General features: G+C 69.6%; 58 protein-coding genes and 2 pseudogenes (1 of these 60 cut by a window edge). 25 read left to right on the forward strand and 35 right to left on the reverse strand.

All coding sequences use genetic code 11. The features are described from left to right. Together IM697_RS41425 and IM697_RS41430 are read right to left on the reverse strand one after the other, a co-directional pair. On the reverse strand, positions 1-129 hold the 5' portion of the coding sequence (locus tag IM697_RS41425; protein WP_194042232.1) for an Lrp/AsnC family transcriptional regulator. The gene continues 327 nt to the left of window position 1, outside the view; the window shows 129 of its 456 coding nt (coding positions 1-129); it begins with the start codon at positions 127-129; its stop codon lies off the left edge, out of view. A gap of 85 nt (positions 130-214) precedes the next feature. Further along, entirely contained in the window at positions 215-898 is a 684-nt protein-coding gene (locus IM697_RS41430) for a UbiX family flavin prenyltransferase (RefSeq protein ID WP_194042234.1), read from the reverse strand. A gap of 89 nt (positions 899-987) precedes the next feature. Between IM697_RS41430 and IM697_RS41435 the strand changes: the two genes are divergently transcribed. Continuing rightward, the gene (locus tag IM697_RS41435) at positions 988-1,611 is read left to right on the forward strand and encodes a rhomboid family intramembrane serine protease (protein ID WP_194042236.1); all 624 of its coding nucleotides are present in this window, start codon (positions 988-990) and stop codon (positions 1,609-1,611) included. Here the strand turns inward: IM697_RS41435 and IM697_RS41440 are convergent. The 3 genes from IM697_RS41440 to IM697_RS41450 are packed head-to-tail and all read right to left on the reverse strand — an operon-like array spanning position 1,589 to position 4,557. Then, positions 1,589-2,161, reverse strand: coding sequence for a Uma2 family endonuclease (locus IM697_RS41440; protein ID WP_194042238.1), 573 nt, complete (start codon positions 2,159-2,161; stop codon positions 1,589-1,591). The two genes, IM697_RS41435 and IM697_RS41440, sit on opposite strands and share 23 nt — an antisense overlap. 45 nt (positions 2,162-2,206) lie before the next feature. Further along, on the reverse strand, positions 2,207-3,109 hold the full coding sequence (gene mqnP, locus IM697_RS41445; RefSeq protein ID WP_194042240.1) for a menaquinone biosynthesis prenyltransferase MqnP: 903 nt from the start codon (positions 3,107-3,109) through the stop codon (positions 2,207-2,209). Continuing rightward, positions 3,106-4,557 (reverse strand): menaquinone biosynthesis decarboxylase, encoded by a 1,452-nt coding sequence (locus IM697_RS41450; RefSeq protein ID WP_194042242.1) that lies wholly within the window; start codon positions 4,555-4,557, stop codon positions 3,106-3,108. The genes mqnP and IM697_RS41450 overlap by 4 nt, the downstream gene beginning before the upstream one ends. An 86-nt stretch (positions 4,558-4,643) precedes the next feature. On the opposite strand from IM697_RS41450, the gene IM697_RS41455 reads away from it, so the two are divergent. Then, complete coding sequence (locus tag IM697_RS41455) at positions 4,644-4,973, forward strand: PLD nuclease N-terminal domain-containing protein (RefSeq protein WP_194042244.1); 330 nt, start codon at positions 4,644-4,646, stop codon at positions 4,971-4,973. A 90-nt stretch (positions 4,974-5,063) separates the two neighbouring features. Here the strand turns inward: IM697_RS41455 and IM697_RS41460 are convergent, their stop codons facing one another. Continuing rightward, complete coding sequence (locus IM697_RS41460) at positions 5,064-5,570, reverse strand: hypothetical protein (RefSeq protein ID WP_194042246.1); 507 nt, start codon at positions 5,568-5,570, stop codon at positions 5,064-5,066. 210 nt (positions 5,571-5,780) lie between these two features. Here IM697_RS41460 and IM697_RS41465 point away from each other — a divergent pair, with 210 nt between their 5' ends. The 4 genes from IM697_RS41465 to IM697_RS41480 all read left to right on the forward strand — a co-directional run bounded on the left by IM697_RS41465 (position 5,781) and on the right by IM697_RS41480 (position 9,678). Beyond that, a complete protein-coding gene (locus IM697_RS41465) occupies positions 5,781-6,728 on the forward strand; it encodes a transglutaminase-like domain-containing protein (RefSeq protein ID WP_194042248.1) in 948 nt (315 codons plus the stop codon). A gap of 58 nt (positions 6,729-6,786) precedes the next feature. After that, the gene (locus IM697_RS41470; RefSeq protein WP_194042250.1) at positions 6,787-7,236 is read left to right on the forward strand and encodes a nucleoside deaminase; all 450 of its coding nucleotides are present in this window, start codon (positions 6,787-6,789) and stop codon (positions 7,234-7,236) included. Then, positions 7,229-8,197 carry an isopenicillin N synthase family dioxygenase gene (locus IM697_RS41475; protein WP_194042252.1) on the forward strand — a complete coding sequence of 323 codons (969 nt, stop codon included), beginning with the start codon at positions 7,229-7,231 and terminating at the stop codon, positions 8,195-8,197. Before IM697_RS41470 ends, IM697_RS41475 begins: the two co-directional genes overlap by 8 nt. A gap of 89 nt (positions 8,198-8,286) precedes the next feature. Beyond that, positions 8,287-9,678, forward strand: coding sequence for a condensation domain-containing protein (locus IM697_RS41480; protein WP_194042254.1), 1,392 nt, complete (start codon positions 8,287-8,289; stop codon positions 9,676-9,678). 14 nt (positions 9,679-9,692) lie between these two features. Here the strand turns inward: IM697_RS41480 and IM697_RS41485 are convergent, their stop codons facing one another. From IM697_RS41485 to hemL, 8 genes are all read right to left on the reverse strand, one after another. Next, positions 9,693-10,094, reverse strand: coding sequence for an SRPBCC family protein (locus IM697_RS41485; RefSeq protein WP_194042256.1), 402 nt, complete (start codon positions 10,092-10,094; stop codon positions 9,693-9,695). A gap of 66 nt (positions 10,095-10,160) precedes the next feature. Then, complete coding sequence (ccsB, locus tag IM697_RS41490) at positions 10,161-11,261, reverse strand: c-type cytochrome biogenesis protein CcsB (RefSeq protein WP_194042258.1); 1,101 nt, start codon at positions 11,259-11,261, stop codon at positions 10,161-10,163. Next, positions 11,258-13,006: a cytochrome c biogenesis protein ResB gene (gene resB, locus IM697_RS41495; RefSeq protein WP_194042260.1), complete on the reverse strand. Its 1,749-nt coding sequence runs from the start codon at positions 13,004-13,006 to the stop codon at positions 11,258-11,260. Before resB ends, ccsB begins: the two co-directional genes overlap by 4 nt. A gap of 3 nt (positions 13,007-13,009) precedes the next feature. After that, positions 13,010-13,783, reverse strand: coding sequence for a cytochrome c biogenesis CcdA family protein (locus IM697_RS41500; RefSeq protein WP_194042262.1), 774 nt, complete (start codon positions 13,781-13,783; stop codon positions 13,010-13,012). A 1-nt stretch (position 13,784) separates the two neighbouring features. Next, a complete protein-coding gene (locus IM697_RS41505; RefSeq protein ID WP_194042264.1) occupies positions 13,785-14,390 on the reverse strand; it encodes a TlpA family protein disulfide reductase in 606 nt (201 codons plus the stop codon). A gap of 66 nt (positions 14,391-14,456) precedes the next feature. Next, positions 14,457-15,758, reverse strand: a complete 1,302-nt coding sequence (locus IM697_RS41510; RefSeq protein WP_194042266.1) for a polysaccharide deacetylase family protein — start codon at positions 15,756-15,758, stop codon at positions 14,457-14,459. A gap of 147 nt (positions 15,759-15,905) precedes the next feature. After that, on the reverse strand, positions 15,906-16,619 hold the full coding sequence (locus IM697_RS41515; protein WP_228044374.1) for a histidine phosphatase family protein: 714 nt from the start codon (positions 16,617-16,619) through the stop codon (positions 15,906-15,908). Next, positions 16,616-17,950 (reverse strand): glutamate-1-semialdehyde 2,1-aminomutase, encoded by a 1,335-nt coding sequence (gene hemL, locus IM697_RS41520; RefSeq protein WP_194042268.1) that lies wholly within the window; start codon positions 17,948-17,950, stop codon positions 16,616-16,618. Before hemL ends, IM697_RS41515 begins: the two co-directional genes overlap by 4 nt. Before the next feature lie 586 nt (positions 17,951-18,536). Here hemL and IM697_RS41525 point away from each other — a divergent pair. Further along, the gene (locus IM697_RS41525; protein ID WP_003992141.1) at positions 18,537-18,974 is read left to right on the forward strand and encodes a hypothetical protein; all 438 of its coding nucleotides are present in this window, start codon (positions 18,537-18,539) and stop codon (positions 18,972-18,974) included. A 66-nt stretch (positions 18,975-19,040) separates the two neighbouring features. On the opposite strand, the gene IM697_RS41530 is transcribed toward IM697_RS41525, so the two are convergent. Both IM697_RS41530 and IM697_RS41535 read right to left on the reverse strand, forming a co-directional pair. Continuing rightward, positions 19,041-20,384, reverse strand: a complete 1,344-nt coding sequence (locus tag IM697_RS41530; RefSeq protein WP_194050098.1) for a tyrosine-type recombinase/integrase — start codon at positions 20,382-20,384, stop codon at positions 19,041-19,043. A 1-nt stretch (position 20,385) separates the two neighbouring features. Continuing rightward, positions 20,386-20,703: a helix-turn-helix domain-containing protein gene (locus IM697_RS41535; protein ID WP_194042270.1), complete on the reverse strand. Its 318-nt coding sequence runs from the start codon at positions 20,701-20,703 to the stop codon at positions 20,386-20,388. Between the two features lie 467 nt (positions 20,704-21,170). Here IM697_RS41535 and IM697_RS41540 point away from each other — a divergent pair, with 467 nt between their 5' ends. The 4 genes from IM697_RS41540 to IM697_RS41555 all read left to right on the forward strand — a co-directional run bounded on the left by IM697_RS41540 (position 21,171) and on the right by IM697_RS41555 (position 25,668). Next, on the forward strand, positions 21,171-21,413 hold the full coding sequence (locus tag IM697_RS41540; RefSeq protein ID WP_189783312.1) for a helix-turn-helix transcriptional regulator: 243 nt from the start codon (positions 21,171-21,173) through the stop codon (positions 21,411-21,413). Positions 21,414-22,029: 616 nt separating this feature from the next. After that, positions 22,030-23,196 (forward strand): DUF3631 domain-containing protein, encoded by a 1,167-nt coding sequence (locus tag IM697_RS41545; protein ID WP_194050099.1) that lies wholly within the window; start codon positions 22,030-22,032, stop codon positions 23,194-23,196. 296 nt (positions 23,197-23,492) lie between these two features. After that, positions 23,493-23,987: a MobC family plasmid mobilization relaxosome protein gene (locus tag IM697_RS41550; RefSeq protein WP_407699668.1), complete on the forward strand. Its 495-nt coding sequence runs from the start codon at positions 23,493-23,495 to the stop codon at positions 23,985-23,987. Positions 23,988-23,991: 4 nt separating this feature from the next. Then, a complete protein-coding gene (locus IM697_RS41555) occupies positions 23,992-25,668 on the forward strand; it encodes a relaxase family protein (RefSeq protein WP_194042272.1) in 1,677 nt (558 codons plus the stop codon). Here the strand turns inward: IM697_RS41555 and IM697_RS41560 are convergent, their stop codons facing one another. The 6 genes and pseudogenes from IM697_RS41560 to IM697_RS41585 form a co-directional block, all read right to left on the reverse strand. Then, positions 25,669-25,995, reverse strand: coding sequence for a DUF6087 family protein (locus IM697_RS41560; protein ID WP_194042274.1), 327 nt, complete (start codon positions 25,993-25,995; stop codon positions 25,669-25,671). Between the two features lie 35 nt (positions 25,996-26,030). Continuing rightward, on the reverse strand, positions 26,031-27,218 hold the full coding sequence (gene tgmC / locus IM697_RS41565; protein ID WP_194042276.1) for an ATP-grasp peptide maturase system methyltransferase: 1,188 nt from the start codon (positions 27,216-27,218) through the stop codon (positions 26,031-26,033). Then, positions 27,208-28,171 (reverse strand): annotated as a pseudogene (gene tgmB, locus IM697_RS41570) (ATP-grasp ribosomal peptide maturase). Before tgmB ends, tgmC begins: the two are co-directional and overlap by 11 nt. A 5-nt stretch (positions 28,172-28,176) precedes the next feature. Beyond that, positions 28,177-28,479, reverse strand: coding sequence for a putative ATP-grasp-modified RiPP (gene tgmA, locus IM697_RS41575; RefSeq protein WP_194042278.1), 303 nt, complete (start codon positions 28,477-28,479; stop codon positions 28,177-28,179). A gap of 121 nt (positions 28,480-28,600) precedes the next feature. Then, entirely contained in the window at positions 28,601-28,963 is a 363-nt protein-coding gene (locus IM697_RS41580) for a hypothetical protein (RefSeq protein ID WP_194042280.1), read from the reverse strand. Beyond that, complete coding sequence (locus IM697_RS41585) at positions 28,957-29,373, reverse strand: ATP-binding protein (RefSeq protein WP_194050101.1); 417 nt, start codon at positions 29,371-29,373, stop codon at positions 28,957-28,959. Before IM697_RS41585 ends, IM697_RS41580 begins: the two co-directional genes overlap by 7 nt. A gap of 520 nt (positions 29,374-29,893) precedes the next feature. On the opposite strand from IM697_RS41585, the gene IM697_RS41590 reads away from it, so the two are divergent. After that, positions 29,894-30,880, forward strand: a complete 987-nt coding sequence (locus IM697_RS41590) for an NsdA family TPR-like regulatory protein (protein WP_228044376.1) — start codon at positions 29,894-29,896, stop codon at positions 30,878-30,880. Continuing rightward, positions 30,865-31,395 (forward strand): GNAT family N-acetyltransferase, encoded by a 531-nt coding sequence (locus IM697_RS41595; protein WP_194042284.1) that lies wholly within the window; start codon positions 30,865-30,867, stop codon positions 31,393-31,395. The genes IM697_RS41590 and IM697_RS41595 overlap by 16 nt, the downstream gene beginning before the upstream one ends. 7 nt (positions 31,396-31,402) lie before the next feature. Here IM697_RS41595 and IM697_RS41600 read toward each other — a convergent pair whose 3' ends face one another. Beyond that, entirely contained in the window at positions 31,403-32,074 is a 672-nt protein-coding gene (locus tag IM697_RS41600; RefSeq protein ID WP_194042286.1) for a YdcF family protein, read from the reverse strand. Between the two features lie 202 nt (positions 32,075-32,276). Here IM697_RS41600 and IM697_RS41605 point away from each other — a divergent pair, with 202 nt between their 5' ends. Beyond that, entirely contained in the window at positions 32,277-33,089 is an 813-nt protein-coding gene (locus tag IM697_RS41605; protein WP_194042288.1) for a hypothetical protein, read from the forward strand. A gap of 184 nt (positions 33,090-33,273) precedes the next feature. Continuing rightward, positions 33,274-33,699: pseudogene (locus IM697_RS41610) on the forward strand (transposase); the annotation flags it as partial. 11 nt (positions 33,700-33,710) lie between these two features. On the opposite strand, the gene IM697_RS41615 reads toward IM697_RS41610, so the two are convergent. The 3 genes from IM697_RS41615 to IM697_RS41625 form a co-directional block, all read right to left on the reverse strand. Continuing rightward, a complete protein-coding gene (locus IM697_RS41615; protein ID WP_194042290.1) occupies positions 33,711-35,972 on the reverse strand; it encodes a caspase, EACC1-associated type in 2,262 nt (753 codons plus the stop codon). A gap of 10 nt (positions 35,973-35,982) precedes the next feature. Beyond that, positions 35,983-36,330: an effector-associated constant component EACC1 gene (locus IM697_RS41620; protein WP_194042292.1), complete on the reverse strand. Its 348-nt coding sequence runs from the start codon at positions 36,328-36,330 to the stop codon at positions 35,983-35,985. A 436-nt stretch (positions 36,331-36,766) separates the two neighbouring features. Beyond that, on the reverse strand, positions 36,767-37,693 hold the full coding sequence (locus IM697_RS41625) for an EamA family transporter (protein ID WP_228044377.1): 927 nt from the start codon (positions 37,691-37,693) through the stop codon (positions 36,767-36,769). Positions 37,694-37,874: 181 nt separating this feature from the next. On the opposite strand from IM697_RS41625, the gene IM697_RS41630 reads away from it, so the two are divergent. Both IM697_RS41630 and IM697_RS41635 read left to right on the forward strand, forming a co-directional pair. Continuing rightward, positions 37,875-38,774 carry a LysR family transcriptional regulator gene (locus tag IM697_RS41630; protein ID WP_194042296.1) on the forward strand — a complete coding sequence of 300 codons (900 nt, stop codon included), beginning with the start codon at positions 37,875-37,877 and terminating at the stop codon, positions 38,772-38,774. Between the two features lie 55 nt (positions 38,775-38,829). Continuing rightward, entirely contained in the window at positions 38,830-39,432 is a 603-nt protein-coding gene (locus IM697_RS41635) for an ABATE domain-containing protein (RefSeq protein ID WP_407699584.1), read from the forward strand. Between the two features lie 171 nt (positions 39,433-39,603). Here IM697_RS41635 and IM697_RS41640 read toward each other — a convergent pair whose 3' ends face one another. From IM697_RS41640 to IM697_RS41665, 6 genes are all read right to left on the reverse strand, one after another. Then, positions 39,604-39,900, reverse strand: a complete 297-nt coding sequence (locus tag IM697_RS41640; RefSeq protein WP_194042300.1) for a hypothetical protein — start codon at positions 39,898-39,900, stop codon at positions 39,604-39,606. 217 nt (positions 39,901-40,117) lie between these two features. Next, positions 40,118-41,551, reverse strand: a complete 1,434-nt coding sequence (locus IM697_RS41645) for a sensor histidine kinase (protein ID WP_228044378.1) — start codon at positions 41,549-41,551, stop codon at positions 40,118-40,120. Beyond that, positions 41,552-42,262: a response regulator transcription factor gene (locus IM697_RS41650; protein ID WP_322734587.1), complete on the reverse strand. Its 711-nt coding sequence runs from the start codon at positions 42,260-42,262 to the stop codon at positions 41,552-41,554. It lies immediately after the preceding gene. Between the two features lie 85 nt (positions 42,263-42,347). After that, positions 42,348-42,932 carry an FMN reductase gene (locus IM697_RS41655; RefSeq protein ID WP_194042304.1) on the reverse strand — a complete coding sequence of 195 codons (585 nt, stop codon included), beginning with the start codon at positions 42,930-42,932 and terminating at the stop codon, positions 42,348-42,350. Further along, positions 42,929-44,014 carry an LLM class flavin-dependent oxidoreductase gene (locus IM697_RS41660; protein WP_194042306.1) on the reverse strand — a complete coding sequence of 362 codons (1,086 nt, stop codon included), beginning with the start codon at positions 44,012-44,014 and terminating at the stop codon, positions 42,929-42,931. The genes IM697_RS41655 and IM697_RS41660 overlap by 4 nt, the downstream gene beginning before the upstream one ends. An 84-nt stretch (positions 44,015-44,098) precedes the next feature. After that, positions 44,099-44,695, reverse strand: coding sequence for a TIGR03086 family metal-binding protein (locus tag IM697_RS41665; protein WP_228044379.1), 597 nt, complete (start codon positions 44,693-44,695; stop codon positions 44,099-44,101). A 62-nt stretch (positions 44,696-44,757) separates the two neighbouring features. On the opposite strand from IM697_RS41665, the gene IM697_RS41670 reads away from it, so the two are divergent. Further along, positions 44,758-45,573, forward strand: a complete 816-nt coding sequence (locus IM697_RS41670; protein WP_194042310.1) for a helix-turn-helix domain-containing protein — start codon at positions 44,758-44,760, stop codon at positions 45,571-45,573. A 21-nt stretch (positions 45,574-45,594) separates the two neighbouring features. Here IM697_RS41670 and IM697_RS41675 read toward each other — a convergent pair whose 3' ends face one another. Beyond that, complete coding sequence (locus IM697_RS41675; protein ID WP_194050103.1) at positions 45,595-46,059, reverse strand: hypothetical protein; 465 nt, start codon at positions 46,057-46,059, stop codon at positions 45,595-45,597. Positions 46,060-46,173: 114 nt separating this feature from the next. Here IM697_RS41675 and IM697_RS41680 point away from each other — a divergent pair, with 114 nt between their 5' ends. From IM697_RS41680 to IM697_RS41690, 3 genes are all read left to right on the forward strand, one after another. Next, positions 46,174-46,509: a YnfA family protein gene (locus IM697_RS41680; protein WP_194042312.1), complete on the forward strand. Its 336-nt coding sequence runs from the start codon at positions 46,174-46,176 to the stop codon at positions 46,507-46,509. 97 nt (positions 46,510-46,606) lie between these two features. Next, positions 46,607-47,383 (forward strand): SDR family NAD(P)-dependent oxidoreductase, encoded by a 777-nt coding sequence (locus IM697_RS41685; protein ID WP_194042314.1) that lies wholly within the window; start codon positions 46,607-46,609, stop codon positions 47,381-47,383. Then, entirely contained in the window at positions 47,380-47,547 is a 168-nt protein-coding gene (locus IM697_RS41690; protein WP_194050158.1) for a hypothetical protein, read from the forward strand. Before IM697_RS41685 ends, IM697_RS41690 begins: the two co-directional genes overlap by 4 nt. Before the next feature lie 33 nt (positions 47,548-47,580). On the opposite strand, the gene IM697_RS41695 is transcribed toward IM697_RS41690, so the two are convergent. After that, positions 47,581-48,774, reverse strand: a complete 1,194-nt coding sequence (locus IM697_RS41695) for an RtcB family protein (RefSeq protein WP_194042316.1) — start codon at positions 48,772-48,774, stop codon at positions 47,581-47,583. A 214-nt stretch (positions 48,775-48,988) separates the two neighbouring features. Between IM697_RS41695 and IM697_RS41700 the strand changes: the two genes are divergently transcribed. From IM697_RS41700 to IM697_RS41710, 3 genes are all read left to right on the forward strand, one after another. Beyond that, positions 48,989-49,864: a DUF3558 domain-containing protein gene (locus IM697_RS41700; RefSeq protein WP_194042318.1), complete on the forward strand. Its 876-nt coding sequence runs from the start codon at positions 48,989-48,991 to the stop codon at positions 49,862-49,864. Between the two features lie 147 nt (positions 49,865-50,011). Then, complete coding sequence (locus tag IM697_RS41705; RefSeq protein ID WP_228044380.1) at positions 50,012-50,881, forward strand: DUF3558 family protein; 870 nt, start codon at positions 50,012-50,014, stop codon at positions 50,879-50,881. Positions 50,882-51,075: 194 nt separating this feature from the next. Continuing rightward, a complete protein-coding gene (locus tag IM697_RS41710) occupies positions 51,076-52,356 on the forward strand; it encodes a DUF2637 domain-containing protein (RefSeq protein ID WP_194042322.1) in 1,281 nt (426 codons plus the stop codon). Between the two features lie 67 nt (positions 52,357-52,423). On the opposite strand, the gene lysS is transcribed toward IM697_RS41710, so the two are convergent. Next, the gene (lysS, locus tag IM697_RS41715) at positions 52,424-54,169 is read right to left on the reverse strand and encodes a lysine--tRNA ligase (RefSeq protein WP_194042324.1); all 1,746 of its coding nucleotides are present in this window, start codon (positions 54,167-54,169) and stop codon (positions 52,424-52,426) included. 126 nt (positions 54,170-54,295) lie between these two features. On the opposite strand from lysS, the gene argS reads away from it, so the two are divergent. Continuing rightward, a complete protein-coding gene (argS, locus tag IM697_RS41720) occupies positions 54,296-56,086 on the forward strand; it encodes an arginine--tRNA ligase (RefSeq protein ID WP_194042326.1) in 1,791 nt (596 codons plus the stop codon). Positions 56,087-56,098: the final 12 nt, after the last annotated feature.

Consider the following 56,098-nt stretch of genomic DNA (forward strand, 5'->3'; position numbering starts at 1 on the left):
CGCCTCCAGCCGGTTGATGCGGTCGGTGACGCTGGGGCCCGACAGGCCGACGAGGCGCCCCAGCTCCGCGTAGGAGGCCCGGCCGTTCTCCCTCAGGGCCTGGATGAGCTGCCTGTCCACCGCGTCCATGCGATTGAAAGCCTTCCGCTGAAGAGGTCTGACGTAGTTCCTGAACTGATGCCTGAAGTACTGATGCCTGAAGTGTGAGTGCCGCTCAGTCGGTCCGGGCGCCCCCGCCCAGTTCGCCCTTCCAGCGGCGGTAGAGCCGGTGTTCGACGCCCGCCGCGTCGAGCACCCGCCCCGCGACGAAGTCCACCAGGTCCTGGATGTGCGTGGCCCCGGCGTAGAAGGCGGGCGAGGCGGGGACGACGGTCGCGCCCGCGTCGTCCAGCGTCACCAGGTGCCGCAGGGTCTGCCCGTTCAGGGGCGTCTCCCGTACGGCGACCACGAGCGCGCGCCCCTCCTTCAGGGTCACGCTCGCCGCCCGTTGCAACAGATCCTTGGACAGCCCGAGCGCGACTCCGGCGACGCAGGCCGTGGAGGCGGGCACGATCAGCATGCCCTTGGTGGGGTACGAGCCCGAGGACGGCCCGGCGGCGAGATCCCCGGCGTTCCAGTACCGCACGCCCTCGATGTCCGCCTCGAAGGTGCCGGGCTTGCCGTCGGCGCCCCGCGTGAGCCACTCCCGCAGGTCGTCCTCCCAGTGGGCGTCCCGGAAGGCGATCCCCGTCTCGTCGAGCAGGGTGAGTCGCGACGCCCGGCTGACGACCAGGTCGACGCTCTCCCCGGCGGCGAGGAGCGCGCGCAGCACGGCGGCGGCGTATGGGGTGCCGGAGGCGCCGGACACCCCTACGATCCAAGGCGCACGCGGCGTCTCTCCTGGCTTGACTGGGTTCACGACACCGAGCCTATCCGGCGTCGCGGGGTGGGAACCGACCAAGGGGGCCCGGGCGTTCCCAGAGGGGACGAAGTCGGGCGGGGGTTGCCATGCCGGGTACATCGGGTTCATGGGACACGGGGCGCGAGTGGTCGCGCGGTGAGCGGGCGCTGACGGCGGCCAAGCTGATGCTGGGCTGGGTGGCGCTGCTGTGGCTGCTCGAAGTGGCGGACGCGCTCAGCGGGCATGCGCTGGACCGGTTCGGGATCATGCCGCGCGAGCCGTCCGAGCTGGTGGACGTCGTCCCGGCCTCGTTCACCCACTTCGGCTTCGCCCATGTCGCGGCGAACAGCGTGCCGCTGCTGGTCCTGGGGTTCCTGGCCGCGCTCGGAGGCATACGGCGGTTCCTGGCCGTCTGCGCCCTGGTCATCGTCGCCGACGGTATCGGCGTGTGGCTCATATCCCCGTCCGGCACCAACACCGCGGGCGCCTCCGGCCTGATCTTCGGCCTCTTCGGCTTCCTCCTGGTCACCGGCTTCGTGGAGCGTCGCCCGCTGGGCGTCCTGGTCGGCCTGCTGGTCGGCGCCATCTGGGGCAGCGCGATCCTGGCGGGCCTCGCCCCGACCCAGTCCGGCGTGAGCTGGCAGGGGCATCTGGTGGGGCTGGTGGCGGGGGTGGCGGCGGCATTCGTCTTCCGCCGCCGGGCCGCGCTCAGGGCCGGGGGCGCGCTTTAGGGTCGACGGGGAAGGCGCCCGTGGGGACCGTCAGCTTGCCGAGCGGGGAGTCGAGGGTGAGGTCAGGGCCGTAGGGGATGGTGTCGCGGCCTCGGTAGCCGTCGGGGCCGGGGTTCCACATGGTGACGCAGTGGCCCTTGAGGGGGTCGAGGATCAGGTAGTTGGCGATGCCCCGAGAGGCATACCAGCGGGGTTTGACCTCGTAATCGCGGCGGATACTGCCCTGAGACACTACCTCGACGACCAGTTCGATGAGGTCGGGCGGGTACGCGCCCTCGTTCTTCGCCACCTCCGAGGCCGGGATGACAGCCAGGTCGGGGCAGAACTCATTGTCCTCGTCGAACGGGAAGGCAACGTCACTGGCGAAGCCCCACTCCGCACCGACCTGGGCCTCAAGCGTGTTCCAGACCAAACGGATGGTCTGCGCGTGGTGAGGCTTGACCGGACTCATCATGATGTTGCCCTCGACAATCTCCATCCGATAGCCGGGGAACATGTCCTCGAACCGGCTGAGCTGCGAGTGCAGGCGGTCGATGTCCGAGACGGTCATGGCGGCCTCCCTTGGTCCTGCACCCGATGGTAGGCCGCACCGTAGTCACACGGTCAGACCCCGAACCAAGAGATCAAGCAACGCACACACGAACAGGGCAATCCCAATGAACCCGTTGACGCTGAAGAACGCCCTGTTCAGGCGGGACAGGTCATGCGGGCGGACGATCGAGTGCTCGTACCCGAACGCGCCGGCCACGATCAGCAGGCCCAGCCAGAAGAACGTGCCCGCGTCCGTGACGACGGCGTACCAGGCGAACAGGGCCGTGGTGATCGCGTGGCAGGCCCGCGCGCCCCAGATCGCCGCCGGGATGCCGAAGCGGGCCGGCACCGACATGACGCCGATCTCGCGGTCGCTCTCGACGTCCTGGCAGGCGTAGATCAGGTCGAAGCCGCCGATCCAGATGCCGACGGCAAGGCCGAGGATCACCGCGTCCCAGGACCAGGACCCGGTGATCGCCAGCCAGCCGCCGACCGGGCCCATGGCCTGGGCCAGGCCCAGGATGGCCTGGGGGAAGTTCGTGAACCGTTTGCCGTAGGGGTAGACCACCATCGGGATCACCGCGATGGGGGCGAGGGCCAGGCACAGCGGGTTCAGCAGGGCCGCCGAGCCCAGGAAGATCACCAGGGCGATCAGGGCGCCGGTCCAGGCGTGGCGGACCGACATCGCGCCCGTCACCAGCTCGCGCTGGGCCGTCCGCGGGTTCCGCGCGTCGATCTCGCGGTCGATGATCCGGTTGACGGCCATGGCGAAGGTCCTGAGGCCCACCATGCAGATCGTCACCAGCAGCAGCCGACCCCAGTGGATGTTCCTGTCCCACTGGAACATCGCCGTCAGCGAGGCGATGTACGCGAAGGGCAGTGCGAACACCGAGTGCTCGATCATGACCAGGCGCAGAAACGCCTTCGTGCGTCCTGGCTGCGGAATCGCGGCGGAGGCGCTGCTCACAGGCCGTACTCCTTCCACCGGCGGTCGACCTTCGCCGCCGTCTCGGGGTCGGACTCCACCATGTCGGGCCAGCCGCCGTCGCGCGTGTAGCCCTCCTCGGGCCACTTCTTCGTCGCGTCGATGCCCGCCTTGCCGCCCCAGAACTGCTGGTAGGAGGCGTGGTCGAGGTGGTCCACCGGGCCCTCGACCAGCGACAGGTCGCGGGCGTAGTCCGTGTTGCCGAGCGCCCGCCAGGCGACCTCGTGCAGATCGTGCACATCGCAGTCGGAGTCGACGACCACGATCAGCTTGGTCAGGGACATCATGTGGGCGCCCCAGATCGCGTGCATCACCTTCTGGGCGTGCTTGGGGTACTTCTTGTCGATCGAGACGATCGCGCAGTTGTGGAAGCCGCCCGCCTCCGGCAGGTGGTAGTCCACGATGTCCGGGACGATGATCTTCAGCAGGGGGAGGAAGAAGCGTTCCGTCGCACGGCCCAGCGGTCCGTCCTCCGTCGGGGGCCGGCCTACGACGATCGACTGGAGCAGGGGCCGGCGGCGCATCGTCACGCAGTCGATCGTCAGGGCCGGGAACGGCTCCTGCGGGGTGTAGAAGCCGGTGTGGTCGCCGAAGGGCCCCTCCGGCAGCATCTCCCCGGGCTCCAGCCACCCCTCCAGCACGACCTCGGCCTGCGCCGGGACCTGGAGCGGAACGGTCTTGCAGTCGACCATCTCGATCCGCTTGCCCGCGAGGAAGCCCGCGAACAGGTACTCGTCGATGTCGCCGGGCAGCGGGGCGGTCGAGGCGTACGTCACGGCGGGCGGACACCCGAAGGCGATGGCCACCGGCAGCCGCTCACCCCTTCTGGCCGCCACCTGGTAGTGGTTGCGGCTGTCCTTGTGGATCTGCCAGTGCATGCCGATGGTGCGCTTGTCGTGGCGCTGGAGGCGGTACAGGCCCAGATTGCGTACGCCGGACTCCGGGTCCTTGGTGTGCGTGAGCCCCAGGTTGAAGAAGGAGCCGCCGTCCTTGGGCCAGGTGAACAGGGCGGGCAACTGGTCGAGGTCGACGTCGTCGCCGGTGAGCACGACCTCCTGGACCGGCCCGTCCTTGACCTTCTTCGGCGGTACGTGCGTCATCGCGCCGAGCTTCCCGAACGCCTCGCGCACCCCGACGAAACCGTGCGGCAGTTCGGGCTTGAGCAGTCCGCCGATCCTGTCGGAGATGTCGCCGTACGACTTCAGCCCCAGGGCCTTGAGCAGCCGCCGGTCGGTCCCGAAGACGTTCATCGCGAGGGGCATCGACGACCCCTTCACGTTCTCGAACAGCAGCGCGGGACCGCCGGACTTCTGCACCCGGTCGACGATCTCCCCGACCTCCAGATACGGATCGACCTCGGCCTTGACGCGCTTGAGGTCGCCTTCGCGTTCCAGTGCCCTGAGCAGGGAACGAAGATCGTCGTAAGCCATGGGGTCAAGTATCCCCGAGCGGCTACCCTGGGCCTGAACCCGGGGGGCGTGCCCCGGACCGACGACCGTTTCGCTGGAGAAGGCCCATGCTCCGGGTGCTGATGTTCCTCGTGCCACTGGCACTGAGCGTGTATGCGTTCATCGACTGCATCAGCACGAAGGAGGAGGACATCCGCCACATGCCCAAGCCGCTGTGGGCGATCCTCGTGCTGGTGTTTCCCCTGGTCGGCTCGATCTCCTGGCTGATCGCGGGCAAGCGGCGCAGCCCTGCCGCCGACGGCTGGTCCGGCGTACGGGACCGTCGGCGTCAGCAGTGGGTGGCGCCGGACGACAACCCCGATTTCCTGAAGTCCCTGGGCGACGACGACAACTCCCGGGACGAGGACGACGACAAGAAGAGGCGCGACGAGCCCTGACCGGGCGTCGTCCGAGGGGTCCAGCCGGTCGGTCATCGCCGCACCCCTGGACGTGGGGCGTCTGGACGTGGGGCGTCTGGACGCGGGCGTCTAGACGTGGGCGTCCCTCAGTTCCCGCAGCCGCTCCACCTCACGCTGCGCGGCCGCGCGGTGGCCGAGGTCGAGCGCCATGGTGCCGCGGCCGTAGGCGTAGTAGGCGTCCTCGCGGATCCGCGGGTCCAGGCCCCGCGCCCGGCGCAGGGCGTGGAAGCTGACGTCGAGGGAGAGCCGGGTGCCCGACATCCAGTTGCGGGCGGGGGGCGTCAGGTGCGCACGCAGCACGTCCTTGAGGTGGTCGCGTGTCAGCCGGTCGGCCTCGTCGGGGCGGGGTACGCCGGGGTGGTGCGGATGGCCCGCCAGGTCGTCCGCCCACTCCTCCAGCGTCAGGACGATGCCCTCGGCCTCGTCGACATCGCCGGTGACGTACACGAGCGCGGCCAGCCGCCGTGCCTCCAGGGCCCGCGCCTCGTCCTCACCGCACGCGGCCACGAACGCCGCCAGCCCGACACCTCGCTGCCGCAGCTCGGCGATCCGCCAAGCCCACTCCCGCAACGCCACCGCCCCTCCCCACGCCCGGAGTTCCTGGTGATCACCGTGCCTGGCCACACAACACCCGGGGACAACGGCGCCGCCACCCAATTACGGGGCCGGGACGCCCGCACGCAGAGCGCGCGAACCGCCTCTGGACAATTCGCCGCGAATTTTGACACGGTGAACCGCACCGGCCCGTAATCGAACACGCGGTCGATGCTGTTTGGGAGTACCGCCATGCCCGCCACCCCTGCCCCCGCCCTCTCGCCGGACGCCGCCACCTTCTATGCCACCCAGAGCCCGTTCTCCGACCCCGGCGCCCTGGCGTCCCGGTACGCGGATCTGCCCGCCGACCCCGCCGAACTCGCCCGTGTCGTACGCGACTTGCTGATCCATCGCGGAGAGGGCGCGCTGTTCCGGCACACGCATCCGGCGGACCGGCTGCACAACGACGCCGAGACCCGCTATGTCGACGACATCCTGCGGATCATCGTCGAGCGCGACGACGCCCCGCTCGGCCGGCGGCGCGAGGTCGGGGACCGGTTCGTCGGCGTGTGCCGGGACTTCTCGTTACTGCACTGCTCTCTGCTGCGTCACATGGGCGTGCCGGCCCGTGTCCGGTCCGGCTTCGCCGACTGCTTCCGGAAGAACGGCACGGACGACTTCCATGTCGACCACGTCGTCACCGAGTACTGGGACGAGACGAAGGGCGCCTGGGCCCTGGCCGACGCCCAGCTCGCCGACCCGGCCATCACCAGCGACTGGGACGTCGACTTCGACCCGATGGACGTACCGCGCGACCGTTTCCTGGTCGCGGGCGAGGCCTGGCGGGCCATCCGCCAGGACGGCGCGGACCACAGGGCGTTCGGGCTGCATCCGCCCGCGGAGGGGCCGTTCTGGGGGGAGCGGTTCGTCGCGGGCAACGTCCGGCTCGATCTCGCGGCGCTCAACAAGGTGGAGACGCTGTTGTGGGACGTGTGGGGAGAGGAGGACGGCGAGCCGGGGCAGCCGCTGTCGGACGCGGCCCGTGAGCTGTACGACCGCGCCTCCCCCGTCGTCAGCGGCGAGGTGTCCTACGAGGAGGCACGGCGGCTGTTCGCCGAGGACGACACCCTGCGCACCCCGGACAGGGTGACCTGCTTCGCCCCCTTCAACGGGGAGAGCCGGGTCACGCTCCGCCGCTGAACCCGCTCGCCCTCGTCCCCCATTGCCCCCACCCGCCTCGCACCGGAGAGTTGAGGGCATGGATCAGACAGAGGCACGCGGCTGGCTCGGCACGGCCCTCGCGGAGGCCCGTGCCGGGCTGGGCGAGGGCGGGATTCCGATCGGTGCCGCGCTCTACGGGGCCGACGGATCGCTGCTGGGGCGTGGCCACAACCGGCGGGTGCAGGACGGCGACCCCTCGATGCACGCGGAGACGGCCGCGTTCCGGGCGGCGGGGCGGCAGCGGTCGTATCGCGGCACGACCATGGTGACCACCCTCTCGCCGTGCTGGTACTGCTCCGGCCTGGTCCGGCAGTTCGGCATCTCCCGGGTGGTGATCGGCGAGGCGGTCACGTTCCACGGCGGGCACGACTGGCTGGCCGAGCACGGCGTGGAGATCGTGCTGCTCGACGATCCCGAGTGCGTCGACCTGATGCGCACCTTCATCAAGCACCACCCCGACCTGTGGAACGAGGACATCGGTGAGTGACCGGCCCCGCATCCCCACGATCGACCTCAGGCCGTGGCTGCACGGCGACGCCGAGACCCGTGGCGCCATCGCCCGCACGGTCGACGAGGCCCTGCAGAGCGCCGGCTTCCTCCTCGTGACCGGGCACGGCGTGGACCCGTCCCTGCGCGCCCGCATCCGCGCCGCCGCCCGCGCCTTCTTCACGCTCCCCGCCGAGGCGAAGCAGGCGTACGCCGTGAAGGTCGGCGGACGCGGCTGGCTGGGGCCGGGCGCGGAGGCCAACGGGTACGCGGAGGGCACCGAGACCCCGCCGGACCTGAAGGAGTCGCTGAGCTTCGCGACCCACGAGCCCTTCGAGGACCCGGTGGTCAACGCCGAGTGGTACGCGCCGAACGTCTGGCCGAGCGAGGTGCCCGAACTGAGGGCGCTGTGCGAGGAGTACCTCGCACGGATGGGCGAGCTGGAGAACCGGCTGCTGTCCCTGCTCGGCGAGGCCCTCGGGCTCGAACCCGACTTCTTCACCCGGCACATGGACCACCCGACGTACGGCTTCAACATCAACTGGTATCCGGGGCGGGAGACGATCGGCGAGCCGGAGCCGGGCCAGTTCCGCATCGGGCCGCACACCGACTTCGGCACGGTGACGATCCTCGACCGGCAGGCGGGCAAGGGCGGGCTGCAGGTCTTCACGGACGCCGGCGGCTGGGAGGACGCGCCCTACGACCCGGCGGCGTTCACCGTCAACATCGGGGATCTGATGGCCCGTTGGACCGGCGACCGGTGGCGGTCGGGGCGGCACCGGGTGCTACCGCCGCCCGCAGACGCGCCCGCCGAGGAACTGATGTCCCTCGTGTACTTCGGGGAGTGCACCCCCGGCACGGTCGTGGCATCGGTGCCCGCTCCGGTGGGACGGGTGGCGTACGAACCGGTCGACTCGCATGTTTATCTGCGCCGACAGCTGGACTCGATCACCGTCGACTGAGCGCGGCGAACCGTTTCCAGGAAAGGGTTGCCTCGTTGGGCCGGATACCACCCTTTCGGGTGTGTCCCCCGCCGCGAATGGAGCCGCCCGTGCGAATGACTGACATCCAGCGCTGCGAGGTCCGGCCCGGACGACTCGTCGAGTGGACGTTCAGCCCGGCGACCATCGCGACGGCGACCGGCCTGCCGGAGGACTCACGGCCGCCGGCGTACATCCAGGAGTCGCACATCAGGACCGCGAGGTCCGTGCGCGAGGACGGCCTGTTCGTGCCGACCTGGCTCGGTACCGCCTTCGACCTGCCGGGCCGGGCCGACCTCGACGCGCTTCAGGAGGCGCTGCGCGGCTGGACGCTCCGGCACGAGACGCTGCGCAGCGGCTTCCGCTGGTCCGGCGAGGGCGGCGACGAGATGCGCCGGTTCACGCTCGACGCCGACGCCGTGTCCCTGGAGCGCACCGAGGTCGGTGACTTCACCGACCCGGCGGAGCTGGTCCGCCACCTCCAGGAGCGCTTCGACCTCACGGCGGACGCGCTGCGCTGGCCCAACCTCATCTACACGGCCGTCGTCCGGGACGACTCCACCAGCGTGTACATGGCCTTCGACCACAGCAACGTCGACGCCCACTCCATCCACCGCATCCCCGCCGAGATCCACGAGCTGTACGCGGCGCACGTCGCGGGCGGGGCCCTGGAGCCGGCGCCGGCCAGCAGCTACGTCGACTTCTGCGAGATCGAGCGCACGGACGCCGACCGGATCGACGACAGCCACGAGATCGTGGCCCGCTGGCGGGAGTTCATCCGCCGCTGCGACGGCAGGCTGCCGAACTTCCCCGTCGACCTCGGCCTCGACCCGGGGGCCGGCCTGCCCACCCAGAAACTCCTGCGCGAGGAGCTCACCGGACCGGACACCGCCGCCGCCTTCGAGGCGTACTGCCGCCCCTACGGGGGCAGCTCGGTCGGTGTGCTGGCCGCCACCGCGCTGATCGTCCACGAGATCGGCGGCCAGCCCGTCTACCGCACCGTCGTGCCGTTCCACACCCGCGTGAAGTCCCGCTGGTCCGACTCGGTGGGCTGGTACGTCGGCGGCGCCCCCATCGAGATCCCCGTGGAGGAGGCGTACGACCTCCCCAGCGCCCTGCGCACGGTACGCGCCGCGCTGCACGCCGGCCGGCATCTGGCCCGCATGCCGCTCGCCCGCGTCCTCCACCTGCTCGGCGCGGACTTCCGCCCCACCTCCCCCGACCTGTACTCGATCGTCTCCTACGTCGACACCCGGGGCATCGCCGGATCCGGACGCTGGGCCGCGCAGAAGGCGTACGGACTGATCCGGGTGTCGTACGGCGACCAGGTGTGCGCCTGGGTCACCCGGCTGCACGAGGGCCTGTGGTTCGCCAGCCGCTACCCGGACACCGATGTCGCGCAGAAGAACATGCGGCTGTACGTGGAGCGGCTGCGGGACGTCATCGCCTCGACCGTCCCGTAAGGCCCCGGGCGCGCTCAGGCGCCGCCCTCCAGCACCTCGAGCAGCCTCTCGAAGCGGGCCCGCCAGCGCCGCTCGGTCTCCGCCTCGCCCTGGAACTCGTGGGTGAAGCGGAGCGCTGCGCCGTCGTCGCCGTCCCGTTCCAGATGGAACCGGATCCGGCCGCCCTCCACCGTGTACTCGGCGACCCGGTCCACGTCCCAGGCGGTGATCCGCCCGCTGCCGAGATCGCGCAGGGCGACCGCGCCGCCGAGATGCGGTTCGAGGGTGTCGACCGGGGTGCACCAGGACGTGAGGCGCTCCGGGGTGGAGAGCCAGGGCCAGACCGCCTCCATGGGGCGGGGAAGCCGCACCAGGAAGTGCAGGATGTGCGTGTGCCCGTGGGTCTGGCTGATGCCCTGTTCTATGGAACCGGTCATGACACCAGCCTGACTCCGCGAGCGGCGAATTGCACCCCTTACGGCCGCTGACCTGTGTATTCGGTCTTACACGCCGGCGTACGAGTGCTTGCCGGAGACGAAGATGTTCACGCCGTAGTAGTTGAACAGCCAGCAGCCGAAGGCGATGAGGGCCAGGTAGGCGGCCTTGCGGCCCTTCCAGCCGGCCGTGGCGCGGGCGTGCAGGTAGCAGGCGTAGGCGACCCAGGTGATGAAGGACCAGGTCTCCTTGGGGTCCCAGCCCCAGTAGCGGCCCCAGGCGTCGCCCGCCCAGATGGCGCCCGCGATGATCGTGAACGTCCACAGCGGGAAGACGGCGGCGTTGACGCGGTAGGAGAACTTGTCGAGGGACGCGGCGGCGGGCAGCCGGTCCAGCACGGAGTTCGCGAAGCGGCCCGGGGTGCCGCCGCTCGCCAGCTTGCTCTCGTAGCTGTCCTTGAACAGGTACAGCAGCGTGGAGACGGCGCCGACGTAGAACACCGCGCCGCAGAAGATCGCCGTGGAGACGTGGATGTACAGCCAGTACGAGTGAAGGGCGGGAACCAACTGGTCGCTGGCGGTGTACAAGACAGTGACGGCGAGGCCGAGATCGAGGAGGACCGTGGTGATCAGGAACAGCCCCAGCCAGCGCACGTTCTTCTTCAGCGCCAGCAGCGCCAGGTACACCCCGACGGCGACCGTGGAGAAGGTGATGTTGAACTCGTACATGTTGCCCCACGGCGCCCGCTCCACCGACAGGGCCCGGGTGAGCACACCACCGAACTCGATGAGGAAGGCGAGGACGGTGAGGGAGATGGCGATACGCCCGTAGAGGTCGCCCTGCTCGTCGCCACCGTGCGCACCGGGCCCGTCGGGCACGTCACGCTGCCCGGCCGCGGCCCGCACGACGACCTTCGGCCGCTCCAGTACGGCGGTGGAGCCGCCCCTCTTCACGGTGACGGCGGGCGCGGCGGCCTTGGTGGCCTTGGCCGGGGTGAGCGCGGCGGCCGTGCGGCCGACCTTGCTGCGGCTGCCGAGGAGCCATTCGGCGATGTACGCGAAGAAGGCCAGGGTGTAGACGGCCATCGACGAGTAGATCAGCGTGTTGCTGATGTTGGCGAGGTTTTCGTTGGTGGCGGCGGCCAGCTCGGTCGCGGCGGCGAGAGTCACTTCGTCTCAGCCCCTTCGGCGGGTGCGACTTGGGGGTCGGGGGTGGGGGTGTCGTCGGTGGAGTCGTCGTCCGTGGAGTCCGGGTCGGGCGCGCCCGGTGCCTGCTCGTACAGGATCCCGGCGAGGTCGCCGAGTTCCTCGGGCACCTTCGCGGACTCGCTGCGGCCGAGGCCGGCCATCTCGACGACCGTGACGCCGTCGGCTCCGGTGGTGGCCCGCACCCACACGCGGCGGCGCTGGATGAACAGGGAGGCGGCGAGGCCGAAGATCGCGGCGAGGGCGCCGGCGAGCGCCCAGCCGCTGCCGGGCTGGCGGGCGACCTGGAAGCCGGCCCACTCCTTGATCTCCTTCTCGAAGGTGACCGTGCCCGCGCCGTTCGGGAGCTTCATGGTCTCGCCGGGTTTCAGGTTCTCCCTGACCTGGGCGCCCTTGGCGTTCTTGAACCCCTCCAGGTTCTTCTTGTCCAGCTGGTACACGCTCTGCGGGATGCCCGCGTCCACGCCGAGGTCGCCGTGGTAGGCCTCCAGGTTCAGCACCGGGTTCAGCAGCGCGGGGAACTGCGAGGCCAGCTCGTTGCCCTTGACGTAGGAGGGCAGGAAGAAGGCCTGGAAGCCGAGCTGCTCCCGCTCGCCCTTGGCGTTGCGGTAGCCGTCCATGACCTTGATCGCACCGGTGGAGGTGACATTGCCGTCGAGCGGAAGGAGGGGCACGGCGTCGTGGAAGACCTCGTTGCCCTTGCCGTCGCGGACCGTGATGACGGGGGCGTAGCCGTGGCTGACGAGGTAGACCTTGGAGCCGCCGATCTCCAGCGGCTCGTTGACCTTGACGGTGGTCGTCCTGTCCTTGCCGTCCGCGCCCACGCTGTAGGTGAGGTCGGCCTCATAGGTGCGGGGGGTGCCGCGGTTGGGGCCGGACGGCTCGTACGTTCCCTTGAAGTTGTTCAGGGTGAAGCTGAACGGGTCCAGGTCGTCCTGGGTGAAGAGGCTGCCGGACTTGAAGTCGTCGTACTGGGTGAGGGTGTTGGAGAAGCCGTCGCCCTCGACGATCAGCTTGTTGCCCTCGGACTTGAACAGCTGGCCCCAGGCGAAGGCGATCAGCATCACGATCAGCGCGATGTGGAAGGCGAGGTTGCCGACCTCGCGCAGATAGCCCTTCTCGGCGGCGACGGCGTCACCGGAGGGGTGGGCTCGGAAGCGGCGCTTCTTCAGCAGGGCGAGGGCGGCCGTGCGGACCTGCTCGGGCGCGGCCTCGGTGCGCCACGTGGTGTAGGCGGGCAGCCGGGTCAGGCGCTTGGGGGCGGCCGGCGGGCGGCCGCGCAGCTGGCCGACGAACTGCCAGCTGCGCGGGACGATGCAGCCGATGAGGGAGACGAACAGCAGGATGTAGATCGCGGAGAACCACACCGAGCTGTAGACGTTGAAGAGGCCGAGCTTGTCGTAGATCGGCGCGAGGGTCTCGTGCGCCTTGCGGAACTCGGCGACCTTGGTCTCGTCGATGCCGGTCTGCGGGATGAGCGAGCCGGGGATGGCGCCGAGCGACAGCAGCAGGAGCAGCAGCAGTGCGACCCGCATCGAGGTGAGCTGCCGCCAGAACCAGCGGGCCCAGCCGATGACGCCGAGGGAGGGCAGGTTGGGCGCGTCCTCGGCGGGGGCGGTGGAGAGCTGGGAGCCGGCGGCGCTCAGCTCCTGGTCCTGGTCCTGGCCCTCGGGGGCGGCCGGGGCGGCCTTGTCGGTCGTGTTGCTCATCGATCAGATCCCCACAGTGAAGCCGTTGGACCAGACCTGCATCTCCTGCACGATGCGGTCCCAGGCGCCGGTCAGCAGCAGCACACCGGTCACGATCATCATGGTGCCGCCGATGCGCATCACCCAGACGTAGTGCCGCTTGACCCAGGCGAAGGCGCCGAGCGCCTTGCGGAAGGCTACGGCAGCGAGCACGAAGGGCAGGCCGAGGCCGAGGCAGTAGGCGACGGTGAGTATGGCGCCGCGGCCGGCGCTGGCCTCGTTGATGGCGAGTGTCTGCACCGAGGACAGGGTCGGTCCGATGCACGGCGTCCAGCCGATGCCGAAGAGGGCACCGAGGAGGGGAGCACCGGCGAGTCCGGTGGCCGGCTTGGTGTGGAAGCGGAACTCCCGCTGGCTGAGCCAGGGCATCAGGCCCATGAAGAAGACCCCCATGAGGACCATGAGCACACCGAGGATCTTCGTCAGGACGTCCTTGTTCTCCTGGAGGGTCGATCCCCAGTACCCGAACAGCGCCCCGCCGGAGACGAACACCACGGTGAAGCCGAGCACGAAGAGGGAGGAACCGGCGACCATCCGCCAGCGCCGGGCCTCGGCCAGGTCGGTGCCGCTGACTCCGGTGACGTAGGACAGATAACCGGGGACGAGCGGCAGGACGCACGGGGAGAAGAAGGAGACCAGACCGCCGAGCACGGCGATGGGCAGCGCGAGCAGCAGGGCGCCGTTCATGACGGTGCCGTTGTAGCTCGCGCCCTCGGCGAGCGTGGACAGCGCGCTCACGTCACTTCTCCGCGAGAACGGGCTTGATCATGCTGCGCAGCGTCTCCTCGCTGAGCGGCTGCAGCGCCCGCGCGGCGATCTTGCCGTCCCGGTCGATGACGAGTGTGGAGGGGATCGCCTGCGGGTTGAGCGTGCCCTTGCCGAAGCGGAGCATCTGCTTGCCCGTGGGGTCGTACAGGCTCGGGTAGGTGACCCCGAACTCCTTCTCGAAGGCCTTCGCGGGGGTGGTGCTGGTGTCGCGGGTGTTGATGCCGAGGAACTCGACGCCCTGGCCCTTGACGTCCTCGTAGACGGTCTGGAAGTTCTTCGCCTCGGCCCGGCACGGCGGGCACCACGAGCCCCATACGTTGATGACGACGATCTTGCCCTTGTAGGCGGTGGTGCTGAGCTGCTTGCCGTCGATGGTCTTGCCGGAGAGCTCCGGGGCCGCGGCGCGCTTGCCCTGGGCGACGGTGTCGATGCCGTTGGAGCCGGTGACGAAGTTGGTGTCGCCGCCGCCACCGGACGTACCGCCCGAAGTGCACGCGGACAGGGCCAGCGCGGCGGCTGCGGCGCTGGCGGCGGCGAGCAGGGCGGTACGGCTACGGGCGCGACGGGCGGCACTCATGTGAAAAGTTTCGCATGTCCGTTCCGGGGATCTTGCGCACCCCCCTGCCGGACGTAAACCCGCATTTCAGGCGGCGTTTTGAGTACCCGTGGAGGAGCTGCCGGACGAGCTCGCGGAGCCGCCCTTCAGGAAGGTCTTCCAGCCGCCGACGGGCTGCTGCCCCACGCCCAGAGTGCGCAACTTGTCCAGAACATCCGGCTTCTGTACGTCCATCCAGTCCACGAACTGCCGGAAGGAGACGAGCCGGATGTCGGCACCCTTCTCCTTCTGCCGCGCGATGTGCTTGAGGGCCTCCTCGACGGCGTCCATGTAGATGCCGCCGTTCCACTGCTCGAAGTGGTTGCCTATGAAGAAGGGTGCACGGTTTGTCTCATATGCCCGCTTGAAGCCCTGGATGTACGCCTGTGCCGACTGCTCGCGCCAGCCCGGGTAGTTGTGGCTGGGCGCGTTCGTCGAGTTGACCGACTGGTTGGCGAGCATGTTGTAGTCCATGGAGAGGACCTCGAACGAACGCCCGGGGAAAGGTATCTGCTGCAACGGCAGATCCCACAGCCCCTGCTTCTTCGTCGGCCACACCTGACGCCCGCCCGGCGAGGAGGCGTCGTAGCGCCAGCCCAGCTCGCGGGCGGTGGGCAGCAGGTTGTCCTGGCCGAGGAGACAGGGGGTGCGGCCGCCGACGAGTTCCTTGTCGTAGTCGAAGGGCAGGGAGGGCAGTTCGGTCCACCCGGAGTTGGTCCGCCACTCCTTGACGAAGGACTTGGCCTGATCGATCTCACTGCGCCACTGCTGCGGGGTCCAGTTGCCGACGGTGCCGGTGCCGGCGCAGAAGTGGCCGTTGAAGTGGGTGCCTATCTCGTGGCCGTCGAGCCAGGCCTGGCGGACGTTCTTCAGCGTCGCCTTGATGTGCTCGTCGGTGAGGTAGCCGATGTCGGAGGCGCCGCGCGGGTTGTTCGGCGGTTCGTAGAGCCGCTTCTTGCTCTCGGGCAGCAGATACAGCCCCGAGAGGAAGAAGGTCATGTGCGCCTCGTGCTCCTTGGCGAGTTCGAGGAAGCGCGGGAAGAGGCCGTTGCCGACCTCGCCGGCGCCGTCCCAGGAGAAGATGACGAACTGCGGCGGCTCCTGGCCGGGCTCCAGCGGCTGGGGCCTGCCCGGCTGGTTCGGCTGCTTGCCGGTGTACGAGGTGGAGCCGTCGCCTATGGGGCGGGCGCGGTCGGCCTGGGCGCCGGGCTTGTTGTCCGCGCCGTCGTTGGAACCTCCGGCGCGGTTCGACCCGTCTGACGACGTGAGCGTGGAGCACCCCGCGAGTCCGAGCGCGGCAGCCGCTCCGGCGCCGAGTCCGATGGCTCCCCTTCGGCTGAAGTTGCGCATTACTGCCCCGTCCGTCGCGTTTCTCTGGTGGTCACCCAGTCAGAGGGCACGACGAACGGGGAGGTTCCTCCTGATCACGGAGGATTCGCAACAAATGTCACAAACGTGTCTGAGTGCCCCGACATCACGGCGCTCCCAGCGGAGCGCCTACGCGCCGAAGGCCTTGTCCTTCCCCTGCACCGGCTTGGCACCGGCACGGAGATGGGCGGGCACGAGATCGATGGCGGGCTCGGTGTAGCCGACGGACACGATCTTGTCGCCCTGGTACGTGAAGGTCGTCAGGGACGCCAGCGTGCACTGCCGCTTGCGCGGGTCGTGCCACAGCCGACGCTTCTCGACGTAGGAGCGCACGATCCAGATCGGCAGCTGATGGCTGACCAGCACGGCCTCGTGCCCACGCGCCGCGTCCTTGGCCGCGCCCAGCGCGCCCATCATGCGGATGACCTGGTCGACGTACGGCTCGCCCCAGGACGGCTTGAACGGGTTGACGAGGTGCTTCCAGTTCTCCGGCCTCTTCAACGCCCCGTCCCCCACCCCGAAGGTCTTGCCCTGGAAGACGTTGTCGGCCTCGATGAGCCGCTCGTCGGTGGCGAGGTCCAGCCCGTGCGCCTTGGCGATCGGCGTCGCGGTCTCCTGCGCCCGCTCCAGCGGGGAGGCGCAGACGTGGGTGACATCACGGGAGGCGAGATGCTCGGCGACCCGGTCGGCCATCTGCCGGCCCAGCTCGGAGAGGTGGTAGCCGGCGAGACGGCCGTAGAGGATCCCGTCCGGGTTGGCGACCTCGCCGTGCCGCATGAGGTGGACGACGGTGATGTCGCTGTTGCTGGTCATGGGGTTGTCGGTGATGGGGTTGTCGCTCATGCCGCCGTGGCCTCCGCCGCCGCTCGGGCCGCCGCCGGGAGGGCGTCGGCGATGCGCTGGACCGCCTGCTCGTCGTGGGCCGTGGAGACGAACCAGGACTCGAAGGACGAGGGCGGCAGATAGACGCCCTGCTCCAGCATCGCGTGGAAGAAGGCGGTGAAGCGGAAGGACTCCTGCCGCTTGGCGTCCTCGTAGTTGCGCACCTCACGGTCCGTGAAGAACACGGAGAACATGTTGGAGGCGCTCTGCAGCCGGTGCGCGACGCCCTCCTTGGTGAGGACCTCGGCGACGAGGGACTGGATGGTGTCGGACACGGCGTTGACCTTGGCGTAGGCGGCCTCGTCGAGGAGCCGCAGCTGGGCGAGGCCGGCGGCGGTGGCGACGGGGTTCCCGGAGAGGGTGCCGGCCTGGTAGACGGGCCCGGCGGGAGCGAGGTACGCCATCACGTCCGCACGGCCACCGAAGGCGGCGGCGGGGAAGCCGCCCCCCATCACCTTGCCGAAGGTCATCAGGTCGGGCTTCACCCCGTCGATGCCGTACCACCCGGCGCGGCTGGTCCGGAACCCGGTCATGACCTCGTCGGAGATGTAGAGGGCGCCGTTCTTCCGGCAGGCGTCCTTGAGCCCCTCGTTGAAACCGGGCCGCGGCGGGACGACGCCCATGTTGCCGGGCGAGGCCTCGGTGATCACGCAGGCGATCTCGCCGGGGTAGCGGTGGAAGGCCTCGTGCACGGACTCCAGGTCGTTGTAGGCCAGCACGATGGTGTCGCCGGCCTGGGCGCCGGTGACGCCGGGGGTGTCGGGCAGGGCGAAGGTCGCCACTCCGGAGCCGGCGGCGGCGAGGAGGGCGTCGACGTGCCCGTGGTAGCAGCCGGCGAACTTGATCACCTTGGTGCGCCCGGTGAACCCGCGGGCGAGCCGGATGGCGGACATCGTGGCCTCGGTGCCGCTGGAGACGAGCCGCACTTGGTCGATGGGCTCGACCCGGCCAACGATCTCCTCGGCGAGCGCGACCTCGCCCTCCCCCGGCGTGCCGAAGGAGGTGCCGCGAGAGACGGCGTCCTGGACGGCGGCAATGACCTCCGGGTGGGAGTGCCCGAGGATCATGGGACCCCAGGAGCAGACGAGGTCGACGTACTCACGCCCGTCGGCGTCGGTCAGGTACGGACCGGTGCCGGACACCATGAACCGGGGCGTGCCGCCGACGGCGCGGAAGGCGCGCACCGGGGAGTTCACGCCGCCGGGCGTGACGGCGGCCGCACGGTCGAACAGAGCCTGCGAGGCAGGCGCATCGTATGGATAGGGCGTTCCTGAAGAGGGCGCTTCGCTCATGACCTGCGACTACTCCGACCTTCTCTGACCTACTCCGATGATCTCGGACTCCGGTTGCCAGTGACCTCCTCAGGGTAGGCCAGGGGGAGGCGACGACAGCGGGCCGCTGCCGATCGCCCGGCCGGCCGGGCCGGTTCCCTCCCTCACCCCCCATCCCCTCTCCAGGAATCTGCGAGACTGGGCGTGAACACACAGCTCATGCGGGGCGTGGTGGTCGGGGACTGAAAAGATCCTGCGGACAGGTGTTTCAGCGCACGTTTCGGCGGGCGGCCGTGGGGGAGGTCACTGACACGATGATCGGGTTGCGCGGCGGGGGCCACGCGTCCTAGAAAAGCAGTCGGGTGGAGATATGCATCGCGGTGGCGGACTGGGCGAGGGGACTGATGACCTGGGTCCTCGACGTGCCCGGCGGGGAAGGCACCGGCGCGAGGCGGAGGATTCGAACGAAGGACGCCCGGGACACGTTGTACCAGGTATGCCAGATTCAACGGGTGTACCGGGTGCATCGAGCGAGCACGAGCCGATCGACCGGCGGATCGACGGCCGGGTCGACCGCCTGCGGGCGGGGAGCAGGAATGGTGGTCGGGTGGGGGTGACGTACAAGTACTTCGGCGCGCCCGACGGTGCGACCGCGGCCCGCGTCCCGATCTCGATGCGCCCCGAGGAACTCGGCGGCGACGAGCTCGGCATGAACGGCATGTTCACCAAGATCAAGCCGGAGACGATGGCGGCGATGGTCCTCACCGGCATCGAGGGTGTGCCTCTGCACAAGGTGCCGCCGCTGGAGCTGGTGGTCCTGCACCCCGACTACGCCGTGGTCAAGCTCCCGATGACGGTCGTGGACCCGCTGCGCGGCATAGGAGAGGAAGCGGTCGGCGCGGCCGCCTTCATCTGGTCGACGGTGCCGGACCGGGGTGGGCCCCGGGATGCGTTCAATGTGTACCAACTGCTGCATGAGTGGCAGGACTTCAGCCATCGGCTGCATGAGGCGGGGCATCAGGCTTATTGCCTGGTCTGGCCCTGAGCTGGGGTTTCAGGGGTTTCGGGCGGGGTTTCTGACCCCGCCCTCGTCATGTGCGGAGAGAGGCCGTCAGGCGGCCAGGGCACATTGAGGGCACATGGGTTTCGCTGGGGGCACTGATGTGCCCTGAGTGCCGGGCCGGTCGTCCTCGTCTTCTGCGTCGGCTTCAGCCTCGGCTTCTGTGAAGACGTCGTCGATCGCCTTGCGGGTGCGGGTCTCGCTGGACGGCAGCAGATGCGTGTACGTCCGCAGCGTGAAGCCCGGGTCCGAGTGGCCGAGGTACTCGGAAAGCGCCTTGATGCTCTCCCCCGCGTCCAGGAGCACGGAGGCGTAGGCGTGCCGGAGGGCGTGCATGCCGTCTTCCGGAGCCGCCTGGAGGTAGCGCGCCCCGCGCTCTCGGGGAGGGATCACGCCCGCGGCGGCAAGAGCGCGCTTCCAGTCGCCCATGTTGAAGACGCTGCGGTTGTAGGCCCGCCCCTTCTTGTCGACGAAGAGGAGGCGGAAGGTTTTCGGCTCGCCGTCCGGCTTGGTCCACGGCAGGGTAACGTCGACCGGCGGGAACTCCTTCATGTGCGCCTTGAGGGCTGCGGCGAGCTGAGCCGACAGGGGCACTGACCGGATCCTGTTGCCCTTGGGCAGGGCGAAGACAGGCTTCGTACCGACCAGCCGCACCTGGCGGTTGACGTGGATCCAGCCGCCCTTGAAGTCGATGTCCTCGACGGCGAAGCCGAACACCTCGCCCTGCCGCAGACCGCAGCCGAAGGCGAGCTTGCCGCCGGTCTGGAACCGCTTCGGGAGGCCGCCGATAACCGCGCGGACGCGCTCCAGCGACCATGGGATGACCTTCTTCTTGGTCGCGGTCGGCAGCTTGACCGACTTCGCCTTGCACGGGTTCTTCGGCAGCAGCCCGTCCTCCACGGCCGAGCCGAGGATGCTGGAGAGGATGTCGAAGATGCCCTCGATCGTGGACACCTCCAGGCCGCCGTCCTGGAGTGTGCGGATCCAACCCTGAATGATCGAGGGCTGGTTGAGGGACCGAAGTTCGCGTCGACCGAGGTGCTCGACGATGTGGTTGCGGACGGTCGCCTCGTAGCGGAGGGCGGTCGTCGGGCCCACAGAGTTCGCGTCGAGCCACTTCTGCGCATAGGCCCCGAGCGTCTGCTTCGTCTCGGCGGGGACGACGTAGGAGCCGCGCCGGATCTCGACGTCGACTTCGGCGGCGCGATTGTCGGCCGCGGCCTTCGTGTCGAAGTTCTCCTTGCGCTGTTGCCCGTGCAGGTCGCGGTAGCGGACCTGCCAGCGCTTGCCGATGCCGTGGTCAGCGGTGGGGACCATCCGCTTCGTACGGCTCTTGTGGTCACCGCACTCGGCTTCGGTGGGCTTGGGGTGGGACTTGTGCCAGCGGTCGTACACGTCAGCCAAGAAGGGCCTCCTGGATGGAGGTGAGGGAGCGGGAGGTGGCGTCGGGCACCGGGGAGTGCGTCGGCCACGGGAGCAGCAGAGCTGCGGGAGGGGCGCCGAGCGCGGCGGCGAGGGCGACGAGGTCGTCTACGTCGCATCGGCGGCGGGCGCGTTCGGTGCGGCTGAGGGCGGTGTTGGCCATCGGACGGCCCAGCGCGGTGCAGTGGGCGGCGAGCTGGTGCTGGGTCAGGCCGCGCACGAGACGTAGGTGCTCGATGGCGCGGGCGGTGTGGAGGCCGGCAGGGCCTATTTCGACAGGTCGGTTGGGCATGACAGATAGCTGTAACTTGCATCCGGGCGCCATGGCAAGAGTTAGCTCTTAAACTCTCCAATAGTCGTTCGGGGGCGAAGTGGCGTTCGTCTCGTCGAATTCCGATACATCGCGAGGCGTTTCGGCCGAGGTGCCGTGTTACCTTCCCTCGCCGTTTTCGAGATGGGCAATTTGGACAGACATCAGCCGCGATGTCAGGCGAGTCAGTCACGTCGCCCCTGACCGCCAGGTGTCACCTCTGAGCTGCGGAGGTACCGGATTCCGGCACCTCGACCGGTTGCTTCGCCGCAAGAAGTTTTCGGGCCCGGCGGGAGCGATTTCGGCAACCGGGGATCCACCCTTACTGTTTCCCTCTCCCCGGCCACACCGAAAGAAGTAGTGAGGAGTTTCAGAACCAACTCTGGACTTATCTCCAGGTGGTGTGGCTTTGTTGTCCAGCCCATTGTTCAAGACCGAAAAGGAGCCCTGTGCCGAAGACCCCTCCCCGTAGCACCAACGCCCCTGCCACCGCTGCGGCTGCCCAGCGTGGCCCCCTTGCCACCCCTGCGGAGGTCGCCGCCTATCTCGGGGTACCGGTGAAGACCCTCTACCAGTGGAAGTACCGGGGCATCGGCCCCAGCGTCCACAAGGTCGGCCGTCACCTGCGCTACCGCTGGCCGGAGGTGGACGCGTGGCTGGACGCCCAGACGTCGTACGACCTCACGGCCTGACCCCGCATCTGACGCGGACGACGAAGCGGCCCCCGGCGCGCCAACGCCGAGGGCCGAAGACTCCCCTGCCGATTGCCCATCCCTGAACGAACGAGCTGGTGAGGGGCGGGACCTTGCCCGTCCTGCCTCTCACCGGAGAGGAACGCCTATGGAGGACTCTACGTCCCCCAGCACCAAGACCACCTCCCCCACCGCCTGGCCCACTCCCGCGGTCCCCGGCGAGGGCATCCCCTGGCGCCGCAGGGGTCAGGCGGACACACGGTCCCCCGCGTCGGGGACCGTCGAGCACTCGACGGATGCGGAAGCACACGGGGACCGTCCCCGGCCGTCTGCCGATGCTGCTGTTGGGGACCGTCCCCGCGACGTGCCCGCTGCCCGGTCCCCGCACGTCCCGGTCCCCGTATCGACCTCCGGCGCAAACCCGCAGGTCAGCGGCGGGAAATCGGGGACCGGTCCCCAAGAGACAGCCGTTTCACCAGGGGACCGCAACGGGGACCGTGATCACGGTCCCCTCGACGCATGGGGACCGGATCACGAGGTCGGTCCCCGGCCTCCTCGGGGACCCGCAGACCCCTCGGAACAGGGTTCCGGTGAGGGTGCGGAGTTGCTGGATGAGCTGCGGGCGGCGATCGGCAAGTACGTGGTGCTGCCCAGTGACGAGGCGCTGACAGCAGTCACCCTGTGGGTGGCAGCCACGCACATCCAGACCGTTCTGCAGCACGCGCCGCGTCTGGCGGTCGTAGGCCCGACGAAGGGCTGCGGCAAGTCCCGGGTTTTGGACGTGCTCCACGAGATCGTCCACCAGCCGATCATGACGGTGAACATGTCTACGGCGGTGCTCTTCCGCGTCATCGGCAAGAACCCGCGCACGATCCTGGTGGACGAGGCCGACACCATCTTCAGCAAGGCGGGCGAGAACGAGGAACTGCGTGGCCTGCTGAACGCCGGACATCAGCGCAACCGGCCCGCCTGGCGCATCTCCGGTCCCGAGCACAAGCCGACCCCGTATCCGACCTTCGCCATGGCCGCACTGGCCTCGATCGGCGACCTCCCCGACACGATCACGGACCGGGCGGTCGTGCTCCGCATGCAGAAGCGCAAGCCGGGCGAGAAGGTGACCCCGTTCCGCTCGCGCTACGCCACACCGGAACTGAACGCACTGCGGGACAAGCTGGCCGCCTGGCTGGGACCGCTGCGCGGCACGGCCAGCCGCATGGCGCCGCCCATGCCGGTGGAGGACCGGGCGGCGGACACCTGGGAACCGCTGGTCATCATCGCCGACCTGGCCGGCGGCCACTGGCCCGCCCGTGCCCGTGCGGCCTGCGTGGCGATGACCCGGTTCGAGGCCGTCCAGGACGAGCAGACCAACCTGAAGACACGGCTGCTGCGCGACATCCACCGCGTCTTCGAGGCACACGGCAACCCCGAGGCCCTGTCCTCCCTGGATCTGGTCACCGCCCTGCTCCAGGACCCCGACGCCCCTTGGGCGGAGCACGGCACCAAGGGACTCAGCGCCTACCACCTGGGCAGCATGCTCCGGGCCTTCGACATCCGCCCGGCTAACTACCGGTTCGACAAGGGCAGGCAGGCCAAGGGATACGCCCGTAACCGGTTCCTCGACAGCTGGGCCCGGCACTGCCCCGACCTCACCGAGACCGCGCCCGCACCCGCGCACGACGACACGCCCGCGCGCCGGGCCCGGGGCAAGCCGCCCACCGCCGCGGCGGGCTCGCTGCCCATCGGCCCGCTCGGCGGCCCCGCCGGCCCTAAGCGCGCCCGCTGACCCGCCTCCCCTGGGTCCGTATCACTGCGTTGCATCCGTCCCCGCGCAGGTCAGCGCGGGGACGGATGTCCTCACCGGGACGGACTTCTCCGTACCTGCCCAAGTGTCCGTACCTGTCCTGACCAGGCATGGGACGGATGCGACGCACGTGACACACCTCCCACCCCTCTCACCACCGGAGTACTCCGATGCGCGACCCGCGCCCCGAACACCCCATGTCCCAGGAGCAGATGGCGACCACCCCCGTCACACACGCAGCAAGTTGTCGGGTAAGGAGTCCTTACCCGGCCCCCGCCCTGGAGGGTGCGGAGGCATCCGGCGCAGGGGCACCGGGGTCGGTCGGCCCGGGGGAGCCGACCGGGACTGGGGGCAGCGAGCCGTCGTCGAACGCGCTGCAGCAGTCTGCGCCGCGTCGCCGTCTGCGTGACAAGCAACTGCGCGAACGCCGCGTCCATCCCCGTTACAGCGACGACGAGTTCGCCCTCGTCCAGAAGGCCGCTGGCCTAAGCCGCATGCAGCCCGGCGGCTACGTCGCCGAGTGCGCGCTCGCCGCCGCCCGGGCCGACGATCCCACCGCGGCCGTCGCCGACTACCGCGCCATGGTCAAGGCACTGATGGCCGCCAACCGGCAACTCGGCGGCATCGGCAACAACCTCAACCAGCTCACCTGGCACCTCAACAAGGACGGCGCCTGGCCCCACCCCGACACCGTCCAACGACTCCTTGACCGCGTCGAGGCGTCCATCGCCGAGGTGGACACCGCCGTCGCCCAGATCACAGAGGGGCGGTGAGCCCTTGATCTCGAAGATCATCCTCGGCAAGGGGCCCCACGCCATGCGCCGCACGATCGGCTATCTCTTCGGCAAGGGCCGGGCCAACGAGCACATCGACCCGCACCTGGTGGCCTCGTGGAACGGCTTCGCCCCCGACCCCGGCCGCAGCCCCCACCGCGACCCGAGGGACGTGGAGACCCAGCTCGCCACACAGCTCGACCAGCCCGTGAAGATGCTCGGCGACAAGGCACCCAAGCACACCGTGTGGCACTGCCCCGTCCGTGCCGCACCCGAAGACCCGATCCTCACCGACGCCCAGTGGGCCGACATCGCCCGCCGGATCGTCGCCGCCGCCGGCATCGCCCCCGAAGGCGACGAGGAAGCCTGCCGCTGGGTGGCCGTCCGCCACGCCGACGACCACATCCACATCGCCGCCACCCTCGTACGCCAGGACGGCCGCCGCCCTCAGCGTGATTACGACCAGCGCGCCGTGCAGCGCGAAGCCCGCCAGATCGAAGTCGACTACGGGCTGAGGCGGTTGAAGCCGGGCGACGGTACCGCCGCCAAACGCCCCACCAGCAAGGAACACTTCAAGGCCAAACGCCTGGGCCAGGTCGCCACCTCCCGTGATGTCCTGCGCCTGCGGGTCCGCCGGACCGTCGCCGCCGCGGCCGACGAGGCCGAGTTCTTCGCCCTGCTGGAGGCAACGGGGGTGACCGTGCGCCTCAAACTCGGCCCATCCGGCGACGCACTCAGCTGCAACTTCGCCCTGCCCGGCGACACCAACGGCAAGGGCGAGCCGGTCTTCTACTCCGGCTCCACTCTCGCCCCCGATCTCTCCCTCCCTCAGATCCGCCGACGCCTCGCCACCACCAGCCCCGAGCCCGCGACCGTCCGGCCGGGCAACCCGTGGCACCGGGCCACCGCCGCCACCGAACGCATCCCCCACCACCTCACCCACAGCAGCGACGAGGTGGCCCAGGGCCAGCTGGCCGCGCTCGGCGCCGCATTCGACCTGCTCCCGCTCACCGCCCCCGCCACGGTGCGGCCCGAACTCGAACGCGCCGCCGTCGCCTTCGAGCGCGCCACCCGCTCCCGCATCGCTGGCGACGACGCCAGTGCCTGCGCCCTGCGTCGCAGTGTCCAAGCGATCTGGAAGGACCCCTCGCGGCATGGAGACAGTGCCGGGCTGGCGATGCTGCTGGACGTCGCGCTCACCGCGGTCGCCTACGCGATGCACTGGCACCGCACCCGCCAGCACGCCCAGCAACAGGCGGCAGCCGAGCAGACCCTCATCCACCTGCAGGCCGCGTACACGCAGATCACCGGACCGGTCCTGGCCGGCCTCGCCAGCCGGGCACCCAGCCCGCAGACCAGGCGCCGCTACGCCCACCACCTCCAACAGGCGGTCCCCGAACACGCCGAACGCATCCTGGACGACCCCGCCTGGGACGCCCTTGCCACCGTGCTCGCCAAGGCCGAAGCAGCCGGACACAACCCGACCGCGATCCTCAACCGGGCCCTCAGCCAGCGCACGCTCGACGACGCCCACAGCCCCGCACGAGCACTGACCTGGCGCATCCGCCGTTTCGGCGAACGCCACGCACCCGGCCCACGAGCCCAGGCAGCCAACGCGCACTACATCGAGGGGCACCCCGCCGCTCCGCGCCCGCAGCAGCCGCAGGCGCGGCGGCGTTGATCACCTTTGTGCCCGGCCGCCACTGTCCGGCCTGGGTGCCTGGGGTTTGCGGTGTTTGCCGGTGCTGGAGCTGAGTGGCTTCGACACCGGCCCTGAAGGTGAGGGATCGTTGGCCTCTGGGTACAGGATGGCTTGGGCCTCGGCCAGGCTGTCGGCGAACCCGTACAGCTCCCAGGTGTGCCCGTTCCAGCGCTCGATGGCACGGGGCGCATCCGGGTTCAGATGCGATGCCCTGGGCCCGTCGCAGGGCACGACAGGAACGGCGCGAAGTCGGCCGATCTTCGCGTCACGGCGCTCCGCCCAGTCCTTCAGCGGCTCGTCGTCCATCCTGCCGTTCCTCGCTCGCGTCGGTGGCGGCTATCTCAGGAGGGTAGCGGCCACTGCGGGCCGTTCGGGTTCCCCAGCCAGACGACCTGCTGGTCGCGGGAGACGGTCACGCCGAACGCCGCGGTGTTCGGCGAGCCGTACTCCTCCCAGGTAGCCACCGCCGATTCGACCGCGTCCCACAGGCGACGGGGACCGCCCTGGCGGACCTGCCAGCCACCATCCGTGGGAGCGAGGACGGCGAAGGAATCGGTAACGCTGTCCAACAGAAACGTGCTGACCGTGCCACCGTCGACCGCCATCGAGAAGAAACGGGCGTCCGGCGCCGCGAGCTGCGCCATGAACGCCGACCCGGAACTGGTGAGAACCTCTGGCCCGCGTGCGGCTCTCCTTACCGTCCCGTCGTCGGGCCCCGGCACCATGCCGAGGCTCTCCGGTGGCTCTTGCTGGCGGGCGATCATGAAGCTTGGGTCGTCCTCGCTGAACCAGCCACTCGCGCCGTCTCCTGTGACGATGAGCTTGACCAGGCCGAGGGAGCGCATCCAGCCGCGCAGGGTGGTGAGGATGACACCGCCCGGCCGCACCTGCTCCAGCCAGGCGGGCGGGATGCTGCGGAAGCCGCACGTGGCGATCAGCCGGTCGTATGGGGCGCCATCAGGGTGGCCGACGCGGCCGTCCCCCACCAGCAGATGAGGGCTGTGACCGCACTCGGTGAGCGCCTCGCGGGCACGTCGGGCCACGCCCTCGTCCGTCTCGATCGAGGTCACGCTCTCGCTACCGAGCCGGTGGCACATCAGCGCTGTCGAGTAACCAGTTCCGGTGCCGATCTCCAGCACGTTCATGCCGTCCTGCACATCCAGGTCTTCGAGCATCCGCACGACGAGGCTCGGCAGCGTCGACGACGAGGTCGGGGCCGCGTTGCTGATCGGCTTCGGGTCGGCCCAGTCGATGTCCCGACCGTCGAACTGAGTCATCCATGTCTCGTCGGTGTAGACGAGCCGGAGCCACTCCTCCTTGCCGACCGTCTCCGATGTGACCGGCTCCCAGGTGGTGACGCCCGGGGCATGGCCCTCCCGGTAGAAGCGCGGGATGAACCTGTGCCGGGGCACGGCCTCCACGGCGGCCCGCCACTCAGGTGAGCGCAGCCGGCCGTCCTTCTCCAGTTTCCGAGCAAGTCGGCGCCGGAGATCGACCGCAGCCGTCTCGATATCGGTCTCACTGGCCACAGAGTCCTCCTTCCAGAAGATCGGCGAGTGCCGCAGTCATCGGCAGACCGGTCGGCGGCTCCATCCATGCCCACTGCCCGGAAGGATTGCACTCGATGAAGATCCACTCGCCGCGGTCGGTCAGAGCAAAGTCGAACGCCCCGAAGACGAGCCCGAAGTGCTTCAGATAGGCACGCATCGACCGCTCCACCGCGGGTGGCGCGGCAACCGGCGTGTATGTGTGAGTGCCGTAGTCCGTACGCCAGTCGAGGAGACCGGAGTCGATCCGCACGGCGAAGATCTGCTCGCCGATCACCGTCACCCGGATATCGGCAACCTTGTCCACCCGCTTCTGGAAGAGGTGCATGGTGCCGGACACGGAGGCGTCGATCTCGTCGGCGATCACCTCGGTCACGCGGACGGTCTGGGCCTTGCCGTCGACCAGATAGAGCGGAACCGAGATCGGCTTGAAGATGACCGGACCGTGCGCCCTGATGAAGGCCCGTGCGTCGTCGGGAACGTTGGTGATCAACGTCGGCGGAAGCGTGAAGCCGGCCACCGCCGCTGCCGCGAGCCCGGCTGGCTTGTACTCGGCGTCGCCGATGCGATTGGGGTGGTTGACGTAGAGGCAGCCGGGCAGAGAGGTCAGAATGCCGCCCAGCCCGTAGCGCGCCTGGGCGATGGCGAACCGCTCGTCCTGCTTGTCGAGGTGGGGGAAGGCAAACCCGGAGGGGCGGCGGTAGTACACGGAACGCACCGCGCCTAGGTCGGCACGTCGGCTCGGGGTCTGCACGCTTCCCCGCCACCCATCGGTGCCACCGATGGGTGGCCGAGCACGACAGAGTGGCGGGGAAGTCACCGGAGTCGAACCGCACGACCGGGACACCCCGGTCGTGCAGCTCGGCGATCACGAAGTCCGCAGTCGGGTCGTCGAGGTTGGTGACGACCAGGACCGGACGAACGTCGTTCGTCACCAGAGTCACTGGTCGGTGTCGTTCCCCGTGTCGCTGTCCGGGGAGTCGCTGTTGCGGTCGCCCTGGCCCGTGGTGCCGGTCGCGGGATTCGTACCGGAGGATGTGCCGTGGCCCGGGGACATGGTGGGTACCCCGGAATTGTCGAAGTACCGGGCGGTCTGCGTCTCCGGATCCAGCGTCACCGTCGCGTAGACGGGGCCCTCGACGGGCGGGTACGGGGCGATGCGACGCAGACCCCACGGGGCCACCGTCAGATGCCCCTGCGGCAGCGGGCTGCCCGTGGGGAATCGATCCATGTGGTTGAACACGGTGTTCCTTCCTGTCAGAAGTTCTGTCCTTCGCCTGACTTGCTCACCCGCACGGCATCGAGGAACACGATCCTGCTTGTGCGGGAGTCTCAGGGGCACCGGGAAGAAGAGACACCGGGGCCTACGTCGAAACCGGACCGGGATTTCGCAGCCCGTCCAGGACCCGTTGAAGGAGGCTGATGTCCGGTGCGCGGGCCTCGACTGCCAGTCGGCCGTCGTCGTACCAGCGGCTGAGCTGCTGCCGCCACGCGATCTCGGCACGCTGCATCTCCGCGCGGATCTCGCCGAGAGCCAGTCCCGACTCGACGCGCAGCCGCACAAGGTCGGCGGGGGTTATTCGGACCGACTCTGGGATAGCAACCGCGCCGGCCTCGTCAGACGGACGCGTCGGGCTGAAGGCCAGCTGCACGCACGCGTCCGGGAACGGGTCGCCGACCAGTTCCTCCGAGGGCAGGAGCCGTAAGGAGATACGCGAGATCAGCATGCGGCTGGCACCCGCAGCTCTGCCCAGACGAGCTTGCCCCAACGATGCAGGTCGTAGCCCCACCGCCAGCTCAGCGACTCGACCAGGAGCAGACCACGGCCACCCTCGGAGTCACCTTCAGGACAGCCCGGTTCCGGGGTGTCTCGGCACCTGTCGGCAACGCCGATCCGAATCACTTCGGCCGTCTCGCGCCGAATCACCACACGGACCACGCGACAGGGCGTGTGGCTGACGGCATTGCTGATCAGCTCCGAAATGATCAGAGTGCCCACCTCGGCCAACTCGCCTATGCCCCAGGTGTCCAGAGCCGCGGAGACAAGCAGACGTGCGCGGCGCGCGGATTCCGGCTCGCACGGCACCGTCTCCGTATAGCCCGGAACACCGGTCGCAGTTGGTTTGACGGCGGTCATGGTCAAGGGGTCATCCCTCCGAGGCTGGGACGCCCGCCCCGCGCAAGGTGCGCAGGAGCGGGCTTTCCTCCACGCCATCGACAGGCAAGAAGGGAAACCTCGCCCGCTCAACGGCTGGTACCGAGTCAACGGCCCTTCGTCGACGGCGAACAGGAAATGTCGCGCCCCGCCGCACCTCCGCGAACCGGAAGACTTTACGCTCCGGTGACCTCGGGTCTGGTTCGGTCAGTGACCACAGGGCTACGGTCGGTCCATGGGAGCGAACGCCATCCTCAAGAGTCGGATGGAGGAACTCGGGCTCACCCAGGAAGAATTGGCTGGTCGGATGAACGCTGCGTTGGCAGAGATCACCGGCAGGCCCGGTGACGTCTCCGACCGCACAATCCGCAACCTCCTCAACGGGACCTCCCGTCGCCCCATCGGACGCACGTGTGCAGCCCTGGAGCGGGTGTTCGGTTGTGCCGTCGAGGACTTAGGGTTCAGCGCACCACGCACCATGCAACACCCGCAGGAGGACCCCGTGCGGCGTCGCACTTTCCTCACCTCAGCGACCGGGAGCGCGGCTGCCGCCGTTCCCTTGGTGGCCCAACGCCGGACCGTCGGCATGTCGGACGTGGCCCGGGTCGCTGCCGGGATGAACGCCCTTGTCGAAGCGGACGACCGCCAGGGCGGACACACGGCACTGGAGAAGGCCGCCGCCCAGGGCCGCACCAGGGTGCTGGAACTACAGCAGCGCAACGCCGGCGAACGCGTCCGCCGAGCCCTGTACGCACTGGCCGCCGAGTACACCACCATCGCCGCCTGGTCCTGCATCGACGCCCGCAATCTCGACCAGGCCCAGAGCTACCTGAACGAATCAGCGGCGTACGCCGGCCTCTCCCAGGACGGCCCTACTGAAATCCGGGTGTGGGTCAACCTCTCGATGCTCGCCTACCAGCGGCAGAACTGGCCCGAAGCGCTCGCAGCGGCCCAGGCCGCACAAGCCTCCTCAGCAGCTCGCCGAGACCCGTTCTTCGACTCGCTGGGACGAGTCCGCGTCGCCCTCGCATACGCGGCTCTCGGCGACGGCCGTGCGGGCCTGCGTTCACTGGGATCAGCCCAGGACACTTTCACCAGGGTGGCCGACCGAGAGCGCCCGCGCTGGACCGCCTTCTACGGGCAGGCCGAACTTGACCACCTCGCCGCAATCGTCCAGTTCAACAGCGGACGCCACGCTCATGCCGAAGCCATGGCGCACCGCGCCCTGGCCAGGATCCCGACCGCCTTCCGGCGCAACAAGGCCCTCGCGACCGCCCAGCTCGCCCTCGCACAGCTCCACCAGGGAGAGGCCGAACAGGCCACGGCCTCAGCCACCGACGTCTTCACGATCATGGGTGGCGACCCATTGCCCGGCCGTATGCGCACACTCATGGGCGACTTCCACCGGGGCCTGTTCGTCATGGCCCCCTCCACCTCCTACGCACGAGACTGGGCAGACCGCATGCGAACCGAATGGAGCCGAGCGTGACCGACCTGCGTCACTTCCAGCACGGGAACCTCCCCGAAGGCTTCCGGCAGATGCTCATCGACGTACACGCCGACGCCTACGCCGACCAGATGGACGACCCCTTCCACCAGCGCTTCGCCTGGTTCGTCGACCACTGGACCGGCATGGACGGCTTCTCCTGCGTGGTGGCGTACGACGAAGATGAACCGGTCGGCTTCGCCTACGGCGCCCCGCTCGCCCCCGGCCGCGAATGGTGGCGCTCCACCGCGTACGAGCCGAACAACGGCTACTCCTCAACCTACGCGGTCTCCGAGGTGATGGTGCGCCCAAGCTGGCGGAAGCAGGGAATCGCCGACCGCTTGCACGAGGCGCTACTCAAAGAACGTACGGAAGACCTCGCGGTGCTGCTCGTCGACGTCACACACCCCAAGGTCCAAGCGCTCTACGAGACATGGGGATACGCCAGAGTCGGCGAGCAGCAACCGTTCGCCGACTCACCGGTGTACGCGGTCATGGTCAAAGACCTTCGGGACTGAATCGCCGTCAGCCAGTGACAAGACGGCTGTCGAACCCCGCCCGCACAAGTCGCTCGTAAGCGTCATACACATCCGCCGGCACTTCCTGCTCGACGGCGAAGCCGAGCTTCGGATACTCGATCACCCGTTGCAGATCGCCCACCAGCATGTCCACGACGAGCTTCTCGTCGCCGATGGACTTGATGTAGTCGTCCAACTCCAGCGGCTCGGAGGCACACACGACGTCCACCTCGGGCCACAGCTTGCGGCAGGTCGCGTACGAACGGCGCTCCATGTACGGCTTGGAGATCAGCAGCAGAGACTCGACCCCGATGCCGACCTTGGCCAACAACTCGCGGGAGAAGGTGATGTTCTGGCCAGTGTTGGCTGCCTTCGGCTCAACCAGGACCGCCTCGTCCGGCACGCCCAGGCTCAGCGCGTGCTCGCGGTAGTGGACGGCCTCGCCGCGCGGGAAGCGTGCCCGGGTAGTGGGGCTGTTGCCCCCGCTGAACGCCACGACCGGGAAGAGACCAGCGCGGTAAAGGTCGGCGGCCGTGGTGGCCACCCCGAGGTCGTGGCTGCCCAGGCCGATCGCCGTCGAGCATGGCCGCTGCTCGTGTCCCATCTGGTGGTAGTTCCAGATCAACAGTGCGTCGTGGAACTGCTCGTCCGTCGTCTGACGCTGCTGATGCTGTGGCACCCGCACCTCCCTGCGATATCCGTCCACGACATTCCATCAGTGCTTTGTCGGATGCCGCGACCATCAGCCGTCGTACCGGTCTGAAGCACTTGGCTTTCAGGACTGCCCGATACATCACGCCGCCCCGGACATCCGACTTGACGATTCAGCAAGATACGTAAATGCCGCGTACCGGTATGACCTTCACTCATACGCTTAAGCCATGACAACCACTGTTGAGGAAGATCAGTACCTCAGACGGATCCTGGCACTCCTGGACAGCGCCAGACCGTACGAGAGCCTCACCCAGTCCGACTCCAAGCAATGGCAGGTCCAGCCCGGCAGCGCCCTCGCTGGGGATGACGCCAAGACCGACCCTTACCAGGTGTCCCACAACGCCTGGAGCACCCTCAGCGTCGCAGTCGACCATATGCACTGCTACCGCTCGTCGCTCGTGGGTGAGCAGCAAGGGACCGAACTGCCGCTCACCCTGCACACGCACGCGCAGTACTCGCTCCTCCGGGGAGCGTTCGAGAACAGCGCCCGCGTTGTGTGGATGCTCGCGCCCGCCAACCGCCTCGTACGCATACAGCGCCGCCTTTCTCTCCAAGCCGGCGAGTACCGCCATTCCGACCGCATGCTGGAGTTGCTGAAGCAGCAACCGCGGCGCCCGTCGCAGGCGCGGATGCAACAGTTGACCGACCTGGTCGTGGCTGCGGGCACGGCTCGTGACGACGCCAAGAAGGTCCTGCGGTCCCCGGACTACAAGGACATCGTCCGCGAAGCCGGCGCGCTGACCTCGATGGGTGCCGATCAGGCCGAGATCGTATGGAGCGGCTGCAGCTCGCTGACGCATGGCGATGTCTACGGCACCCTGAGCATCCTGGAGCTCAATGTCGTGAGCACCCAGGGAGGCGTCAACCTCACGCAGATCACGAGTTCTCCCAAGGTCCTACTCTGGGCGACGGACCTGACGGTCGCGATGATGCAGCGTGGCTTCGACCTCTTCAAGACGAGGGCCGCCTGCCACCGCTGAACGGTACCCCGCATCCCACCCCCTCCTCCGAGCGCACGATCCGCACAGACGAAAGCCAGAGGCATGGACGGCACGAGGGCCATTCGCATAGGACTACGGCCTCGTCCAGGCCGGATTAGCGATGACCGCCGCCCACGTACCGGGCACGTGGACCTTCAACAAGCACGGCCTGAAGATCCTCGACATGGAACCGGATATCCCCGACGTGGCCGTCAGGCCCGATGGGGTAGGTGCCTTCCAAGCAGTGTCCGACGCCATGTCAGCGGTTGTGCCTCGCGGGCTCTGCCGCCGTGTTTCGGGATATCGAAGTCGACCGCGCACCGCCGGTTTCTGACCTGGTCGCGGGCCGGGGTGTGGGGCCGGCTGCACGAGGCGGTGCTGCACCGACTCGATGACGCCGGCCTCATGGATGTCTCGCGCGTGGTCCTCGACTTCGCCCACGTGCGGGCTAAACAGGGGCGAACTCACAGGTCCGAGCCCCGTGGACCGGGGTAAGCCGGGTTCCAAGATGCACGTCCTGTCGGACGCGAACGGACTGCCCCTTCTCGTCAGCGTCCCGGCCGCCAACACCCACGGCAGCGAAGCACTGAAGCCCATGATCGAGGGTCACACAATCCCCACTTAGACTGCAGCCTCTCGGGCAGCCTGTATCGCATCGTCTGCCGCCATGCCGCAGTGGGCCCACGCAATGCCGAAGCTGGCACCAACCCTCAGGGCACGCTCCTGGGCCAGGTACGGCTGGACGACTTCGTTGCGCAGTCGAACGGCGAGGTCCTGGGCAACAGCGCGGTCGAGTCCGTCGGCGAGGACCACGAACTCGTCGCCTCCGAACCGGGCGACTGTGTCACCGTCGCGCACTCCTTGGGACAGCCGTCGGGCGACCTCAATGAGGACCGCGTCGCCCGTTTTATGCCCGAACCGGTCATTGACCGACTTGAAACCGTTGAGGCTGCAGAAGAGGATCGCGAGCCCCTTAGTACGGTAGTCCTGGTCACCCTCGGGAGCGACAGCGTGCACGTGGTAGTCATAGCCGTCGGAGGCGCCATACGCCGCCAGCTCCGTGGACTGAATCACGCCGGGGTAGGCCACGTTCTCGCAGAGACGAGCCGAGAGGCGGGAGAGCAACTCGGCGGAGTTCGGCAAGCCGGTCAGAAAGTCGTGCGAGGCGCGGTGCGCGAGTTCGAACTCACGGCGCTTTCGCTCCTCAATGTCCTCGACGTGGGTGAGTAGGAAACGGGGACCGTCGGCGGCATCGGCGACGACGCTGTTACGCAGGCTGACCCACACGTAGGTGCCGTCGCGGCGGCCCAAGCGCAGTTCAGCACGTCCGCCCTCGGCGGACGTTCTCAACAGGGTGCCGATGTCCTCGGGGTGGACGAGATCGGAGAAGGAATAGCGACGCATCGCGGAGGCGGGGCGGCCCAGGAGACGGCACAGGGCGTCGTTGGTACGCAGGATCCGCCCGTGCTGCTCTCCACCCATCTCAGCGATGACCATGCCAGCGGGGGCGTACTCGAACGCCCGCCGAAAGCTCTCCTCACTGGCTCGCAAGGCCTGCTGGTCGCGTTCTAGGCGGACCAGCGCACGCTGCATGTTGGCGCGCAGACGCGCACTACTGATCGCGATCGCGGCCTGGAACGCGTAGGACTGCAAGGCTGCACGCTGCGCCGGGCCGGGGCGGCGGCCCGTGCGTGGCTTGTCTAGGGAGATGACGCCGAGCAGTTCTTGTTGGGTGCCGTCAGGTACGTACATTGGTGCGAATAGGCGGTCTGCGGGATGCCACTCGTCCTCGGACCGGGGTGCGGGTCCGTCCATGTACCACTGCGGTATGTCGTCTCCTTCAAGGGTTTGTCCCTCGGTGTGGGGGATGAAGCGAAGGCTTCCCCACGCCTCGCCCATCGACAGGCGGCGATCCCAGGAGGCGCGGACGCCGACACGTCCGGTGATGCGAGCCTCAGCCTCTGCATCGCCGGAGAAGGACGCAACAACCAAATCTCCGTCTGGGCGTACAAGGTTCACACACGCCAACTCGAAGCCCAATCCGGCCACGACACCGTCCGAGACGGCTTGCAGCGTGTCGGCCAGACTGCGGGCGACATGGATGTCTTCAATGGCGGTCTGGAGGTCGTATCGGACGTCGTGGGCCTGGTCCGGCACGTAGGCAGGGTTTCTGACGAAGGCTGTGCGACCGACCTGATTGCGGCCCAGGCATTGCGGATCGGGTCGTGCCTGACGCCGCAGGATCGACTGGACCCCTTGGAAGACTGTGTCGAGGTCGAGGAACTCGGGGGCATCTGCCACACCGTCGGCCAACACCCGTACCAAGGCGCCGGTGAATGCCGTGAATGTCTCCTCGGGTGGCGCCAAGGCGATTGCGCGCTCGTCGGCGGCCGCCAGTACATACGTACCTTCCGCCTCAGCTAGCGCCGCAATGCTTGAAGCAGGCGACTGCACTCCCATCGCGCGCGCACTGAAACAGCAGTCAAGGATGACAATGCAACGCGCTGCACCGCTGTCAGCCAGCCGCATGCGCACCCAGTCGTAGGGAAACGCGGTCGAATGGACCGAGCCCTTGTCGCTGTCGGGCATCGCCAGGTGAAGACGCCCTTGGCGGTCGAGTAACCCATGCCCCGCGTAGTAGAGCAGCAAGGTGTCCGTTGCAGCCTCGGCGGCACGGAAGATCGCTTCGTCTACTTCACGTGTCGAAGTGGGATTGAGTAACTGGGCACAGTGTGATGAGCCCAATTGCCACACATCACCAGCAAACAGTTCGACGAGCGTCGACACATTCCGACGAACCGCTGGCAAGGGCTCGAGACTGTTGAACTTGTCTACGCCGATGAACAGTGCCCTAGATTTTCCGGGGTCAGGTAACCTGCTCACGCCACAGCCCCTACTGCTGCTCACCGAGCAGCTGCTCTATCAGGCGCTGTGCCTCTTCGCGGGATGTGCCTGTGATCGTCACCTTGCTGCCGTCGGCGCGCTCAACGGTGATGGTCGGTTCCTGAGGGCGGGTGGCCCGCCACGAAGCTATCGACACCCCGAGCGACGCCGCGCTGATTCCACTGCCCAGCACCAGCGACACCAGATCCAGCACCGCGCCTTGCTGTCCTGGGACCGGCGCGGATGACGACGCCATCTCCACATGTGCCTCGCGTCGAACCGTGCGGTCCAAGAGCAGCCACTCATACAAGGACCGGACGTCGTCCTCGGCCGAGTCGCCCGCGATCCGCAACGCCAACTGCACTTCCCACCCCCGCTACGCGCTGTCCTGCCGACCGCCAGCATAGAAGGTCGAACATGGTCGCATCGTCGGTCGTTCACCCGGGCCGCCGTCGACCTGTACAAGGTGCGATTCGTCCGCCGCACCACATAGGACACCGTCTAAAGCCACGAGGGCACATCCAGGGCACATGAGCCTGGGAAACGGCGTTGACCCGTGGGAACCACCGGGACGAGTTTCCGCAGGTCAACGCACACTTCACCGAGAAACCCCAGGTCAGCGCCCCGCTGTCCTCAATCGCTGCATGAGTGGCAGGACTTCTCGCACCGACTTCACGAGGCGGGGCATCAGCCGTACTGCCTGGTGTGGCCCTGAAGCCGGGGTTTCGTCGAGTGTGGGCGGGGTTTTCGGACCCCGCCTTCGTCATGTGCGGAGGAGGGGTGTCAGGCGGCAGTCATCGAACCCGCTCCTCTCGAACCCGCCCCTCCCGAACTCCCCCATCCCCAACCGGCCCCCCACGCACCAACACCCGCGAGGGCCCCCTCGGCGACTCGAACTGCGCCGCCAGCAACGCCGCCAGCGCGAGGACGAACCCCAGCGACTGCGGCAGGCTCAGGGACTCCCCCAACGCCAGGCCGATGACCGCCGCGACCAGCGGGGACAGCAGCACCAGCGGTGCGGCCGCGCCCACCGGCAGCTTTCCGATGCCGCGGAGCCACAGCGTGTACGCGATCAGCCCGTCCAGGCTGCCGAGCCACAGGTATCCGGCGGCCGCTCCGGTGTCGATCCGCGGGGGCAGTCCCTCGACGGTGAGGGTGAGGGGAAGCAACAGCAGGCCACCGGCGGCCAGTTGCCAGCCGGCCAGGGTCAGGGAACCCACCCCCGCGGGCCGGCCCCAGCGCTTGGTGAGAACGGTGCCGCAGGCCATGGCTGTCGTGCCGCCGAGACCGGCGAGCACACCGACCGCGTCCAGCCGTGCCTCGGGGCCGAGCACGACGAGTCCGACGCCGGCCACGCCCAGCACGCCCCAGGTCAGACGCCAGAGCGTCGGCCGGACGTGGAGCACCGCCACGGCCAGCCCGGCGACCAGCAGGGGCTGTGTCGCGCCGAGGGTGGCTGCGACGCCGCCGGGGAGTCGTTCGGCCGCCACGAACAGCAGGGGGAACAGGGTGCCGATGTTGAGCGCGCCGAGGACACCGGCCTTCCACCACCACGCGCCGCGCGGCAGCACACGGGTGATCGCCAGCGCGAGCAGCCCGGCGGGCAGGGCGCGTATCAGCGCGGCGAACAACGGATGCCCGGGTGGGAGGAGTTCCGTGGTGACGGCGTACGTGGTGCCCCACGCGGCGGGGGCGAACGCGGTCAGCGCGATGGTCGCCATCGGCTGCGTGTACGAGGCCCGCGGCGAGCCGTACGGGCCTGATGCGCCTGATGCGCCTGACGCGCCTGACGCGCCTGATGACTGACCGGTCGAGGAATGCATGTGCAGCAGTCTCCGCAACCAAGGGCGATGACTCCAACGCATGGTTGTCATGGCAGCCATGAATCAGGACCATGCACACGTGGATCTCCAGCAGATGCGATACGTCGTCGCCGTGGCCGAAACCCGTAACTTCACGCGCGCGGCGGAGCGCTGCTTCGTGGTGCAGTCGTCCCTCAGTCACCGGATCGCCGCGCTGGAGCGCGAGCTCGGCGTCAAGCTGTTCGCCCGCTCCAGCCGCCGCGTCGAACCGACCAGCGCCGGAGTGGCGTTCGTGGCCGCCGCGCGCGAGTGCCTGGCCGCGGCCGACCGCGCGGTCGCCGACGCCGCCGCCGCGACCGGGGTGGTACGGGGCCGGCTCGCCGTGGGCGTGATCGTGACCACGGCCGCCGTGGACGTACCGGAGCTGCTGCGGCGGTATCGGGCGCGGTACCCGGACGTTCGGGTCGTGCTGCGTTCCGGGCGCAGCGACGAGCTGGCCGGGGCGGTCCGGGACGGTGAGCTGGACATCGCCTTCCTGGGGTTGCCGGAGGGTGAGCGGCCGTCCGGTGTGGAGGCCCTCGTCCTCGATCACGACGAGCACGCCCTGGTGGTGCCGGCCGGGCACCGGCTCGCGGGTGCCTCCCGGGTGACGCTGCGGGAGATCGCCGAGGAGACCTTCGTGGACTTCGCGGCCGGGACACCCGCCCGCGCCCAGTCCGACCGGGCCTTCGCCGCCGCGGGACTGGTCCGGGACGTCGCCTACGAGGCGGGGGTCGTCGAGCTGATCTCCCGGCTGGTCGCGCGCGGGCTCGGCATCGCGCTGCTGCCGTCGGCGTACGTCCGTCCGCTGGCCGCCGACGACCCCGCGCTGGAGCTGGTCCGCGTGCTCGACGGACCGCACCGCACGGAGTACCTGGTGTGGAGCCGCTTCAACCCCAGCCCGGCGACCCGGGCGATGCTCGACGTCCTCGGGGTCGGGCAGCGGCCGGCGGAGACCTGACCGGGGGGAGTACCGGCCCTCGACGCCCGTCTCACGGACCCCCGCACCCCGTACCATGAGAGCCATGAACGAGACCGTCGAGTCGCCGCTGCCGCCCGCGCCAGGCGCGGAGCAGTACCCGTCGCTCGCCCTCGTCAACAGCTCCATCGCGCTGCCGGGCGGGCACTTCGTCGACTTCCTCGGCACTCCGGCCGGGGCGAACGACTGGCTCGTCGGCCTCGGGCTCGCTCCGCTCGACGCCGGGATGCGGGAGATGTGCGCGGCCCAGTTGCGGTCGCTGCGGGAACAGATCCGGTCGCTGTTCGACTCGCGGGTCGCCGCGCTGCCCGCGCTGCCCGCCGCTCTCGCCGCCGTCAACGACGCGCTGACCCGGGTGCCCACGGCCCCGCTGCTCCAGTGGGACGAGAAGAACGGCCCTTACCGCGCGGCCCCGCACCCGACCACCGAGATCGTCGACCACGCCCTGGCGACCCTCGCCGCCGACGCCGCCGACCTGCTCACCTCGCCGGCGGCCGAACGCCTCACCGCCTGCGGCTCGCCCCCCTGCAGCCGCTACCTGCTGCGGCACGGCCGCCGCCACTGGTGCTCCACCCGCTGCGGCGACCGAGCCCGCGCGGCCCGCGCATACGCCCGCCGCACGCAGCCCGCCGGGGACTAGCGGCCGCCGGTCCCGGTGCGCTCCGCGCTCCGCGATCTCCTTCAGCGCGGTGGCGGACAGGGCCCTCTGCCGTGGCGCAGGCCTTCCCGGTCGAGGCGGCGGCGAGCAGCTTGCAGGGGTCGGCGGAACGGACGTCGCCGATGGTGCCGGCGGGCACGGTGGCCATGGGCTTCACCTCGGGCGGCGGGCCCTGGTCGTCGCCGCCGACGTCGGGATCACGATCCCGGCCGTGATCGCGGCCGCCAGCGCCAGCGCCCCCGCCGCGAGGCCCAGGGGACGCCGTGCCCGCCGGCGCCGTACGGCACGCGGCAGCCGCAGGGTGAGCGAGTCGAGGTGCGGGGTGTGGTGGTCGGCCAGCCTGCCGCGGGCCTCCGGGGCGGCGAGGCGGCGAGGCGGCGAGGCGGCCAGGATCAGCAGCCGGTGTGCCTCGGCGGCGTCGGGGCGGCGCCGGGGGTCCGGCTCCAGCATCGTCCGCCCGATCCCGGCCTCGGGAGATCCGGGAGCCGGCCTCGGGAGATCCGGGAGAGCGCCTCATGCTGACTTCCCCAGCCCGAGCCGCCCTCGACGCTCAGCCCAAGCCACTCCCAGCCACTCACCCCGAGCTGCCCTCGGCGCTCAACCCAAGCCACCCCGGCCACTCACCCCGAACCACCCCCGGCACCCACCCCAAGCCACCCCCAGCCACTCACCCCGAACCACCCGCCGTGAACCCGATCGCCGTCCCGCCGCCCTCCCGCCGGAACGCGAACGGGGCCCCGCCGTGTGCCAGCGCCACCTCCCGCACGATGGACAGCCCGAGCCCGGACCCGGGCAGCGAGCGTGCGTCGGCGGCGCGGTAGAAGCGGTCGAAGACCCGCATGAGGTCGTCCTCGGCGATGCCCGGCCCCCGGTCGAGGACCTCGACGCGCACCGCCCCGGGGCGTGCGGGCCCGGCGACGTTGATCTCGATCGGCGCGGCGCCGTCGCGGTCGAACTTCGCCGCGTTCTCGACGAGGTTGGTCACCGCCCGCTGGAGCATCCCCGGCCGCCCGTCCGTCGTCGTGTCACCGCTCGCGCGGACCAGGATCCGCCGTCCGGTGCGCCGCCGGGCGATGACCGCGACGTCCTCGGCGATCTCGGCGAGGTCCACCCGCCGGGCCGGCTCGGTGTCGGACTGCCCGGCCGCGAGATCGACCAGCTCGTTGACCAGGTCGGTCAGTTCGCGCGCCTCCTGGCCCAGGTCGGCCACCAGCTCCTCGCGGGTGTCGGGCGGCAGTTCGTCGATGCGGCGCAGCAGGGAGATGTTCGTGCGCAGCGAGGTCAGCGGGGTGCGCAGCTCGTGGCCCGCGTCCTGCACCAGGCGCCGCTGGTCCTCCTCCGACTGGGCCAGCCGGCCCAGCATGCGGTCGAAGGCCCGGCCCAGGCGGCCGACCTCGTCGTAGCCCGTGACCGGCACCTGGATGCCGAGCCGGCGGGTGCGGGCGACGTCCTCGGCCGCGTCGGTGAGGACGACAAGGCGGCGTGTGATGCGCCGGGCCAGCCACCAGCCGAAGAGCCCCGCGAGCGTCACCACGGCCGCCATCAGCAGCAGCGTGCGCTGCTGGAGCGCCCGCAGCAGGTCCTCGGTGTCGCTGAACTCCTGGGCCACCTGCACCGCGCCCCGGCCGTCGCCGAGCGCGACGGTGGCGATGCGGTAGACGTCGCTGTCGACACCGACGTCCTTGTGCTGGACCATCCGCCCCGCCGTCGCGTCCACCGCGATCCGTATGTCGGCGTCCGTGACCGGCAGCCCCGGCCGCCCCGGGTCGACGACGGAGCCGTCGGGGCCCAGCACCTGCACATCGGTACGGGCGGGCCGTACGAGATCGTGGCCGGGCGCGGAGGAGGAGAAGTCCCGCGGGCTCATCGACCGCTGCCGCACCTCGCCGCGCAGATCCTGCACGACCTCGTCGAACACGGACTCCTGGTCGACCCGCACCAGCCGGGCGGCGGCGGTGTACGACAGCAGCCCGACCAGGACGGTGACCACGGCGGTCACGGCCGCGAAGGACACCGCGAAGGTGCCGCGCAGGGAGGCGAGTCCGGTCCGCCGCCGTCCGGTGAACAACCGGGCGAGCCGCCCCCGGGCCGGGCCGCCCACTCAGTCCTCCCGCAGCACGTAACCCACGCCGCGCACCGTGTGGATCAGCTGCGGGGCGTCCGGCTCGTCGAGCTTGCGGCGCAGATAGCCGACGTAGACGGCGAGGTTCTTGGAGCCGGGGCCGAAGTCGTAGCCCCAGATGCGGTCGTAGATGGTGGAGTGGTCGAGGACGATGCCGGCGTTGCGCACCAGCAGCTCAAGGAGCTCGAACTCGGTCCGCGTCAGCTCCAGCTCCCGCGCGCCCCGCCAGGCCCGGCGCGCCTGCGGGTCCATCCGCAGCCCGGCCGCCTCGATCAGCCGGGCGGTGGGCTCGGGGGCGGGCTGCTTCGGTACGTCGACGGGGCCGCCGTTCGTCTCACTGGTGCGGCGCAGCAGTGCGCGCAGCCGGGCGAAGACCTCCTCCACGTCGAAGGGCTTCACGACGTAGTCGTCGGCGCCCGCGTCCAGGCCGGCGATGCGGTCCTGGGTCTCCACCAACGCCGTCAGCATCAGGATCGGGGTGCGGTCGCCCTCGGCGCGCAGCACCCGGCACACCTGGAGCCCGTCGATGCCGGGCATCATCACGTCCAGCACGAGCACGTCCGGCGGCGTGCGGTGGGCCTGCGCCAGTGCCTCGACCCCGTCGGCGACCGCGGTGACCCGATAGCCCTCCAGGGTCAGCGCGCGCTCCAGGGCGTGGCGGATGGCGCGGTCGTCTTCGGCGAGGAGCACAGTCTGGGGCACGGGTTCAGTCTGCCAAGCCATCACGGTCGTACGACGTGATGAGCGGCTCACCGGCACCGTTCTTACTGGCCTCTCACCCAGCCGGTCGCAGCGCGGCGAGCCGCTCCTCGAACGGCACCACCTCGGGCTCGGCCTTCTTCCTCGCAGGCCGCCCCACCATCAACCCCGCCAGCTCCCCCGCCGCCCGCTCGATCCGCCCCTCCAGCCCTTCCGCACCCCAGTCCTCCGATGCGGCGTACACCCCGGTCGGGGCGACCACGGTCCGCAGGTAGGCGAAGAGCGGACGCAGCGCGTGCTCCAGGACGAGGGAGTGCCGGGCCGTGCCGCCGGTCGCGGCGATCAGCACCGGCATGCCCGCCAGCGCGTCCTTCTCGATCACGTCGAAGAACGACTTGAACAGCCCGCTGTACGAGGCGGAGAACACGGGCGTGACGACGACCAGCCCGTCCGCCGAGGTCACGGCATCGATGGCGGCGGCCAGCTCGCGCCCGGGGAAGCCGTTGGTGAAGTGGTGCGCGATCTCCACGGCGAGGTCGCGCAGCTCGACGACCTCGACGTCCACGTCGGCCTGCCTGCCGACCGCGGCCGCCAGCCGGTCGCCCAGCAGTCGAGTGGACGACGGGACGCTCAGCCCCGCGGACACGACGACGAGCCTCATGCGACGGTCATCTCCTTCTTGGCGAGCAGGGACGCGTGCGTGGGCGCCTCCGGGACGTCGGCCGGGCGGCCGTTCGCGAACTCCTTGCGCAGCACCGGCACGACCTCCTCGCCGAGCAGGTCGATCTGCTCCAGGACGGTCTTCAGCGGCAGGCCGGCGTGGTCCATCAGGAAGAGCTGGCGCTGGTAGTCGCCGGCGTACTCGCGGAAGGACAGGGTCTTCTCGATGACCTGCTGCGGGGAGCCCACGGTCAGCGGGGTCTGGTCCATGAAGTCCTCCAGTGCGGGACCGTGCCCGTACACCGGGGCGACGTCGAAGTACGGCCGGAACTCCCGCACGGCGTCCTGGGAGTTCCTCCGCATGAACACCTGCCCGCCCAGTCCGACGATCGCCTGCTCGGGCGTGCCGTGGCCGTAGTGCGCGTACCGGTTGCGGTACAGCTCGACCATCCGCTTGGTGTGGTCGGCGGGCCAGAAGATGTTGTTGTGGAAGAAGCCGTCGCCGTAGTACGCGGCCTGCTCGGCGATCTCCGGGGAGCGGATGGAGCCGTGCCAGACGAAGGGCGGTACGCCGTCCAGGGGGCGGGGCGTGGAGGTGAAGCCCTGCAGCGGCGTACGGAACTTGCCCTCCCAGTTCACGACGTCCTCGCGCCACAGCCGGTGCAGCAGGGCGTAGTTCTCGATGGCGAGGTTGATGCCCTGCCGGATGTCCTGGCCGAACCAGGGGTAGACCGGGCCGGTGTTGCCGCGGCCCATCATCAGGTCCACCCGGCCGTCGGCCAGGTGCTGGAGCATCGCGAAGTCCTCGGCGATCTTCACCGGGTCGTTGGTGGTGATCAGGGTGGTGGAGGTGGACAGGACCAGCCGCTCCGTCCGCGCCGCGATGTAGCCGAGCATGGTCGTCGGCGACGACGGCACGAAGGGCGGGTTGTGGTGCTCGCCGGTCGCGAAGACGTCGAGCCCGACCTCCTCGGCCTTCAGCGCGATGGCGACCATGGCCTTGATGCGGTCGCGCTCGGTCGGCGTACGGCCCGTGGTGGGGTCCGGCGTGACATCGCCGACGCTGAAGATCCCGAACTGCATGGTCGCTCACCCTCCAGGTTGTTGACCGTTCAACTATACCTGGAGAACGGGGACGGCCGGGGCACTATTCCCAGGCCGCCGGGACTACGACCGCGGCCAGTGCGGATCCCTGCCGGTCCGCGCGAGCAGCCGCTCGAACCGCGACGCGCCCTCCGGCTCCGCCACCGGCTCCCCGAACACCCCCATCTTCCGGGCCGTCGGCGCCAGTTCGGCCACCGCACCGGTCAGCTCCGTCACGACCGCCTCGTCGGCGCCGGGGTGGTCCTGGCCCGTGGCCCGCGCCAGGTCCCACACATGCACCGTCAGATCGAGCAGCGCCATCGAGCCGACCAGCCGCGCCGGCATGTTCATCCCGCCCGTCGTGCCCTCCTCGGCGCCGGGCGCGGACCAGGCCGCGACCAGCCGGTCCGCCTCGTCCGCGAGCCGCTCCCGCCAGTCGGGGCCCTCCCCGACCCGGTCGGGGGTCTCGCCGAAGTCCGACGTCTCCTTCACCGCCAGCCGCTGGAACTGCACGATCACCTGGAAGAGGTGATTGACCAGGGCCTTCACGTCGTACTCGGCACAGGGCGTGGGACCGGCGAGGGCCTCGTCCGGGATGCCCCGCACCACCGGCACCGCCCGCTCCCGCGCCAGGCCCAGCAGCTCACCGATGCCGTACGTCTTCACCGCGTTTGCGTCCATACCCCGACCGTAGGCACCGCACCGGCCGCCCATCTTGAAGAAACGCGACATACGATCCGGCCATGGAGGCACCGCGCCCCGACACCCGCGGGATCGTCGACCCGTCCGGACTGCTGAACCGCGTCCGGTTCCGCCGCCACGAGCCCGCCGAGCCGCTGCGCCGGTACATCGAGTGGTACTGGCTGATCGACTGGGACCTGCCCGAGCCCTACGCCTCCCAGGTCGTCCCGCATCCGTCCGTCAACCTCACCTTCCAGTGGGACGAGGCCGAGGGACCCCCGTACGCCGAGGTCACCGGCGTGGCGCTGGGCCTCTTCACCAGGAAGCTGACCGGCCCGGGCCGGGTCTGCGGGGTGAAGTTCCGGCCCGGCGGATTCCGGCCGTACGCCCCCGAGGCGCCGGTCTCCCGGTGGACGGGCCGCACGCTGCCCGCCGAGGAGGTGTTCCCGGCGGCCACCGGCGACGCCGCCCGCACAATCGTCACCCCCGCCGCCGACCACGCCCGCGTGGCCGCCCTGGACGCCTTCCTCCTGGCCCTCCCCCGCACCCCCGACCCCCAGGCCGACCTCGCCATCACCCTCGTCCGGCACATCCGCGCCGACCGCACGGTCCGCCGCGTCGGCGACCTCGCCCGGGCGCACGGCCTGTCGGTGCGGGCGCTGCAACGCCTCTTCTCGGCCCACGTCGGCGTCAGCCCCAAGTGGTGCATCCTGCGCTACCGCATCCACGAGGCCCTGGAACACGCCGGCAACCGCGCCGACGTCGACTGGGCCGCCCTCGCCACCGAACTCGGCTACGCCGACCAGGCCCATCTGGTGCGGGACTTCACGGCGACGGTGGGGGTGCCGCCGACGGCGTACGCACAGGGAGAGCGCTGAGACCGGGGCGCGGCACGGGCGTCAGAAGTGGTACGTGTCCCCCGTGTCCAGCACCAGTACCTGCCGCTGATCGTTCCCCCGCTTCTCGTCCACCGCCCCGTCGCTCCACACCGTGTCGAACTCCATCAGCACCTCCGTGGGCGCGCCCCGCAGCCGCACCCGCAGCCCGATCCGCTCGCCCACCCCGTCCGGGGCCAGCGCCCCGACCCGGCACAGCACCGCCCGCTCCTCCGCACGGGCACATCCCGCGGGCAGCGTCTGCCGGTCCGCCAGCGGCTGCGACCAGCGGATCCGCACCGCCGAGTCGGGTGCCGCGCCGGGCCCGTGATTGTGCGGCGTGAACCGTACGTCGACACGGCCGGCGACCATGTCGGCGGAGCCGTGATAGACGAGATCCGCCCCGGGCGCGCCCACCGCCCCGGCGACCGGAGCCGTCCCGCCGACCGCCGTCAGCACGGCCGCCCCGCACACCGCGGCAACCCGCATCCACCACATACCGCCACTCCTCACTCCACGTGGTCGTAGAGCGATGTATCCCCCGCACGGCGGCCGACAGGCGCCGTCCAACAGGTGACACGAGGGCGTGCGAGGCTGACCGGCATGCTGATCCTGCGCTCCGCCGCCCTGTTCGTCGTCGCCGCTCTCCTCGAGATCGGCGGTGCCTGGCTGGTCTGGCAGGGCGTGCGCGAGCACCGCGGCTGGCTGTGGATCGGCGCGGGCGTCATGGCCCTCGGCGCCTACGGCTTCGTCGCCACGCTCCAGCCCGACGCCCACTTCGGCCGGATCCTCGCCGCGTACGGCGGTGTCTTCGTCGCCGGTTCGCTGGCCTGGGGGATGGTCGCCGACGGCTACCGCCCGGACCGCTGGGACGTCACGGGCGCGCTGATCTGCCTCGCGGGCATGGCGGTGATCATGTACGCGCCGCGGGGAAGCTGACAGCGGCCTGGATCGTCCGTCACATCACCCCACCGCGGCGCGCGCCTATCCTGTCCAGGCCGGACCGTTTCCGGACCCGACCGCACGAGGAGCAGCCATGCCCACCGCCGCACCGTCCGCCGCCTCCCGCATCGCCGTCGTCACGGGTGCGAGCAGCGGCATCGGAGCCGCCACGGCACGTCAGCTCGCCGCGGCCGGCTACCGGGTCGTCCTGACCGCCCGCCGCAAGGACCGCATCGAGGCACTGGCGGAGGAGATCACCACGGCCGGCGGATCGGCGACGGCGTACCAGCTCGACGTCACCGACCGCGCCGCGGTCGACGAGTTCGCGACCGCCTTCAGGACGATCGGCGTCCTGGTCAACAACGCGGGCGGCGCACTGGGCGCCGACCCGGTCGCGACCGGTGACCCGGCCGACTGGCGCACGATGTACGAGACGAACGTCATCGGCACCCTTAACCTCACCCAGGCCCTGCTGCCCAAGCTGGAGGCGAGCGGCGACGGCACGGTGGTCGTCGTCTCCTCGACGGCCGGCCACGGCACCTACGAGGGCGGCGCGGGCTACGTGGCCGCCAAGCACGGCGCCCATGTGCTGGCCGAGACGCTCCGCCTGGAGATCGTCGGCCGCCCGGTGCGCGTCATCGAGATCGCGCCCGGCATGGTCCGGACGGACGAGTTCGCCCTGACCCGCTTCGGCGGCGACACCGACAAGGCGGCCAAGGTCTACGAGGGCGTGGCCGACCCCCTGACGGCCGACGACGTGGCCGACACCGTCACCTGGGCGGTCACCCGCCCCAGCCACGTCAACATCGACCTCCTGGTCGTCCGCCCCCGGGCCCAGGCGTCCAACACCAAGGTGCACAGGGAGCTGTGATGGCCGACCGGGGCGAGAACAAGGCCGAGGGGAAAGCCGAGGGCAAGGCCAAGGACCCGCACAACGAACGCCAGATGTGGTGGTGGCTCGGCTATTTCCTGTTCGGCATCCACATCGTGGCGTTCGTGATGATCTACGCGGTGACGCACGCCCCCAAAAAGTAGGGGGCGTGCGTCAGCGGAAGCGGGGGCCGGGCGTCAGCCCTTCACGCACACGACCTGCTTCAGCTTCGCCACGACCTCCACGAGGTCCCGCTGCTGGTCGATGACCTGCTCGATCGGCTTGTAGGCACCCGGGATCTCGTCCACGACACCGGAGTCCTTACGGCACTCCACGCCCCGCGTCTGCTCCTCCAGATCCTTCGTCGAGAACCGGCGCTTGGCCGCGTTGCGGCTCATGCGCCGACCCGCGCCGTGCGAGGCCGAGTTGAAGGACATCGAGTTCCCGAGGCCCTTCACGATGTACGAGCCGGTGCCCATGGAGCCCGGGATGATGCCGTACTCGCCGGAGCCGGCCCGGATCGCGCCCTTACGGGTCACGAGCAGGTCCATGCCGTCGTAGCGCTCCTCGGCCACGTAGTTGTGGTGCGCGCTGATCTCGGGCTCGAAGGTCGGCTTCGCCTTCTTGAACTCCTTGCGGACCACGTCCTTCAGGAGCGCCATCATGATCGTGCGGTTGTACCTGGCGTACTCCTGCGCCCAGAACAGGTCGTTGCGGTACGCCGCCATCTGCGGGGTGTCCGCCACGAAGACGGCGAGGTCCCGGTCGACCAGGCCCTGGTTGTGCGGGAGCTTCTGGGCCACGCCGATGTGATGCTCGGCCAGTTCCTTGCCGATGTTGCGGGAACCCGAGTGCAGCATCAGCCAGACAGAACCGTCCGTATCCGTGCATACCTCGACAAAGTGGTTGCCGCCGCCGAGCGTTCCCATCTGCTTACCGGCGCGCTCCTGACGGAACTTGACCGCGTCCGCGATCCCGTCGAACCGCCCCCAGAAGTCGTCCCACCCGCCGGTGGCGAGCCCGTGCAGCCGCCCGGGGTCGACGGGGTCGTCATGCATCCCCCGCCCCACCGGAATCGCCTGCTCGATCCTCGACCGCAGCCGCGACAGGTCCCCCGGCAGATCGTTCGCGGTGAGCGACGTCCTCACCGCCGACATCCCGCAGCCGATGTCCACGCCCACCGCCGCGGGACACACGGCCCCCTGCATCGCGATGACGGACCCGACCGTCGCGCCCTTCCCGTAGTGGACGTCCGGCATGACCGCGAGCCCCTTGATCCACGGCAGGGTCGCGACGTTCCGCAGCTGCTGCAGGGCCACGTCCTCGACCGTCGCCGGGTCGGTCCACATCCGGATGGGCACCTTCGCGCCCGGCATCTCCACGTACGACATATCGTCCTCATTCCCCCGGAACAAAACACAAGCCTGAAATCGCAAAACCGGCGCCAGGGTCGATGAAAAGGGACAACGGACCGGCGTCCACGGCAGTGCGTGCGATACACATTGTGTCCAGTGGGCGCCCCCGCACAGCAAGCGAATAACCAGCGGGGACACTGAGAGACCGGCATCGGACCGACCACACAGCCACCGTGAGAGGAGCCTGACCGTGCAGCGGAAGGCGTACGTATCCGGCGTCGCCGCCCTCCTCGCGGCGCTGCTGGCCGGCTGCACCGGCAGCTCCGACAGCGGCGGCGCGACCGACGACTCCAACCCCGATGACTCCGGTACGGCGGCGGCACCGGCCGAACCCGGCCGGTACCGCACCCTGCCCGAACCGTGCGGCGTGGTCGGCGAGGACACCCTCGACTCGCTGCTGCCCGGCATCCAGGAGATCACCGACAGGGAGCAGCGCGAGAAGGCGTACGAGGGCACTCCGACGCTCACCTATGACACCGACCGCAAGGTCGGCTGCCGTTGGAAGGTCGAGTCGGCCGACGCCACGGACCACCTCTTCGTCGACTTCGAGCGCGTGGTGTCGTACGACACCACGGTCAGCGACGACAGCGAGGCGGAGCGGCTCTTCGCGACCAGGCAGGAGGCGGCGGACCTCCCCGTGCCGGCGAGTTCGGACAGCGCGGAGACCGACGGCGCGGAGACGGGCGGCGAGGACTCCCCGTCCGCCGATCCGAACGCCGGCCCGAGCGGTCCGCCCTCCCCCTCGGCCTCGAACTCCGCGTCCCCGTCGGTGTCGTCCTCCACCTCTCCCTCCGCCCCCTCCGCCAACGGCGCGACCCCCGCCGAACTCCAGCCCCGCGTCCTCGACGAACTCGGCGACGAGGCGTACCTCGACGACGCGCTCAGCAGCTCCGGTTCGACGGCTCAGCAGCGCAAGGTGACTGTGGCGTTCCGCACGTCCAACGTGATCGTGACGATCGAGTACGAGGAGCAGCCGGCCACCGTCGGCACGGTCCCGGACAGCGAGGAAATGCAGGACAGGGCCCAGAAACTGGCCGCACAACTGGCGGACGCGCTGGCGGACTAGCGCCGTTCGTTCACACCTCCACGCCCATGTGCGACGTAACCGAAACGAGACCACACAGCTCCTTCACCGCGTACCGTGGCCCCTCGGACCCGATCCGACGCAGGAACGACGCAGGAACCACGAGTGTCAGCCATGAGTGAAGGAACCATGCAGCGAGCAGCAGATCGAGACCAGCACGACCGGCGTGACCAGCGCGAGCGGCGGGCGAGGGGCCTGCGCCGCGCCCTTGTCAGCGCGGCAGCCGTCCCCGTGATGCTGGTCGCCGCGGGCTGCTCCTCCTCGGACTCCGGCTCGGAGGACAAGGCCGCCGACAGCGGCACGAAGACCTCGGCGTCGCCGTCCGACAGCCCGTCGCCGACGGTGCAGGCGGCCGTGTACAAGTCGCTTCCGGAGCCGTGCAAGGTGCTGTCGAAGAAGTCGCTGGAGGACCTGGTCCCTCAGGCCAAGTCCGGCAAGAAGGGCTCGTCGGACGACGCGTCGACGCGCGCCTCCTGCTCCTGGAGCAGCCTGGACAACAACGGCGTGAAGGGCTCGCAGTTCCGCTGGCTCAACGTCTCCCTGCTGCGCTTCGAGTCCGACGTCACGCGCGGCTCGGGCGACAAGCTGGCGCAGGACTACTACGAGACGCAGCTCGGGGACGCCAAGTCGGTGTCCGGCGCCAAGAACATCAAGTCGGAGCCGGTCGCCGGGGTGGGCGACGAGGCGACCGCGGTGCGCTACGACCTGAAGAAGAAGGAGGGCTCCTTCAAGCAGGAGACGGTCGTGGCCCGGGTCGAGAACGTCGTCGTCACCCTCGACTACAACGGCGCCGGTCTGGCCGGTGAGAAGACGCCGAGCGCGGACACCCTGAACAAGCTGGCGCAGAAGGCGGTCAAGGAGGTCGTGGCCGCGGTGGCGAAGGAGAACGACGGCGGCGCCGCGGGCACGCCGAGCGGCACCCCCTCCAAGTCGGCGTCGCAGTCTCCCTCGAAGCAGGCGTCCAGCTCCCCGTCGAAGTCAGCGTCGAACAAGAGCTGACTGTCACACCCGGCCCATCGCCGAGTGACAACTCCCAGCTCAGCCACGCCCTTTGCGAGAGCCCGGTCCCCGGTGGGGACCGGGCTCTCGCCGTACCGAGAGAACGTACGCCGTACGGATGTGCCACTCTGTTGCGCGCAACAACACGCAATGGGAGGGGAGTACGAGTGGCCGCGCCACCGCAGCTGACTCGGATGCACCGCGTTCTCATCGGCGTGGTCGTGTTCGGCGCCGTGATCATCGCCGGCATCGGCTTCGCCGGTTCGTACGCGGCCGTCCGCGAGCTGGCCATCCAAAAGGGCTTCGGGAACTTCAGCTATGTGTTCCCGATAGGCATCGACGCGGGCATCTGCGTCCTGCTCGCCCTCGATCTGCTCCTGACCTGGATCCGCATCCCGTTCCCCCTCCTGCGCCAGACGGCCTGGCTGCTGACGGCCGCGACGATCGCCTTCAACGGCGCGGCGGCCTGGCCGGACCCGCTGGGCGTCGGCATGCACGCGGTGATCCCGGTGCTGTTCGTGGTGGCGGTGGAAGCGGCCCGCCACGCGATCGGCCGCATAGCGGACATCACGGCCGACAAGCACATGGAGGGCGTCCGCCTCACCCGCTGGCTCCTCTCCCCCGTCCCGACGTTCCTCCTGTGGCGCCGCATGAAGCTGTGGGAACTGCGCTCCTACGACCAGGTCATCAAGCTGGAGCAGGAGCGCCTGGTCTACCAGGCCCGCCTGCGCTCCCGCTTCGGCCGGGCGTGGCGCCGAAAGGCCCCGGTGGAGTCCCTGATGCCACTGCGCCTGGCCAAGTACGGCGTCCCCCTGGCGGACACGGCTCCGGCGGGCCTGGCGGCGGCGGGCATCGAACCGGCGCTGCTGCCGCCGGTGGCCAAGCAGGCGTTGGACGGGGCGGCGATGGCGGAGGCGGCGCCCGCGGCGGGCGTGGCGCACACGGCCGGCGCGGTCGATCCCGCTCCGGCGGCACCTCCCGGCGAGCAGCGCCGGGAGTTGGCCGGCACCCCTGACGCCGAGCAGCCGGACTACGTACAGGACTGGTTCAACACTCCCCGGCAGGTCGAGTACCAGGGCGACTACAACCCCCAGTACGACACCCAGGACCACTACGAGCAGTGGTACCAGGAGCAGCTCCAGGCCGAGCAGTACCAGGAGCAGTACCAGGTGGAACCCCCCGTCCAGGAACCCTCCCCGGAGGACACCGGCACCTTCCCGATCCCGGTGGCCGGCAACCGCACCCGCCAGCTCGGCGAGGGCGGCGGCCCCCCGGAGGCCCCGGAGCCGGACGAGGAGGCGTACTACCAGGTCTTCAAGCAGTCGATCAACGGGAGCCTGCCCACGCCGCGCGAGTTCAGCGACAACGTGGAGGCGTCGTTCGGCCGCTCCGTTCCGGACGCCGACGCCAAGCGCATGGTGAACCGCTTCTCCAACCGCTTCAACGCGGAACTCGAAGAGGACCACATCGCATAACCGCCCCGCACGCGACGAAGGGGGCGCCCGGCAGACACCGGGCGCCCCCTTCACCGTAGAACCGGCGCTACTCCCCGAGCAGGGCCCGCACCCGGTCCTGCCCCACCGCGAGCAGCAGCGTGGGCAGCCGCGGCCCCGTGTCCCGCCCCACCAGCAGGTGGTACAGCAGCGCGAAGAACGCCCGCTGAGCGGTCTTGATCTCGGCCGGCAGCTCCTTGGGAGTGGCGTCCGCGGAGAACCCGGCCTGCACCTTGGGCACGCCGTACACGAGGTGGGTCAGCCCGTCCAGCGACCAGTGCGACTCCAGCCCGTCGAGCAGCAGCCGCAGCGACTGCTGGGAGGCCTCGTCGAGGGACTTCAGCAGCTCGGCGTCGGGCTCGTCGCGCACGACGGTCCGCTGGTCGGCGGGGACCTGGGTGTTGATCCAGGCCTCGGCCTTGTCGTACCGCGGCCGGGCCTCGTCCAGCGCCCCCAGCGGGTTCTCCGGGTCGAGTTCGGAGAGGATCCGCAGCGCCTGGTCCTCGTGCCCGGCGGTGATGTCGGCGACCGAGGCGAGGGTCCGGTACGGCAGCGGGCGCGCGGTACGCGGCAGCTCACCGCCGGCGGTGCGCACCGCGCGCGAGTGCGCGGCGACATCGGCGGGCAGGGCGGACCCGTCCGCCACCTTCCCGTCGAGCTTGTCCCACTCGTCGTACAGCCGCTGGATCTCCTGATCGAAGGCGATCTTGAAGGACTGGTTGGGCCTGCGCCGGGCATAGAGCCACCGCAGGAGCTGCGGCTCCATGATCTTCAGGGCGTCGGCGGGGGTGGGCACCCCGCCCCGCGAGGACGACATCTTCGCCATCCCGGAGATCCCCACGAAGGCGTACATGGGCCCGATGGGCTGCTTGCCGCCGAAGATCCCGACGATCTGGCCCCCGACCTGGAAGGAGGACCCGGGGGAGGAATGATCGACGCCGCTCGGCTCGAACACGACCCCCTCGTAGGCCCACCGCATGGGCCAGTCGACCTTCCAGACCAGCTTGCCGCGGTTGAACTCGTTCAGCCGGACGGTCTCCGAGAAGCCGCACTCGTTGCAGGTGTACGACAGCTCGGTGGTGTCGTCGATGTACGAGGTGACGGTGGTGAGGTCCTTCTCGCAGTTGCCGCAGTAGGGCTTGTACGGGAAGTACCCGGCGGAGCCGGAGCTGCCGTCGTCCTCGCCGGCCGCCCCCGACCCCTCGGCGGCCTCCAGCTCGGCCTCGTCGACCGGCTTCTGCGACTTCTTGGCGCCGCCCTTGGGCTTGGTGCGGTACTGGGCGAGTACGGCGTCGATGTCGCCGCGGTGCTTCATGGCGTGCAGGATCTGCTCGCGGTACACACCGGAGGTGTACTGAGCGGTCTGGCTGATCCCGTCGAACTCCACGCCGAGCTCGGCGAGCGATTCGACCATCGCCGCCTTGAAGTGCTCGGCCCAGTTCGGATATGACGACCCCTGCGGCGCCGGCACGGAGGTCAGCGGCTTGCCGATGTGCTGGGCGTGGGACTCCTCGGAGACGCCGGCGATGCCCTTGGGCACCTTGCGGTACCGGTCGTAGTCGTCCCAGGAGATCAGATGCCGGACCTGATACCCGCGCCGCCTGATCTCGTCGGCGACGAGGTGCGGCGTCATGACCTCGCGCAGGTTGCCCAGGTGGATGGGGCCGGACGGGGAGAGGCCCGACGCGACGACGACCGGTTTGCCCGGGGCCCGACGCTCCGACTCCTCGATGACCTCATCCGCGAAACGGGAGACCCAGTCGGTGGTCTCGGTGCTCTGAGCCACGATCGGCACGTCCTTCTTTCTGAACGGGTGACGCTCCATTGTCACAGACCCGCGTGCGCCGGAAAAACGGCTTTACCCCCCATGGGATACTGACTCTGTCTATCCATCCCCACGAGGAGAACGGCACCCATTCCTATGGCCCCGGTCACATCCCTCAGCGACTCCGTCAACAAGCAGCTCGCCGACGCCCTCGCTTCCGCCCTCCCGGAAGCCGACGGAGTCGACCCGCTGCTGCGACGTAGCGACCGGGCCGACTTCCAGGCGAACGGCATTCTGGCGCTCGCCAAGAAGGCGAAGGCGAACCCTCGTGACCTGGCGACGCAGGTCGTCTCCCAGGTGGTCACCGGTGACGTGATCAAGGACATCGAAGTCTCGGGCCCCGGCTTCCTGAACGTGACGATCACGGACAAGTCGATCACCGAGAACCTCGCGGCCCGGTACGCCGACCCGGACCGTCTCGGCGTACCCCAAGCGGAGCGTCCCGGCACCACGGTCATCGACTACGCCCAGCCGAACGTGGCGAAGGAGATGCACGTGGGCCACCTGCGCTCCGCGGTGATCGGCGACTCGGCGGCCCAGCTCCTGGAGTTCACCGGCGAGACCGTGGTCCGGCGCCACCACATCGGCGACTGGGGCACCCAGTTCGGCATGCTCATCCAGTACCTGGACGAGCACCCGCACGAGCTGGACCACAAGGAGGGCGAGGACCTCCAGCAGTCCGGCCAGGCGGCGATGTCGAACCTCGACCGGCTGTACAAGGCGGCGCGGCGGAAGTTCGACGCGGACGAGGAGTTCAAGACCCGCGCCCGGCGCCGGGTGGTCGACCTGCAGTCCGGCGACCCGCACACCCTCGCCACGTGGCAGAAGTTCGTGGACGAGTCGAAGATCTACTTCTTCTCCGTCTTCGAGAAGCTGGACATGGAGATCCGCGACCCCGACATCGTCGGCGAGTCCGGCTACAACGACATGCTCGCGGAGACCTGCCGCCTGCTGGAGGAGTCGGGCGTCGCGGTCCGCTCCGAGGGCGCGCTGTGCGTGTTCTTCGACGACATCAAGGGCCCGGACGGCAACCCGGTCCCGCTGATCGTGCAGAAGTCGGACGGCGGCTACGGCTACGCGGCCACCGACCTCTCCGCGATCCGCGACAGGGTCTTCAACCTCAAGGCGAACCGCCTCGTCTACGTCGTCGATGCCCGTCAGTCGCTGCACTTCAAGATGGTCTTCGAGACGGCACGCAGGGCGGGCTGGCTGGGCGATGTCTGGCTGGACGACGACGTGAAGGCGTACCAGCTCGCCTTCGGCACGGTCCTCGGCAAGGACGGCAAGCCGTTCAAGACGCGTGAGGGCGAGACGGTCCGGCTGGTGGACCTGCTGGACGAGGCGATCGACCGCGCCACGGCCGTCGTACGGGAGAAGGACACCCTCGGTCAGCTCTCCGAGGAGGAGATCGCCGAGCGGGGTGCCCAGGTGGGCATCGGCGCGGTGAAGTACGCGGACCTGTCGACGTCGGCGAACCGGGACTACAAGTTCGACCTGGACCAGATGGTCTCGCTGAACGGCGACACGTCGGTCTACCTGCAGTACGCCTACGCCCGTATCCAGTCGATCCTGCGCAAGGCCGGCGACGTACGGCCCGCCGCGCACCCGGAGCTGGAGCTGCACCCGGCGGAGCGGGCCCTGGGTCTGCACGTGGACGGGTTCGCGGAGACGGTGGCCGAGGCGGCCGCGGAGTACGCCCCGCACAAGATGGCGGCGTACCTGTACCAGCTGGCGTCGCTGTACACGTCCTTCTACGACAAGTGCCCGGTGCTGAAGGCCGAGACGGCCGAGCAGGTCGAGAACCGCCTGTTCCTGTGCGACGTGACGGCCCGCACCCTGCACCGGGGCATGGCCCTGCTGGGCATCCGGACGCCCGAGCGGCTCTGAGCGACGGCAACG

The sequence above is a fragment of the Streptomyces ferrugineus genome (assembly GCF_015160855.1).
Lineage (GTDB): Bacteria > Actinomycetota > Actinomycetes > Streptomycetales > Streptomycetaceae > Streptomyces > Streptomyces ferrugineus.

Bases quoted from the DNA above. Each gene is read 5' to 3' on its own strand.
- IM697_RS41655 (WP_194042304.1), bottom strand. From the start codon at position 42,932: ATGAGGCTCGTCGTCGTGTCCGCGGGGCTGAGCGTCCCGTCGTCCACT.
- IM697_RS41685 (WP_194042314.1), top strand. From the start codon at position 46,607: ATGCCCACCGCCGCACCGTCCGCCGCCTCCCGCATCGCCGTCGTCACG.
- IM697_RS41680 (WP_194042312.1), top strand. From the start codon at position 46,174: ATGCTGATCCTGCGCTCCGCCGCCCTGTTCGTCGTCGCCGCTCTCCTC.
- IM697_RS41435 (WP_194042236.1), top strand. From the start codon at position 988: ATGCCGGGTACATCGGGTTCATGGGACACGGGGCGCGAGTGGTCGCGC.
- IM697_RS41660 (WP_194042306.1), bottom strand. From the start codon at position 44,014: ATGCAGTTCGGGATCTTCAGCGTCGGCGATGTCACGCCGGACCCCACC.
- IM697_RS41485 (WP_194042256.1), bottom strand. From the start codon at position 10,094: ATGACCGGTTCCATAGAACAGGGCATCAGCCAGACCCACGGGCACACG.
- IM697_RS41675 (WP_194050103.1), bottom strand. From the start codon at position 46,059: ATGCGGGTTGCCGCGGTGTGCGGGGCGGCCGTGCTGACGGCGGTCGGC.
- IM697_RS41470 (WP_194042250.1), top strand. From the start codon at position 6,787: ATGGATCAGACAGAGGCACGCGGCTGGCTCGGCACGGCCCTCGCGGAG.
- IM697_RS41465 (WP_194042248.1), top strand. From the start codon at position 5,781: ATGCCCGCCACCCCTGCCCCCGCCCTCTCGCCGGACGCCGCCACCTTC.
- IM697_RS41535 (WP_194042270.1), bottom strand. From the start codon at position 20,703: ATGCCCAACCGACCTGTCGAAATAGGCCCTGCCGGCCTCCACACCGCC.
- IM697_RS41635 (WP_407699584.1), top strand. From the start codon at position 38,830: ATGAGAGCCATGAACGAGACCGTCGAGTCGCCGCTGCCGCCCGCGCCA.
- IM697_RS41605 (WP_194042288.1), top strand. From the start codon at position 32,277: ATGACAACCACTGTTGAGGAAGATCAGTACCTCAGACGGATCCTGGCA.
- IM697_RS41440 (WP_194042238.1), bottom strand. From the start codon at position 2,161: ATGACCGTCTCGGACATCGACCGCCTGCACTCGCAGCTCAGCCGGTTC.
- IM697_RS41705 (WP_228044380.1), top strand. From the start codon at position 50,012: ATGCAGCGAGCAGCAGATCGAGACCAGCACGACCGGCGTGACCAGCGC.
- IM697_RS41710 (WP_194042322.1), top strand. From the start codon at position 51,076: ATGCACCGCGTTCTCATCGGCGTGGTCGTGTTCGGCGCCGTGATCATC.
- IM697_RS41665 (WP_228044379.1), bottom strand. From the start codon at position 44,695: ATGGACGCAAACGCGGTGAAGACGTACGGCATCGGTGAGCTGCTGGGC.
- IM697_RS41515 (WP_228044374.1), bottom strand. From the start codon at position 16,619: ATGAGCGACAACCCCATCACCGACAACCCCATGACCAGCAACAGCGAC.
- IM697_RS41625 (WP_228044377.1), bottom strand. From the start codon at position 37,693: ATGGCGACCATCGCGCTGACCGCGTTCGCCCCCGCCGCGTGGGGCACC.
- resB (WP_194042260.1), bottom strand. From the start codon at position 13,006: ATGAGCAACACGACCGACAAGGCCGCCCCGGCCGCCCCCGAGGGCCAG.
- IM697_RS41450 (WP_194042242.1), bottom strand. From the start codon at position 4,557: ATGGCTTACGACGATCTTCGTTCCCTGCTCAGGGCACTGGAACGCGAA.
- IM697_RS41640 (WP_194042300.1), bottom strand. From the start codon at position 39,900: ATGCTGGAGCCGGACCCCCGGCGCCGCCCCGACGCCGCCGAGGCACAC.
- argS (WP_194042326.1), top strand. From the start codon at position 54,296: ATGGCCCCGGTCACATCCCTCAGCGACTCCGTCAACAAGCAGCTCGCC.
- IM697_RS41510 (WP_194042266.1), bottom strand. From the start codon at position 15,758: ATGCGCAACTTCAGCCGAAGGGGAGCCATCGGACTCGGCGCCGGAGCG.
- IM697_RS41580 (WP_194042280.1), bottom strand. From the start codon at position 28,963: ATGCTGATCTCGCGTATCTCCTTACGGCTCCTGCCCTCGGAGGAACTG.
- IM697_RS41560 (WP_194042274.1), bottom strand. From the start codon at position 25,995: ATGGACGACGAGCCGCTGAAGGACTGGGCGGAGCGCCGTGACGCGAAG.
- hemL (WP_194042268.1), bottom strand. From the start codon at position 17,950: ATGAGCGAAGCGCCCTCTTCAGGAACGCCCTATCCATACGATGCGCCT.
- IM697_RS41670 (WP_194042310.1), top strand. From the start codon at position 44,758: ATGGAGGCACCGCGCCCCGACACCCGCGGGATCGTCGACCCGTCCGGA.
- IM697_RS41505 (WP_194042264.1), bottom strand. From the start codon at position 14,390: ATGAGTGCCGCCCGTCGCGCCCGTAGCCGTACCGCCCTGCTCGCCGCC.
- IM697_RS41695 (WP_194042316.1), bottom strand. From the start codon at position 48,774: ATGTCGTACGTGGAGATGCCGGGCGCGAAGGTGCCCATCCGGATGTGG.
- IM697_RS41595 (WP_194042284.1), top strand. From the start codon at position 30,865: ATGGAGCCGAGCGTGACCGACCTGCGTCACTTCCAGCACGGGAACCTC.
- IM697_RS41455 (WP_194042244.1), top strand. From the start codon at position 4,644: ATGCTCCGGGTGCTGATGTTCCTCGTGCCACTGGCACTGAGCGTGTAT.
- IM697_RS41585 (WP_194050101.1), bottom strand. From the start codon at position 29,373: ATGACCGCCGTCAAACCAACTGCGACCGGTGTTCCGGGCTATACGGAG.